Annotated in this window: 45 protein-coding genes (1 of these 45 running past the window's edge); 22 read left to right on the forward strand and 23 right to left on the reverse strand. The window is 62.8% G+C overall.

Annotated elements, in window-relative coordinates:
• Positions 1 to 33, forward strand: the 3' portion of a protein-coding gene (gene dnaB, locus CAY35_RS04635; protein ID WP_101630509.1) for a replicative DNA helicase. Its footprint begins 1,371 nt before the window's first position; the window shows 33 of its 1,404 coding nt (coding positions 1,372–1,404); the start codon falls outside the window, past its left edge; its stop codon occupies positions 31 to 33.
• Positions 34 to 69: 36 nt separating this feature from the next.
• On the opposite strand, the gene CAY35_RS04640 is transcribed toward dnaB, so the two are convergent.
• Positions 70 to 1,197, reverse strand: a complete 1,128-nt coding sequence (locus CAY35_RS04640; protein ID WP_109303519.1) for an EamA family transporter — start codon at positions 1,195 to 1,197, stop codon at positions 70 to 72.
• A 130-nt stretch (positions 1,198 to 1,327) separates the two neighbouring features.
• Here CAY35_RS04640 and CAY35_RS04645 point away from each other — a divergent pair, with 130 nt between their 5' ends.
• The 7 genes from CAY35_RS04645 (at position 1,328) to CAY35_RS04675 (ending at position 7,620) form a co-directional block, all read left to right on the forward strand.
• Positions 1,328 to 2,065, forward strand: a complete 738-nt coding sequence (locus CAY35_RS04645) for a hypothetical protein (RefSeq protein WP_146191917.1) — start codon at positions 1,328 to 1,330, stop codon at positions 2,063 to 2,065.
• An 89-nt stretch (positions 2,066 to 2,154) separates the two neighbouring features.
• Positions 2,155 to 2,946, forward strand: a complete 792-nt coding sequence (locus CAY35_RS04650) for a hypothetical protein (RefSeq protein ID WP_109303521.1) — start codon at positions 2,155 to 2,157, stop codon at positions 2,944 to 2,946.
• Positions 2,947 to 2,950: 4 nt separating this feature from the next.
• Positions 2,951 to 4,354: an MFS transporter gene (locus tag CAY35_RS04655; RefSeq protein ID WP_109303522.1), complete on the forward strand. Its 1,404-nt coding sequence runs from the start codon at positions 2,951 to 2,953 to the stop codon at positions 4,352 to 4,354.
• An 81-nt stretch (positions 4,355 to 4,435) separates the two neighbouring features.
• Positions 4,436 to 5,200, forward strand: coding sequence for an energy-coupling factor ABC transporter ATP-binding protein (locus CAY35_RS04660; RefSeq protein ID WP_258265624.1), 765 nt, complete (start codon positions 4,436 to 4,438; stop codon positions 5,198 to 5,200).
• Positions 5,197 to 5,841, forward strand: coding sequence for an energy-coupling factor transporter transmembrane component T family protein (locus tag CAY35_RS04665; RefSeq protein WP_109303523.1), 645 nt, complete (start codon positions 5,197 to 5,199; stop codon positions 5,839 to 5,841). The genes CAY35_RS04660 and CAY35_RS04665 overlap by 4 nt, the downstream gene beginning before the upstream one ends.
• Positions 5,838 to 6,446, forward strand: coding sequence for a biotin transporter BioY (locus CAY35_RS04670; RefSeq protein ID WP_109303524.1), 609 nt, complete (start codon positions 5,838 to 5,840; stop codon positions 6,444 to 6,446). The genes CAY35_RS04665 and CAY35_RS04670 overlap by 4 nt, the downstream gene beginning before the upstream one ends.
• A gap of 94 nt (positions 6,447 to 6,540) precedes the next feature.
• Entirely contained in the window at positions 6,541 to 7,620 is a 1,080-nt protein-coding gene (locus CAY35_RS04675; RefSeq protein ID WP_109303525.1) for a DUF2891 family protein, read from the forward strand.
• Here the strand turns inward: CAY35_RS04675 and CAY35_RS04680 are convergent.
• The 3 genes from CAY35_RS04680 to CAY35_RS04690 all read right to left on the reverse strand — a co-directional run bounded on the left by CAY35_RS04680 (position 7,606) and on the right by CAY35_RS04690 (position 10,747).
• The gene (locus CAY35_RS04680; RefSeq protein WP_101630517.1) at positions 7,606 to 7,872 is read right to left on the reverse strand and encodes a glutaredoxin family protein; all 267 of its coding nucleotides are present in this window, start codon (positions 7,870 to 7,872) and stop codon (positions 7,606 to 7,608) included. The two genes, CAY35_RS04675 and CAY35_RS04680, sit on opposite strands and share 15 nt — an antisense overlap.
• Before the next feature lie 132 nt (positions 7,873 to 8,004).
• Positions 8,005 to 9,951, reverse strand: a complete 1,947-nt coding sequence (locus CAY35_RS04685) for a lamin tail domain-containing protein (RefSeq protein WP_109303526.1) — start codon at positions 9,949 to 9,951, stop codon at positions 8,005 to 8,007.
• A 109-nt stretch (positions 9,952 to 10,060) separates the two neighbouring features.
• Positions 10,061 to 10,747, reverse strand: a complete 687-nt coding sequence (locus tag CAY35_RS04690) for a LysE family translocator (RefSeq protein WP_109303527.1) — start codon at positions 10,745 to 10,747, stop codon at positions 10,061 to 10,063.
• 258 nt (positions 10,748 to 11,005) lie between these two features.
• On the opposite strand from CAY35_RS04690, the gene CAY35_RS04695 reads away from it, so the two are divergent.
• From CAY35_RS04695 to CAY35_RS04725, 7 genes are read left to right on the forward strand one after another with little or no spacing between them, the layout of a single operon-like run.
• A complete protein-coding gene (locus tag CAY35_RS04695) occupies positions 11,006 to 11,476 on the forward strand; it encodes a hypothetical protein (protein ID WP_146191918.1) in 471 nt (156 codons plus the stop codon).
• 35 nt (positions 11,477 to 11,511) lie between these two features.
• Positions 11,512 to 12,525 (forward strand): CPBP family intramembrane glutamic endopeptidase, encoded by a 1,014-nt coding sequence (locus tag CAY35_RS04700; RefSeq protein WP_109303529.1) that lies wholly within the window; start codon positions 11,512 to 11,514, stop codon positions 12,523 to 12,525.
• Complete coding sequence (locus tag CAY35_RS04705) at positions 12,522 to 13,757, forward strand: MFS transporter (protein ID WP_258265626.1); 1,236 nt, start codon at positions 12,522 to 12,524, stop codon at positions 13,755 to 13,757. The genes CAY35_RS04700 and CAY35_RS04705 overlap by 4 nt, the downstream gene beginning before the upstream one ends.
• 34 nt (positions 13,758 to 13,791) lie before the next feature.
• Positions 13,792 to 15,129 carry an MATE family efflux transporter gene (locus tag CAY35_RS04710; protein WP_258265627.1) on the forward strand — a complete coding sequence of 446 codons (1,338 nt, stop codon included), beginning with the start codon at positions 13,792 to 13,794 and terminating at the stop codon, positions 15,127 to 15,129.
• Between the two features lie 14 nt (positions 15,130 to 15,143).
• Positions 15,144 to 15,920, forward strand: a complete 777-nt coding sequence (locus tag CAY35_RS04715; protein WP_109303530.1) for a LamB/YcsF family protein — start codon at positions 15,144 to 15,146, stop codon at positions 15,918 to 15,920.
• Complete coding sequence (locus CAY35_RS04720; RefSeq protein ID WP_109303531.1) at positions 15,917 to 17,611, forward strand: 5-oxoprolinase subunit B/C family protein; 1,695 nt, start codon at positions 15,917 to 15,919, stop codon at positions 17,609 to 17,611. Before CAY35_RS04715 ends, CAY35_RS04720 begins: the two co-directional genes overlap by 4 nt.
• A complete protein-coding gene (locus CAY35_RS04725; protein WP_258265628.1) occupies positions 17,604 to 18,257 on the forward strand; it encodes a GntR family transcriptional regulator in 654 nt (217 codons plus the stop codon). The genes CAY35_RS04720 and CAY35_RS04725 overlap by 8 nt, the downstream gene beginning before the upstream one ends.
• On the opposite strand, the gene CAY35_RS04730 is transcribed toward CAY35_RS04725, so the two are convergent.
• A complete protein-coding gene (locus CAY35_RS04730) occupies positions 18,254 to 19,144 on the reverse strand; it encodes an SseB family protein (protein ID WP_181377490.1) in 891 nt (296 codons plus the stop codon). The genes CAY35_RS04725 and CAY35_RS04730 overlap by 4 nt on opposite strands.
• 133 nt (positions 19,145 to 19,277) lie before the next feature.
• On the opposite strand from CAY35_RS04730, the gene CAY35_RS04735 reads away from it, so the two are divergent.
• Positions 19,278 to 20,009: a metal-dependent transcriptional regulator gene (locus CAY35_RS04735; RefSeq protein WP_109303533.1), complete on the forward strand. Its 732-nt coding sequence runs from the start codon at positions 19,278 to 19,280 to the stop codon at positions 20,007 to 20,009.
• Here CAY35_RS04735 and CAY35_RS04740 read toward each other — a convergent pair.
• The 3 genes from CAY35_RS04740 to glsA form a co-directional block, all read right to left on the reverse strand.
• Positions 20,006 to 21,349: a S1C family serine protease gene (locus tag CAY35_RS04740; RefSeq protein WP_109303534.1), complete on the reverse strand. Its 1,344-nt coding sequence runs from the start codon at positions 21,347 to 21,349 to the stop codon at positions 20,006 to 20,008. The two genes, CAY35_RS04735 and CAY35_RS04740, sit on opposite strands and share 4 nt — an antisense overlap.
• A gap of 58 nt (positions 21,350 to 21,407) precedes the next feature.
• Positions 21,408 to 22,445 (reverse strand): formimidoylglutamase, encoded by a 1,038-nt coding sequence (gene hutG / locus CAY35_RS04745; protein WP_109303535.1) that lies wholly within the window; start codon positions 22,443 to 22,445, stop codon positions 21,408 to 21,410.
• Between the two features lie 206 nt (positions 22,446 to 22,651).
• Positions 22,652 to 23,884 (reverse strand): glutaminase A, encoded by a 1,233-nt coding sequence (gene glsA, locus CAY35_RS04750; protein ID WP_109303536.1) that lies wholly within the window; start codon positions 23,882 to 23,884, stop codon positions 22,652 to 22,654.
• Between the two features lie 105 nt (positions 23,885 to 23,989).
• Here glsA and CAY35_RS04755 point away from each other — a divergent pair, with 105 nt between their 5' ends.
• From CAY35_RS04755 to CAY35_RS04765, 3 genes are read left to right on the forward strand one after another with little or no spacing between them, the layout of a single operon-like run.
• On the forward strand, positions 23,990 to 25,015 hold the full coding sequence (locus CAY35_RS04755; protein WP_258265629.1) for a DNA-methyltransferase: 1,026 nt from the start codon (positions 23,990 to 23,992) through the stop codon (positions 25,013 to 25,015).
• A gap of 5 nt (positions 25,016 to 25,020) precedes the next feature.
• On the forward strand, positions 25,021 to 26,181 hold the full coding sequence (locus CAY35_RS04760) for a maleylacetate reductase (protein ID WP_258265630.1): 1,161 nt from the start codon (positions 25,021 to 25,023) through the stop codon (positions 26,179 to 26,181).
• 1 nt (position 26,182) lies between these two features.
• Positions 26,183 to 26,713, forward strand: coding sequence for a GNAT family N-acetyltransferase (locus tag CAY35_RS04765; RefSeq protein WP_109303538.1), 531 nt, complete (start codon positions 26,183 to 26,185; stop codon positions 26,711 to 26,713).
• An 88-nt stretch (positions 26,714 to 26,801) separates the two neighbouring features.
• On the opposite strand, the gene pcaDC is transcribed toward CAY35_RS04765, so the two are convergent.
• The 7 genes from pcaDC to CAY35_RS04800 all read right to left on the reverse strand — a co-directional run bounded on the left by pcaDC (position 26,802) and on the right by CAY35_RS04800 (position 33,894).
• Entirely contained in the window at positions 26,802 to 28,019 is a 1,218-nt protein-coding gene (gene pcaDC, locus CAY35_RS10025) for a bifunctional 3-oxoadipate enol-lactonase/4-carboxymuconolactone decarboxylase PcaDC (protein ID WP_109303539.1), read from the reverse strand.
• Positions 28,016 to 29,443 carry a lyase family protein gene (locus CAY35_RS04775; RefSeq protein ID WP_375231754.1) on the reverse strand — a complete coding sequence of 476 codons (1,428 nt, stop codon included), beginning with the start codon at positions 29,441 to 29,443 and terminating at the stop codon, positions 28,016 to 28,018. The genes pcaDC and CAY35_RS04775 overlap by 4 nt, the downstream gene beginning before the upstream one ends.
• Positions 29,444 to 29,461: 18 nt before the next feature.
• On the reverse strand, positions 29,462 to 30,064 hold the full coding sequence (gene pcaG, locus CAY35_RS04780) for a protocatechuate 3,4-dioxygenase subunit alpha (RefSeq protein WP_109303541.1): 603 nt from the start codon (positions 30,062 to 30,064) through the stop codon (positions 29,462 to 29,464).
• Positions 30,057 to 30,869, reverse strand: a complete 813-nt coding sequence (gene pcaH / locus CAY35_RS04785; protein WP_109303542.1) for a protocatechuate 3,4-dioxygenase subunit beta — start codon at positions 30,867 to 30,869, stop codon at positions 30,057 to 30,059. The genes pcaG and pcaH overlap by 8 nt, the downstream gene beginning before the upstream one ends.
• Before the next feature lie 84 nt (positions 30,870 to 30,953).
• The gene (locus CAY35_RS04790) at positions 30,954 to 32,147 is read right to left on the reverse strand and encodes a 4-hydroxybenzoate 3-monooxygenase (protein ID WP_109303543.1); all 1,194 of its coding nucleotides are present in this window, start codon (positions 32,145 to 32,147) and stop codon (positions 30,954 to 30,956) included.
• Positions 32,148 to 32,284: 137 nt separating this feature from the next.
• The gene (locus tag CAY35_RS04795) at positions 32,285 to 33,067 is read right to left on the reverse strand and encodes an IclR family transcriptional regulator (protein WP_109303544.1); all 783 of its coding nucleotides are present in this window, start codon (positions 33,065 to 33,067) and stop codon (positions 32,285 to 32,287) included.
• A gap of 11 nt (positions 33,068 to 33,078) precedes the next feature.
• Complete coding sequence (locus tag CAY35_RS04800) at positions 33,079 to 33,894, reverse strand: aldo/keto reductase (RefSeq protein ID WP_109303545.1); 816 nt, start codon at positions 33,892 to 33,894, stop codon at positions 33,079 to 33,081.
• Between the two features lie 171 nt (positions 33,895 to 34,065).
• Here CAY35_RS04800 and CAY35_RS04805 point away from each other — a divergent pair, with 171 nt between their 5' ends.
• Positions 34,066 to 35,280: an MFS transporter gene (locus CAY35_RS04805; RefSeq protein ID WP_109303546.1), complete on the forward strand. Its 1,215-nt coding sequence runs from the start codon at positions 34,066 to 34,068 to the stop codon at positions 35,278 to 35,280.
• 9 nt (positions 35,281 to 35,289) lie between these two features.
• Here CAY35_RS04805 and CAY35_RS04810 read toward each other — a convergent pair whose 3' ends face one another.
• Together CAY35_RS04810 and CAY35_RS04815 are read right to left on the reverse strand one after the other, a co-directional pair.
• Positions 35,290 to 36,093 carry an IclR family transcriptional regulator gene (locus CAY35_RS04810; protein ID WP_109303547.1) on the reverse strand — a complete coding sequence of 268 codons (804 nt, stop codon included), beginning with the start codon at positions 36,091 to 36,093 and terminating at the stop codon, positions 35,290 to 35,292.
• 2 nt (positions 36,094 to 36,095) lie between these two features.
• On the reverse strand, positions 36,096 to 36,887 hold the full coding sequence (locus tag CAY35_RS04815; protein ID WP_109303548.1) for a coniferyl-alcohol dehydrogenase: 792 nt from the start codon (positions 36,885 to 36,887) through the stop codon (positions 36,096 to 36,098).
• A 189-nt stretch (positions 36,888 to 37,076) separates the two neighbouring features.
• Here CAY35_RS04815 and CAY35_RS04820 point away from each other — a divergent pair, with 189 nt between their 5' ends.
• A complete protein-coding gene (locus tag CAY35_RS04820; protein WP_109303549.1) occupies positions 37,077 to 38,450 on the forward strand; it encodes an aldehyde dehydrogenase family protein in 1,374 nt (457 codons plus the stop codon).
• 11 nt (positions 38,451 to 38,461) lie between these two features.
• Entirely contained in the window at positions 38,462 to 39,367 is a 906-nt protein-coding gene (locus CAY35_RS04825; RefSeq protein WP_109303550.1) for an MBL fold metallo-hydrolase, read from the forward strand.
• Between the two features lie 42 nt (positions 39,368 to 39,409).
• Here the strand turns inward: CAY35_RS04825 and CAY35_RS04830 are convergent, their stop codons facing one another.
• The 6 genes from CAY35_RS04830 to CAY35_RS04860 all read right to left on the reverse strand — a co-directional run bounded on the left by CAY35_RS04830 (position 39,410) and on the right by CAY35_RS04860 (position 43,306).
• Positions 39,410 to 40,192 carry an alpha/beta fold hydrolase gene (locus CAY35_RS04830; RefSeq protein ID WP_181377491.1) on the reverse strand — a complete coding sequence of 261 codons (783 nt, stop codon included), beginning with the start codon at positions 40,190 to 40,192 and terminating at the stop codon, positions 39,410 to 39,412.
• A 535-nt stretch (positions 40,193 to 40,727) separates the two neighbouring features.
• Positions 40,728 to 41,045: a hypothetical protein gene (locus CAY35_RS04840; protein WP_109303553.1), complete on the reverse strand. Its 318-nt coding sequence runs from the start codon at positions 41,043 to 41,045 to the stop codon at positions 40,728 to 40,730.
• 340 nt (positions 41,046 to 41,385) lie between these two features.
• On the reverse strand, positions 41,386 to 41,664 hold the full coding sequence (locus CAY35_RS04845; protein ID WP_109303554.1) for a YciI family protein: 279 nt from the start codon (positions 41,662 to 41,664) through the stop codon (positions 41,386 to 41,388).
• Between the two features lie 187 nt (positions 41,665 to 41,851).
• A complete protein-coding gene (locus CAY35_RS04850; RefSeq protein WP_070491231.1) occupies positions 41,852 to 42,235 on the reverse strand; it encodes a helix-turn-helix domain-containing protein in 384 nt (127 codons plus the stop codon).
• A 133-nt stretch (positions 42,236 to 42,368) separates the two neighbouring features.
• Complete coding sequence (locus tag CAY35_RS04855) at positions 42,369 to 42,827, reverse strand: helix-turn-helix domain-containing protein (RefSeq protein ID WP_109303555.1); 459 nt, start codon at positions 42,825 to 42,827, stop codon at positions 42,369 to 42,371.
• 68 nt (positions 42,828 to 42,895) lie between these two features.
• On the reverse strand, positions 42,896 to 43,306 hold the full coding sequence (locus CAY35_RS04860) for a recombinase family protein (RefSeq protein ID WP_181377492.1): 411 nt from the start codon (positions 43,304 to 43,306) through the stop codon (positions 42,896 to 42,898).
• Positions 43,307 to 43,519 lie beyond the last annotated feature (213 nt).

Raw genomic sequence — 43,519 nt, forward strand, 5'->3', positions numbered from 1 at the left:
ATGGCCTACGAATCCAGCGACGCCGGAATCTAGCTTCGGTAGCGACGTGGTCAGAGGGTAGCGGCGCGGTTAGCGCGGCGTGACCTCGCGACGCGGCGGCCGCTTGGTCTTCACGTCGCGACCCGCCTGAGTGGTCTTGCGTGGATCTGCGCCCGTCGTCTGCGTCTTTGTCGTCTGGGCTTTCGTGGTTTTCTTGCGAGGCTTCTTGAGCTTCGGCCGCCACTTGACGCGGCGGCGAGGCTCGATGCCCGGCATCTTCTTCGCAAGAGCCGAAGGACCGCGTGGGCGCTCGCCGAGTTTGATGAACACCACGCCGGCGAGGATCGCGGCGCCACCCACGAATTGGACCACGGCGAGCGTCTCACCCAAGAGCCACCACGCGACCAACGCGGCGAACAGAACCTCGGTCAGGTTCACGAACGAGCCGACGCCCGCGCCCATGAGCCGCAAGCCCACCACGCCAAGAACGTACGCGGCGACCGTGAAAACAATGATGATGGCGTGGGCGAGGAACCACGGGGCGTTCCATTGGCCTAGCGCGGCAGCATCGGTGGTCGCTTTCCACGGAAGCAAACCGAGCACCACAAACGGGACGGTGCCGATAGCGCCAACCGCGAAACCCAACCCAGTGAGCGCAGTCGACGGGATCTTGACCGAATCGTTCGCCGAAATCAAGAAGTACACTGCCAGGCACACCGCCGAGGCCAAGCCCATGATCACGCCTAGCGCATCCAGCGCATCGGAACCTTCACGGACCACAGCACCCACATCGAGCACTGCAACCAAACCGATCATCGAGATCGCAAGCCCAAAGAACGTCAACCCCGAAGGGCGGGCCTTAGTGCGAGCCCACAGCCAAAACACGATCATCATGGGCGCGGTCATCTCAAGCAGGATCGCGACCGTCACGTTGAGGCGTTCAACAGCAACGAAATAGGTCGCCTGAACGCCCGTCATCGAGAACAGACCGAACGCGACAATAAGCCGCCAGTGCGCACGGACCTCGCCCCATTTGCCGCGCAACTGAATCAGCGTGGGAATCAGGAGGACGAGTGCGCAACCAGTGAGTCTCACCAACGTCACGGAGCCAGGTGACCAGCCAGAACCATACAGCGCTTTGCCTACCGGGCCGGGAAGGGCGAACGCGAAAGATGACGCCAAAGCGAAGACGAGACCAACAAGGAATTTTGGTTGCACAAACACCTCCTAGTTATCGAGTGAATCTATGAATCAGCCTAGGAAAAATGCTGGATACCCTGGAAATCAGAGCAAAATTACGCAAAGCTAGTGTCTCATTAGAACCTCATCTACATGTAGGGACTGGCACATGTTTAGCAAGACGAAGACCGCACGACGCACACTCGCAACGATGGCCGTGGCTCCACTGCTCGCAGTGTCGCTTGTCGGTTGCGGCGATAAGAACGGCGGCGGGGAGCCGAGCCCGGAGCCTTCGCAGAGTCAGGAGTCGCCGAGCCCGCAGTCTCCGAGCCCCCAGTCTCCGAGCCCGCAGTCTCCGAGCCCGCAGTCGCCGAGCCCGCAGACTACCGGTGCGGCGAAGGCAGACCCGAAATTCCTGGAGTTCATGAAGAACAACGTCAGCTCTGACTACCAGGTTGTGGACCTTGGGCCACACTTGCAGAAGCGCGATGTGGGTGCGGGTGACCTCGTTAACAAGTGCCCAGCCGTGATCTATGGTGCGGCGGACCTCGCCAAGGATGGCGCTCAAGTGGTTTCCGCTACGCAGTCATCGCCAAAGCAAAAGGCTGTGACTGTGCTGATGTACCCATCGGCCGACAAGGCGAATGCCGCCCTCGAACAGGTCAAGCAAGAAATGGCTAACCCTGAATGCCATACGGTCCCAGTCAATGGGACCAACATCAGTGCGAAGCCGATCACGGACTCGCACGGCTTTGATAACTATGTGGGCATCTCGATGGACGTTAACGGCACCAAGGTCGAGAACCTGTTCACGACCAAGGGCCAGTTCCTGGTGCTCATGATCGGCGACCTCAACGGGGTAACCCCGGACGCTAAGAAGGTTTACGACGCCCTGCCAACGTCGTAATCCGCGGGGCCGGTTCCGGATCGGCGTCGGTCCGGATCGGCGCCGGTTCAGGATCGGGGTAGGTGCTGGGGCACGGAAAGGAAAGCCACATGTCACAGCGTGTATCCAACCGCTCGGTTGCGTATCGCTCAGTTGCCGTGTTCGCTTTGCCGGCGGTTCTAGCGGCAGCGCTCGTGGGCTGCTCCAATAAGGGCAACGACGGCGTCGAGGCGTCTGCGGACGCAAGCCAGTCGCAACCAGCGACGCCGGAGCCTGCACAGAGCGAGTCAGCGCCGAGTGAGTCGAGTGAAAGCGCGTCGCAAGACGCGAGCAACACCCCGAGTAACCCGCTACCGGATAAAGGCTCGGAGCGTTCCGGCTACCCGGCTGATCCGCACTTCATGCAGTTTGTGAAGGGGAAGCTCGGCGACGGCTATGAGACTCAGGACGCCAAAGAGTTCTATGAGCAGGCGGAGCATGGCGATAGCCCGCAGCTGGGTCAATGCGACATCCTGCTCAAGGGCTTGCAGGCCACGGTGACGAAGGACAGCCAGGCGGTTATCGCGCTGAAACTTCCTGAACGTTCAAGCACGGTTGCGGTTCAGGCGTACACCGCGCCAGAAACCGCATCCAAGCCGGCCGAATCTATTGAGCAGCTCAAGAAGGAACTGAGCAATCCTGCGTGCGCCAAGCTTGAACTCGGGGACGTCAAGGTCAAGACGAGCCAGGTGAAAGACACCCTCGGCTTCAAGGGCGGCGTCCGGGTACGCCTTGAAGTAGAAGGCGAAGATGCGCAGGCGAACAACCTGTACGTCTCTAAGGGAACCCACCTCATGGTCATGGTGGGCGACCTGGAGACGATCGCCGCTGACGGCAAGAAGGTGTACGACGCACTCCCATAACGATATGAAACAGCAACCCGTTCACGTCCGGCATAAAGTCGATGCGGACAAGCCTGCACAACAGCGTGCATCGAAACAGCGCACGCCGAAACGGCGCAGGCGTTCGCTCGCGGTCGTCGCGTTTGGGACGGTTATCGAGTGGTATGACTTCTCGATTTTCTTCTACGTTTCCACGCAACTGACGCGCACGTTCTTCCACGGTGATTCGAACTCTCTTCTACTGACGCTCGGCGTTGGCGCTGCAGGGTTCCTCTTCCGCCCGTTGGGAGCCATGGTTTTCGGGCACCTGGGCGAGCGCATCGGGCGCAAACAAGCCCTCGTGATCTCCGCTGTGCTGATGGCGGTAGCGATGTTCGGCATCGCCGTCCTACCCGGCTACGACGTTCTCGGCGTGTGGGCTGGGATCCTGCTCGTGACCCTGCGGTGCCTCGCAGGGTTCTCAGTGGGTGCTGAATACACCGGGATCATGGTGTACCTCATGGAGTCCGCGAAACGGAACCGGCGTGGTGTTGCCGCGAGCTGGGCCGCAGCGAACTCCGAGCTTGGGTCGCTTCTCGCGGTGGGTGGTGCCGCGCTGTTGGCGCACTGGCTCACGGCAGACCAGATGGACAGCTGGGGTTGGCGCGTCCTGTTCGTTGTGGGCGGGCTCCTAGCGGCCGCGATGATTCCGCTTCGGCGCTTCATGGAAGAGACGGAGACGTTCGAGAAACTCAAGCAAGCAGGGGTAGCTCAGCGGCGGAAGGGTTCGCCGCTGATCGATGTTCTGAAGCATCAACCCAAGGCTGTTCTGTTTGCGTTCCTGTTCTCTTCGATCGGTTCGGTTACGTACTTCCTTAACATCACGAACGTCCCGACATATCTCGAATCCACCGCCGAGGTTTCGAATCAGCTGGCCCTGAACCTGGGGGCTATTGCGGCGGTCGCAGCGATCATTGCGACCCCATTCATCGGTTTGCTTTCGGACAAGTTTGGGCGCCGCGCCATGACGCTCACGCTCGGGCTCGTGCTGCTGGTGACGACTCTGCCGGCGTACCTGTTGCTCGCGGGCACCGGCAATGCAGGTGCAGTAACGGGTGTTGCTCTGCTCGCGGTTCCGGCGGCGGGGTGGTCCGCGATCGGTGCGGCGGCGATCCCTGAGCAGTTCAGTGCGCTGGGGCGTTTCGCTGGGATGGCAATCGGCTACAACATCGCGACCGTGCTGTTCGGCGGGTTCTCGCCGCTGGTTGCTGCAGCGCTCATCGACGTGACCGGCAACCAGTTCGCCCCGGCCTACTATGCGACCGCGATTGTGGTTCTGTTCGGGATTCCGCTCATGTGGCTCATGCGAGACATGGCGGGCAAGTCACTTGAGGAAGTGGACCGGGACCCTGTGCTGAGACGGGCTAGAGCTGAGAAAGGCCGGGGCTAAACCCCCGCACCGAAAGCCCCGCGCTGAAGAAACCCAGGTGAACCCCGTTTAGACATTGTTGAACAATCTGGTGCACTATAGGTGGGTACTACTGCCAACCTGAGTGAGCCGTCCTCCGTGAACAACCCGCCAGCGCACACCCCAGAGGTGAGCGACCTAGCTGAGAACCGCATCGTCATGGACCGTGTGTCCGTTGAATACGATGACCGGCGGGTTCTTGACGACATCTCGCTCACGCTGAGTGAGCAGCGCATCGCGATCATCGGGCTCAACGGTTCCGGCAAGTCCACGCTCGTGAGGCTCATCAACGGCCTCGTGATGCCCACGTACGGCCGCGTCACGGTGGGTGGCGTATGCACGATGAAGGAAACCAAGCAGGTGCGCCGCCGCGTTGGGTTCGTGTTCCAGAATCCCGCGAACCAGATCATCATGCCCACGGTGGGTGAGGACATGCTGTTTGGCCTCAAGAACATCGGGATCCCTAAAGCTGAGCGTGTTGAGCGGGCGCGGGCAACGCTTGCGCAACTGGGCATGGGGAACTTCTACGACCGTGAAACGCACGCGCTGTCCGGCGGTGAGCAGCAGATGATCGCGCTGGCTTCCGTGCTCACGATGCGCCCCGAAACGATCATTTTGGACGAACCGACCACGATGCTGGACTTGCTGAACCGGCACCGGATGCGGTCGGTGATTGCCGGGCTTGCTCAGCGCAGCATTGTGGTGACGCATGATTTGGAGCTTGCGGCCGATGCGCAACGGGTTTTGGTGGTGCACGAGGGCCGGATTGTTGAGGATGGGGCCCCGGAGGACAGCATCGCGGCGTACCGCAGGATGTGTGAGCTGTGAGTAGTTCGTATTCGTTGATTCAGGCGGGTGCGGCCCCGCAGAATCCTGGGGTTCTGGAGCGGCTTCCGGCGGGGTTTAAGTTCGCGGCGCTGTTCGTTTTGAGCATCGTGACGTATTTGATCCCGTGGATGGGCGTGCAGCTCGGCCTGCTGGTTGCAGCGTTTCTGATTGCTTTGCTTCCGCGGGTTCCGTTCATGCGGCTTGTGAAGTCGCTGCTGTTTTCGGTGATGATCGTGGGGCTTGTTGTGGCGATCATGGCGTGGCAACAGGACCTCGCGCGCGGCATCCACTTTGGTATGCGCCTGTTGACGCTGGTTTTGCTTGCGTTCGCGGTGACCGCATCGACCACGTTCCCGCAGATGTTGCGGGTTTTCGAGAAGATTGTGGCCCCTCTGCGGTGGGTTGGGGTCAACACGGAGAACATTTCGATGGCGATGGCGTTGACCGTCCGCTTTGTTCCGCACCTGATGGGGATGTACCGGGAGGTCCGTGAGGCGCAGATCGCTCGCGGCTTGGAGCGGAACGCGGTCGCGTTGATTGTTCCGTTGATTTTTCGCACGTTGAAAACGTCTGAACAGGTGGCTCAAGCACTTGATGCCCGCTCGTTCAACACTCAAGAGAGAGGAAATCGTAAACGATGACGACGACTGTGGCAGGTGAGCAGGTACGTAACGCTCGCCGTTCAAACCCGACGCTGGATGTGGTTTTGGTGGCGATGTTCGCCGCGCTGACCGCTGTTTTGGGTCTGATGCCGCCGATCACGGTGGGTGTTTTACCGGTGCCGATCACGCTGCAGACGTTGGGCGTCATGCTCGCGGGTGCTCTGCTTGGTCCGTGGCGTGGCGCGCTTTCGCAGGTTTTGCTGATCGCGCTGGTCGCGGCTGGTTTGCCGCTGCTGTCGGGTGGTCGCGGCGGCCTGGGTGCGTTGATGGGTCCGACGGGCGGCTACATTTTCGGTTGGATCCTCGGTGCGTTCGTGATCGGTTTGATGACGGTTGCGCTGTATAACCGTGCTCGTGCGGGCTGGATCAACGCGGTGAGCGTGTTCGTTGCGTGCGTTGTGGGTGGTGTCCTGGTTGTGTACCTCGCGGGTTCGACGTGGCTCACCGTCACGACTGGCCTCAACTTTGGCACCGCCATCAAGGGCAACGTCGTGTTCATGCCGGGCGACACGGCTAAGGCTGTCATCGCGACCGTGGTTGCTGTGATTGTGCATCGTTCGTACCGCGGCCTGCTCGCGAAGTAGGCGGATAGCGGCGGCCGGTCGTTGCGGCCGGCCGCCGTCGCCTCCCGCTGCGGAGGCATGAGTGCAGCGGAGGCATGAGTGCAAGAATTGCTGTATGCCTGAATTGACGCTCCAGAACTACGCTGAACCGTTCGCGAAGGTTGTGATCGACAACCTCACAACCGAGTTCCCGTACGCCGCGCACCACGTGCAGCGGGACGAAACGGACCTGCTGCAGCCGCGGCAGATGCATCCGGCGTTCGCTAACTCGTTCGACTGGCATTCCAGCGTGCACATGCATTGGCTGGGCACGCAGCTGGTTGAGCATGTGAGCGCTGACGCCGCGGCCTGCATCGTGGGCTTGCTGCAGAAGCACCTGACCGCGGAGAACATGCGGGTTGAGGCCGAGTACGTGGCCGTGAACCCGTCGTGGGAGCGCCCGTATGGGTGGGCGTGGGCCGCGCAGCTGGTCGATGCGCTGTATGAGTCCCGCGTTCCGGAGCTGGCCGCGCTCGCCGAGGGTGCCCGGCCGCTGCTGGATGCGGTTATGGATGCGGTGCGGGCGTGGCTGCCTGCGATGCCGGAGCCGGTCCGTCACGGTGTTCACTCGAATACGGCGTTCGGTATGCGGCGGTTGATGTTGGTTGCCCGGCGGCGGGGTTACGCGGACGTCGCGGAGCTGATCACTGAGCATGCGCGGCGCTTCTACGCGGACGATGCGCGGTGGCCGTTCGCGTACGAGCGTTCCGGCCACGACTTCCTCTCCGCCGGCATGTGCGAAGCGGACCTCATGTGTGAGGTTCTGGCGGCCGATGCGGAGGGTGAGCTTGCCGGCTGGCTTCCGGGGTTCATGGCTGAGCTCGCGGAGGACGCCCGCTCACGCACGGCCGACACTGCCCAGTTGCCGCGGGTTTTGCAGGCGGTCGCCCCTATCGATGCGAGCGACGGCCACCAGTCCCACCTGGACGGGCTGGGTCTCACGCTCGCGGCCTCGGGCCTGCGTGTAGCGTGGGCGTTGGACGCGCTCGATGCGGAACCAGAGCTCGCGGCGGCGTTGCGTGATGCGGCACCTCAGCTGATGCGCAACGGCTTGGCCGCGGCGACCACAGACGAGTTCATGGCCTCGCATTGGCTCGCGACGTTCGGCTGGGAGGCGCTCGCCGAGCTGAGCCGGCCAGATCTAGTCGGCGAGTAGCCCGTTGGCGCGGAGGCTCGCGGCGAGCTCGTCATTGCTTGGCTCCACGAGGTGCGAGTCGTCAGGGAACACGACCACCGGGATGTTCTTCCGCCCGGAGATCTCTTCGGCGACGTCCGCCATGTCTGGCTGTGCGACGAGGTCGATGTAGTTGAACTCGATGCCGTGTTCGTTCATGAACGCCTCTGCGCGGCGGCAGTCTTTGCACCAGTCGGCGCCGTACATCGTCACGGTTTTCACGTTTTGCTCCATGCCTTCAGTGTAGGAGGGTTCGCCGGGAGTGTAGAGAAGGGCCCCGGGGATCAGTTCAGTTTGTTGAACTGATCCCCGGGGCCTTCTTGTTTTCCCGAAAGCGTTAGCTTGCGGTGTTAGTTGCTCGCGATGTTAGTTCTCCTCGCGGGCTCCGCCGTTGCGGCGTACGGCGAGGGTGGCTGCACCGCCGAGGACCATCGCCGCGGCAGCGAGCGTGATCCACGAGGCGACGTCCGCACCCGTGTTCGCGAGGTTGCCGCCACCCGTGCTCGAGCCGGCATCCACGCCCGGTGCCGGAGTAGTTGGTGCCTCACCCGATGGAGCTGCATCGGTTGGATCAGCAGACGGTTCCTCGCCCGGAGCTGGGTCCTCGGTAGGTGCCGGGGTTGGATCCTCAGTCGGTGCTGGGTTCTCGGTTGGCACTGGGGTCGGTTCATCGCCTGGAGGCGGCGTTGGGCAGATCGTCTTGAGGGTGCCTTCGCGCAGTGAGATGTCGTCGGTGTTGTTGTCGTCAGCGTAGAACACCGGAACCGCACCGTCCTTGCACTGGCTGATGTCAGCGATCGCAACGCCTTCGTTCGCGTAGTTCTGGGTTTCGCTTGGGCGGTTCATAACCTGCGCGACAGTCAGCTTGCCGGCGGATTCAGCGGAAGCGGACTTCATCGTGGCCGTCTCAGCGCCGGCATCTTCGCCTTCGCCGTACTCAGGGGTGAGGACCGCGATGCGGCCTTCGCACGCGTCGTCGCAGATGGCCCACAGCTGGTCGCGTTCAGCATCGAACTGGACTTCGGCGACAACGTCGAGGCCAGTTTCGATGTCGGCGATGCGCTGGAAGCTGCCGTCTTCGTTGAGGACGTAGAGGTAGACGTGGCCGGTGCCTTCAATGCCGACTGCGAACACGCCGCCGTGGTGTGCAGGGTAGGCGGCTGGGTCGTATGCCTTGCCGGTGGCTTCGTCCTGGATCTTGTTCTCGACGAGCCATGCGTCTGGGATCCAGCTGAGGCCCTCGATGCCGGAGTTAGCGCCAAGGCCTGGGAAGTCTTTTGCGAGGTTCCACTCGTGTGTGGCCTTGAGTTCGCCGTTCTCAGCGGCGGTGTCTGGGGCGTCGAACGCGAGGACTGCCGGGCGGGAGTCCTTCTTGTTGTCGTTGTCGCGTTCGGTGCCAACGAAGATCTTGCTTGGTGCACCGGCAGCGCGGGTCACGGACTCGGCGTCCGGGGTTCCGGTGCCGTCAGCGTACTTAAGGGTGAACTTCTGCAGTTCAGCGCCGCGGTTCTCTTCGGTGCCGTCGAGTCGCAACAGGGTACCGTTGCCGTTTTCAGCAACCCACAGGTATGGCTTGCCGCTACCGAATGTGCCTGCGGCCTGCCAGTAGAGGCCGGACCAGTCGCCGCGGGCATCGTCGGCATCGTGCAGTGGCTTGACGGTCTGCCCGCCTGGCCACGGAACTGGGTTGAGCGGATCGTTCGGATCGCCTGGGTCGCCCGGCTCTTCTGGGAGCTCTTCACACTGGTTTGGGCCGCCCTTGGTGGAGGCGAAGGTGTCGATCAGGTCGCCGGTGAAGTCTGGGCAGCGGCCGTAGGTGACGTCTGCGTGGCCTGTCCATTCGTAGCTGAGGACTGGGTCTTTGGCGATTGCGTCTTTTACGGTTTCGCCTTCAGCTGGTGGTGCGTAGAGGTTGACGGAGTCGTTCTTGCCGAGGCCGAAATCGAAGCCCGGGGTAGGGCCTTGCGCCTGGTCGAGCACAAAGTAGCCGTTGCTTGGGACCACGGAGCCTTCCGGCAGGACGTAGGTGTGGCCGTCCTTGGTGGGCTCGTTGTCGGTGAAGATGTAGCCGGTGAGGTCTACGGCGTCGCCGGTTGGGTTGCCGAACTCGACCCAGTCGGTGTCGTCACCGTTGGATTCGACTTCGTTGATGACCACCGGAAGTTCGGTGTCTGGTGCGGCGGTTGCTTGCGTTGGCAAGAATGCGGCGCCACCGAGGGTTGCGGCGAGCGCTGTTGCGAACGATGCGACGGTCAGCTTCCGCGCGAACGTGCGCTTGTCAGCGGATTCGTGTGAGCGATGAGGCATAGTCATGCGACCCAGGATGCTGTAGCGGCGCTAACTGTGGGTTAACGGCCGGTTGCGGGGTGCTTGAACCGCTAAGAAATTTGAGCCGCCCAGAACTCTGAACCACCGGGAACGGTCAGGAAGCGACCTCGATGATCCCGTGGACCATGAACCAGAGCCCCAGCGCGCAAAAGACCAGGCCCGCGAACAGGTCGAGGTGTTGCAGCCATCGTTGCATCCGTGTGCGCAGTGCCGGGGCGCCTGCGATGAGCGCGATGAGCGCGAACCAACTGAACGTGACCGCGACCAGCAGCACCATGAGGGCGCCGATCTGCCACAGCGGGCGGTCGACCGCGATGAACGGGGAGAACATCGCGGTGATATAGATCAGGAACTTAGGGTTGGCGAGGTTCGTTGCAAGGCCGCGCCACCAGGAACCCCAGAAACCGAGCGCGGCCGGGTTGGTGTCAGATTGTTCTGCCCAGTCTCCGCCGGAGTTGATGATCTCGGGGTTGTGGCGCGTCGAATACCAGCCGCGCAACGCGCCCCACCCCATCCAGATGAGCACGCCCCCACCCACGATTTGCAGCGCGGAACCGAGCCACGGGACGGAGCGCATCAGGAAACCGAGCCCCGCGAACGCTAACGCGAGATAGAACGCGACAGATGTGGTGACTCCGAGCGCCGCGGCAACGCCTTCGCGGCGGGAACCCGCGAGCGAGCGGTACAAAACCACGAACAGATCCGGCCCAGGCGACATCAAACCGGCCGCCCACGTCACGAGCAGCGGGAGGAGCGATGCGAGAAAGGCCGTAGTTTCCACTCGAGACAGTCTAGTGAAAGACAACTGACCCCAGTTAACTGCAGCGGCCCCGCACTCATGCGTGAGGCGAGGCCGGCAGTGCAAATGATGACGATGCACCCCTTCATGGTGACGCGGTGCGGCTTAGTGCCTGCGTGGATGCCGCCAGAGGGCGCTCCGAGTATGCGTCTATTGTTAGAAAGGTGCCCCACCAGCATAGGTGGTGTTGGGCGCGAGTTCAGAATGTGACACGGTCAAGGCACGGGCGAGGTGAGTTGCGTGAGTAGCGAGTATTGGAAGCAGGCTTGGGCGGTGCTGAACGGGTCTCAGCCGGGGAACATCGCGGAGGCTTCGGCTGATGCGAGCCACGTGTTGTTGAAGGTTTCGCCGCAGGATCTTGCGGAGCCAGCCCCCGCATCGAACGCTGTAGTGACGCACGCGCCGATGGGCGACTACGACGTCGTGGAGGTCGCGATCTTTGATCAGCCTGCCGCCCGCATCCGTTGGGTTGCGGACGCCGATGAGAGCGCCGGCATGATCAGTTCCGTCAAGGCATTGCCGGGCAAGCACTTCGACGCGGGTGAGGCCCAGCAACAGCTCGATGCGGTGGTGCGGCAGTTGCGGTTCGCGGCCGCTGATGAGGCGTGGAACGCTGGCGCGGACGAACTGTTTACGGTCGTGAAGGCGGGCGAGAAGGACGCGCTCGTCGAGGACGGGTGGGAAGTCGTCGCGGAGGTCACGGTTTCCTAAGCCGCCCCGTGGCTGGCCGGGTTTAGGGTTAAGGCATGAGTTCTCAGCCGCCACAGGGTCCACCATCGCCGCAGGATTCGCAGCCACCATACGGCCAGCCACCATACGGCCAACCGCAGCATCAGCCGCAGTATCAGCCGGGACAGGGGCAGTATCAGCCGCAGCAGTACCCGGCGCATCCGCAGTTTCAGCATCAGGGGCAGTTCGGGCAGCAGGGCCAGTTTCAGCCGCCGCCGCATCAGCCGCAGGGTAAGCCGAAGCGTTTCCCGCATCCTGTAGCGCAGCTGGGTGGTTTCACGTGGTGGGACCTCGTGGCCACTATCGCCTACGTCCTCCTGTTGTTTATTGGTCTGGGCGCGCTGATCCTGTTCATTCCGGGTGTCGCGCCGTTGTTCAACGGCAACGAGCCGCTCGCGAACGTTGTGGTGTTGCTGTTCACGTATGCGGTGGTTGCGGTGCTCGCGATGATCGCGCTGGGCAACGAGCTGTGGAAGTCGTTCAAGACGTTCCGCTGGTATCCGTGGGCTAAGTACTTGTGCATCCCGGGTTTGTGGCTGGGCACGATTCTGGTGAACATCTTGATCCAGCTGCTGTGGACTGCGATCTCGGGTGACACGCCAACGCAGTCTCAGAATCAGCAGATGGCTGAGGGCCTCGCTAGCGCGGTTCCGTGGTGGCTTATCGGCCTTGCGATTGTGCCGTTGGGCCCGCTGGTTGAGGAGTTTTTCTTCCGGCACCTGATGATCGGAAAGCTGTCCCGCTGGGTGAACCAGTGGGTTCTGATGGTCGGTTCGTCGGTTTTGTTCATGTTCTTGCACTTTGTGGGTGCCGGCGAGATGCCGAGCGTATCCACCGGCGCCCCGTACCTGGTGATGGGCCTGGTTTTCGGTATCGCGTACATCTTGAGCGGTAAGTCGATCGCGTATTCGTGGATTCTGCACATGTTCAACAACGGGGTTGCGTTGCTGCTCATGTACACGTTGCAGGCGAACGGTGCCCCTGACGTTCCTCCGAGCACGCTGTGGATGGGTTGGCTGATGCATGCATGAGTGCATCTGCCGCCTTTAGTGGGCATCGCCGTGGGTCTGCCGGCTACCGGCGGATGATCATTGCGTTGTTCGCGGCGGGTGTCGCGACGTTCGCGCAGCTGTATTCGTTCCAGGGTGTTTTGCCGCAGATTTCCAGGGCGCATGGCGTTCCGGAGTCGAGTGCGGCGTTGACGGTTTCGTTCGCGACGCTGGGGTTGGCTGTTGCGGTTCTGCCGTGGTCGGTGGTGGCTGACAGGCGTGGCCGGCGCACGACGATGCGGGTCGCCCTGGTTGCGGCCGTCGCGTTGGGTTTGGTGGTTCCCTGGTCGCCGTCTTTTGAAGTTCTGTTGGGTTTGCGGTTCCTTGAGGGGCTCGCGCTGGGCGGCATCCCGGCTGTTGCGTTGACGTATTTGGCTGATGAGGTTGAGCGTTCGGTCGCCTCAGTTGCGGCGGGAACGTATGTTGCCGGTACGACGCTGGGCGGCTTATTTGGACGCATGCTGGCTGGGCCGTTGGGTGAGGTTTTCGGTTGGCGGCTCGGTAGTTTTTCTGTCGCGTTGAGTGCTGCGGTTGCGGGGCTCGTGTTCTTTGTGACGGCGCCGGAACCGCGTGGTTTCGAGCCTGTCGTGCGGAAGTCTGACCGCGATATCCGGCTCATCACCAAGCTCGGTTGGGGGCTTAAGAACCCGCACTTGCTGGCGCTGTTCGTGCAGAGTGCCTTGTTGATGGGCGGGTTCGTCGCCGTCTATAACTACATGGGTTTCCGGCTCGAGGCTCCGCCGTTCCTGGTTCCCACATCGTTGGCTTCGCTAGTTTTCTTGACGTATCTGGCGGGAACGTACACGTCAGCGTGGGCGGGGCGGCTCGCTAGCCGCAGAAGCAGGTTCACGGTTCTGGTGGGTTCGGCGTGCTTGATGTTCGCGGGGCTTCTGATCACGTTGGTTCCGTGGATTCCGGGGATCATCGTGGGTCTCGCGGTGTTCACCGGTGGGTTCTTTGGTGCGCACGCGGTCGCCTCGAGTTGGGTTCCGGCGATCGCGACGCGCGGCCGGGCCCAAGCCTCGAGCCTGTACAACCTCGCGTATTACACGGGTTCCTCGCTGTTCGGTTGGGCTGTCGGGTTCGCGTTCCAAGGCGCGCAGTGGGGCGGCGTGGTCATGTTCGTGGGCGTGCTGATCTCCATCGCGGTGGTCACGGCCGTCACGGTTCTGCCGCGTGACGCCGCCTCTGGCGCGGCTGCTGCCGCCGACTAAGCTGCTCTTGCGCGCCGCCGACTAGACTGTGCGCGTGAAGAAAACAGTGTCCGCCAAGAAAACAGCTGAGTTCCCTGGTCTGCCGCGGCAGATTATTGCGCTCGCGCTGCCTGCTTTGGGTGCGTTGATCGCGGAGCCGTTGTTTCTGTTGGCAGATACCGCGATCATCGGGCACCTCGGCGTCGGTGAGCTCGCGGGCGCGGGCCTAGGCACCACGATCCTGCAGACGGCCGTGGGGCTCATGATTTTCCTCGCGTACGCGACCACCCCGGCGGTCGCCCGCGCATACGGAGCCCGCGACATGCCGAAGGCGCTCGCCGCGGGCCGTGACGGCATGTGGCTTGGTCTGTTCCTGGGCATCGTGCTCGCGATTCTGGGGTATATTTCGGCGCCGTGGTTGACGGGGCTTTTCGGCCCGGATGAGATTACGCAGGCTTTCGCGATCGACTACGTGCGCTGGTCCATGCCGGGTGTCCCCGCGATGCTTCTGGTGCTCGCGGCCACGGGTGTTCTGCGTGGCCTGCAGGACGGCAAGACGCCGCTCATCGTTGCGAGCGCGGGCTTCGGCCTCAACATCGTGCTGAATTTTTCGCTCGTGTACGGGGCGGGCATGTCGGTTGCGGGTGCCGCGTTGGGTACTTCGATTGCTCAGTGGATCATGGCGGCCGTGTACCTCGTGTTGCTGGTTCCGCGGATCCGTGAGGGCGGCGTGAGCCTCGCGCCGTCGCGTGCTGGTTTGCGGGCTTCGGCGCAAGCTGGCGGCTGGCTCATGATCCGTACGGCCGCGATGCGCATCGCGCTGTTGCTCACGGTGTGGGCGGCTACAGCGCAGGGCGCGGTCACTCTGGCGGCGCATCAGCTCGCGTTCACGTTTTTCTCTACGTTGGCGTTTGCGTTGGATGCGATTGCGATCGCGGCGCAGTCCCTCATCGGTAAAGAGCTCGGTGCCGGAAACAAGGATCGCGCGCAGGCTCTTACCACGACGATGGTGCGGTGGGGTTTCTGGTTCGGCGCCGTGGTCGGTGCGTTGCTCGCCGCAACCGCGGTGTGGCTTCCGCGGGCCTTCACCCCGTCGAGCGAGGTCGCGCATGCCGCGACCATCGCGTTGCTGATTCTGGCGGTCATGCAGCCTGTTGCCGGCATCGTGTTTGTTTTGGATGGCGTGCTGATCGGGGCGGGGGATCACCGTTATCTTGCGATCGCATCGTGCATTCAGTTGGCTGTGTACGTGCCGTTCCTTGCGGTTGCGGCGCTGGTTCCTTTGCCGGGGCTGGTTTTGGCGTGGATTTGGGTTGCGTTCGGTATTTATATGGCGGCTCGGTGGGTTACGTTGGAGATGCGGCAGCGTTCGGGTGCGTGGCTGGTTGAATAGATGGAACGATAGGAATGTCTGAAGGAGGCAGTGGCGTGCGCGTTGATTTGAATGGTGACATGGGTGAGTCGTTTGGCTCGTGGACCATGGGGGACGATGCCGCACTGCTTCAGCAGGTGAGCTCGGCGAACATTGCGTGTGGTTTTCACGCGGGTGATCCGTCGCATATGCGTTCCACTACGCGGGCCGCGGTCGATGCTGGTGTTGCGGTGGGTGCACATGTTGCCTACCGGGATTTGGCCGGTTTTGGTCGCCGCTTCATGGATGTTGCGCCGGCTGAGTTGGCGGATGACGTTTTGTACCAGATTGGCGCGTTGGATGCGATGGTGCGTGCCGCCGGCGGGAAGCTCACGTATGTGAAGCCGCATGGCGCGCTGTACAACACGATTGCGCATCACGAGGAGCAGGCGCGTGCGGTGATCGATGGGGTGCGCGCGTTTTCGTCGGATTTGGCGGTTTTGTTGTTGCCGGGTTCGGTTGCGTTGGATGTTGCTGCGCAGAAGGGTTTGCGTGGCGTGGGTGAGGCGTTTGCTGATCGTGGCTATACGCCGGAGGGCCGGTTGGTTTCGCGCCGGGAGCCTGGTGCTGTGATTCATGATGCGCAGGCTGTGGTGGACCGCGTGGTTGATTGGGCTCGTACGGGTGAGTTCACTGCTGTTGATGGTTCGCGTGTCCGTGTTGAGGCGGAGTCTTTGTGCCTGCATGGCGATACGCCTGGCGCGGTTGAGATCGCGGCTAAGGTTCGCGCTGGTTTGACTGAGGCTGGCGTGAAGATCGAGGCGTTTGCATGAGTGGACCTGCTGGTTTAGGCGCTGTTGCTCGCCCGCGGATGATGCGGGTGGGTTTCTCGGGTTTGTTGCTCGAGTTTGATGACACGGCTTCGCGCATGGCGTGGAACCGTGAGATTCAGCGCGACCCGGTGGACGGCATGGTCGATGCCGTGATGGCGGCGCAGTCCATTTTGTTGACGTTCGTTGACCCGGTCGCGTTGATGCTGGCTGGGATGAGTTTGCAGGGCCGGGAGCCGGAGCCGTTGGCGGAGGACGCGGCGCGGCTGGTGACGATCCCGGTGGTGTATGACGGCGAGGACCTTGCTCACGCCGCCGAGCTGGCTGGTTTGAGCGTGGATGCGTTGATCGATGCGCATACCCGCATTGATTGGCTCGCTGATTTCGCGGGTTTCGCGCCGGGGTTCATGTATTTGAAGCCGCGTGATCTCAAGGGTGCGCCGGTGATCGAGGTTCCGCGCCGCGATTCTCCGCGTACGCGTGTTCCTGAGGGCTCGGTCGCGTTGGCTGGCCAGCAGAGTGCGGTGTATCCGCAGCCGACCCCGGGCGGCTGGCAGCTCATCGGCTCCACCGCTGAACGTATGTGGGACGTTGACCGTGAGCAGCCGTCGCTTCTGGTTCCGGGCGACACGGTGCGTTTCGAAGCGGTCCGCGAGCACGCGACCGTGACCTCCGCCGGCATCGGTGCTGACCTTGATGCCGGCGCTGGCGCTACCGCCAGTGCAACTGATGCCGCCGACGCCATTGCTGACGCCGCCGACGATGTGGTGGCCCGCATCGTCGTGGATGCTACGGGTCCGCAGGCTTTGATTCAGGACGTGGGCCGTCCTGCGGTGGGTTCCCTGGGCGTGGGGCAGGCTGGCGCGGCTGACGTGTGGGGGCTTGCGGAGGCGAATAACGCGGTCGGCAACCATGCGGGCGCCGCGGCTGTTGAGTTTTTGTTGGGGAACGCGAAGTTCACGGCTCAGGACGATGTGACGCTCGCGCTGGGCGGTGCCGTGGGGCCCGCGCAGATCCTGCAGGACGGCAAGGCTGTGGGTGAGGCGCCTGTGGGTGAGGCGTTCGAGCTGGCCACCGGGGCGACCCTGCAGATCGGTTTCACTACCGAGGGCATGCGCGGCTACCTCGCGGTCAAGGGCGGTTTCGCGGCCGAGGAAGTTTTGGGTTCGCGCTCGACTGACACGATGTCGGGGCTCGGGCCTAAGCCGCTCGCCGCGGGCGACGTTCTCGAGGTGCTTGCCCTGGCCGAGGGCGGCGCTGAAGACCCAACTGATGACGTGATCGAGCCGGTTGAGTATCCGATCGCGGGCGAGGTCACGGTTCTGCGCTATTCGCCGGGCCCGCGCGATGACTGGTTCGGCCCGGAGGGGCTTGAGCATTTCGAAGAGGCTGTGTGGGAGGTTTCCACGGAGTCGAACCGTGTGGGCGCCCGCCTCAAGCCGGCCGAGGGTGCGGAGCCGTTGCATCGCATCCGTTCGGGCGAGCTCGCGACCGAAGGCATGGTCACGGGCGCGCTGCAGGTCCCGCCGAATGGCGAGCCGGTTCTGTTCTTGGCGGATCACCCGGTCACGGGTGGCTATCCGGTGATCGGCGTCGTGCTGGAGGCCGACATTCGGCTCGCCGCCCAGCTCCCTCCCGGTTCACTAGTGCAGTTTGAGAGGGTTGTGCAGTTCGAGCGGGTGTCCGGTGTCTGACCACGGCAGTTCCGCACCCGCGTCCGTGGTTGCGGCGGCGCGTCTGCGTGACCTGATTGCGCGTGGGCAGATGCCGCCGGGGCATCAGTTGCGGGAGGTCGCGCTCGCGGCGGAACTGGATGTTTCCCGCAACACGCTGCGTGAGGCGTTCACGGCGCTCGCCGCGGAGGGCCTGGTTGAGCGGGTGCGTAACCGCGGCGTGTTCGTCGCGGTCCCGAAAGCCGACGATGTGCGCCGCATTTTCGCTGCCCGCCGGCTCATGGAACCTGCCGCGCTCGCGTGGGGCGAGTTCGATGCTGCCCAGTTGGCTGCGCTGCGTGTGCACGCCGAACGCGCCGAGCTGGCCCAGCGGTGGGGCGACCTGGATGGTCTGGCGGCACAGAATCAGGCGTTTCAAACGGTGCTGATGCTCGCTGGCGGGTCAGAGATTCTGAACGGCCTCATGGGGCGGATCCAGGCCGCGATGCGGTTGCTGTTCGATTCGATGGCCGCAGTCCCGGCCTTCCATGCCCTGTATGTTGAGGGACACCAAACGGTCGCCGGCCTGCTTGAAGGCGGGGATCGTTTCGCCGCCGCCGAGGCGTGGCGTGAGGTGCTCGAGAACGCCGAAGCTGAACTCCTCAAGCACCTCGCCGCACAACCCTAACCCTGGTAGTAGCCGACCTTCTCGAGTTCGGTGCTCGGCAGTTCGACCGCCTCAGGGCTGGCCGGGTCGATCACGATGCCCATCCCCGGCTTCACGGTGGTCCGCAGGCTCGCGAGTGGAACCATCACGGAACCGCCACCCGGGTTGTGCCGGAACACCTCGAGCGTCGAGGAGAACACCGGCAGGATCATTTCGCCGGTTTCTTTGTTCTTCATGAACGCAACGCCTTCGCGATCGCCGTCGCCGGTTTTCTGCGTCATCAAGACCACCTCGCCTTCGCCCATCAGAGCCTCAACCGCATCGTCATGGCTGGCGAGGACTGCGGCACGCAAGCGGCCGTTGCGCAGAGGGAACTGCATGGTTTCGTCTTCGGGGCGGATCAGCATTCCGGTGTCCATCGGGTCAACCACGATCCCGGTGATGCCGCTCGCGCCAAAGCTCGTATCTTTGAACGCGATCTCGGCGAGCTCATCGCCGTACAGACCCGCGAACTCGGGGACCTCGTCGTCGGGGCGGATCTGCGTCCACAAGCTGCGGGCTTCCTCTTCGGAGAACGCGGCCTCGACCACGCGCAGCTCCTCGAATCCGTGAGCCACCAGGTGGGTCACGGCGCCCGATGCGCTGCGGGCCGCCACTGGAACGTAGAGCTTGGTGCCGAAAAAGTCGGAACCGAAAGCGAGCAGGGTATCGCCGTTGGGGCCCTGATCGTATTCGATGTAGGAACGAAGCAGCGCACCGCCCGGCTGGTCTTTCTCGGGGCGAGGGAACTTTTCCTGGTGTTCGATCGCGGCCTGGCTGCGGGTATCGCTCATCCGCGGCTGCGCGTGCTCGTGCGGGTGCTCGTGGCTGTGCTCATGTTCGTGGGCGTGGTCGTGCGTGTGGCTCATGAGTCCAGTATCTCGCATGGGCGGGTGCACACGCCCGCTGGGTTGCTGAGGCGCTGGGGCGATAAGGTTGCATGAGACAACACGTAGCGGCCGGCCAGGTGGCTGAGTCGTGCTCGGCGAGGGGAGTGCACTCATGGGTTCAGACGGTAACGCAGCGTCCTCGGCTGAGCAGTCCCCTAACGAACTGTCCCCGGTCGAGCTGGATCAGATTTCCCCCGTCGCCCAGGACTATGTCAAGCAGATTTGGGCCTCGCTCGAGTGGGGTGGCGAGCCGACCTCAACCTCAATGCTGGCCTCGCGTTTCCAAACCTCCGCGCCGAACGTTTCCGAGACCCTGCGGCGTCTAGCGCGGCAGGGACTCGTCACGTACGAGCCGTACAAGCCTGTCGCGCTCACGGAGCGTGGCCGCGCTGTAGCCCTCATGATGGTGCGCCGCCACCGGCTCATCGAGACCTACCTCGTCGAATCCCTCGGCTACACGTGGGACGAAGTGCACGAGGACGCCGAACGCCTCGAACACGCCGCGTCAGCCCGGTTTGTTGACCGGATCGACGCGCTGCTCGGGTATCCGCGCATGGATCCGCACGGCGACCCGATCCCGGGCCCGGACCTTTCGATGCCGTCCATGGATGACGTTGCGGCGCTCGCCGAGCTTGGCCCTGGCACGTATGAGGTGGTTCGGATCGCCGACGATGATCCGCAGCTTTTGCGCCGCCTCGAATCGGTGGGTGTTCAGCCGGGCTCGCGAGTTGACATCAACGATGTGGGTGCCGGTGTTGCCGCGGACGGTTCAGCGCTATCTGAGGCCGAGTTGGCGGCGATGTATGTGCGGCCAGCAACCACCGCATCGGACGCTGAAAGCTAGTTCACGCCGGAGCGGATGAGGGTCACGGTGCCTTCGCCGGTTCCGCCGTTCGCGCCTTCGTCGGCGCTCCACGCGATCTTCACTTTCTCGCCGGGCTCGAGCGGTGCGAGCGCGCGTTTGAGGTCGCTGTAGGTTTCGATGTGTTCCCCGTTGATCATCGTGATGCGGTCGCCTTCTTTGACGCCGAGCTTGGGTAGTGGCGAGCCTTCGAGGAAGCTTTCGATGGCGATCCCTGGCGTACGTGGGTTGGGTTTCTCTTCGCTGATGACCGTGATCCCGAACGCGGCTGGCCGGCCGATGATGGTGCCGTCTCCGTTGGTTCCGTTGAGGATGCGCTGGGTTTCGTTGACCACGGTGCTGATGGGGATCGCGTACCCGTTGACGGTAGCTGAGGAGTCACCTTGCGACGCGGCGACCGTCATGCCGATGACGTGGCCGCCCCGCTGCATCATCGCGCCGCCTGAATAGCCTTGGACGACGTCGGCGTTGGTTGCGATGAGGTTGTCGAGGCGGGTGCCGGGGACGGCGCCGTCGGCTCGGGTGCGGATGTTGATGTTGAGGTTGGTGACCCTGCCGTGGAGCTGTTGGAGGACGCCTTTGGCTTCGCCGTTGCCGATGACGGTGACGCGGCTTCCGAGGGTCACGTTGGTGCTCGGGATTGCGATGGTGCGGAGGTTTTTCGCGTTCTTGAGCTTCAGGACCGCGATGTCTTTGAGCGCGTTATGGCCCACGAGTGAGGCTTCGTAGCGTTTCTTAGTGTGGGTGTCTTGCACGCGGATGGCGGTTGAGCCTTGGATGACGTGGTAGTTGGTGATGATGTAGCCGTCCGGGGTTGCGATGAGCCCGGTTCCGGCGCCGGACACGAAGCCGGGGAGCACGGATTCGATGAGCACGAGCCCGGGCACGCCGTCTTTGAGCTCTTGACCTTTTTTGACGGGGCCGCTGTCGCGTGGCTCTTGCCCTTGTCCTTCGGCAGGGAAGTTAACGGTGGGTGGTTCGGCTTGCCTGAGTTTCTCTGCGAGGTTGCCGGCCGCGGCGGGGTTGGGTGGTTCCTCTATAGGTTGTTGTGTGGTCCCGGTGGGGTTGGTCGTGAGGCCGGGTTGCAGGACGCTCGGGACGAGCCACGCCGCGATGGCGACGATGACCACGAGGATCGCCGCGATGTTGCTTCCGGTGCGGCGGCGCTTGCGTGGCGCCGGCCGGCCGTAACCGGGATGCCCCGCGTAGCCAGGTTGCCCACCGTAGGCGGGGCCGCTGTAACCGGGGTTCTGGGCGTGCATGTAGGGGGCTAGCTGCGGCGCGCCACCTGGTGTTGGTGCGTTCCCAAAGTAGGGGTGCATGCTGGCTCCTGCTCGCTCCGGTTGCTTGGTCGTTTAGCGGCTCGGTTGTGTAGCTAGTTTAGGTGCGGGTGCTTTCGTGGGCGCGCACGATGTCGTCGATGAGCCGCGCTGCTGTGCGGGCGGTGCGGTTGTCGATGTCGAGGCTCGGGTTGAGCTCGGCGATGTCGAGGTGCACGAGTTTCTTGCTGCGCGCCGCGGTGAGTGCAGCGGCGTGGATGGTGGGGAGATCGACGCCGTAGCCGGCTGGCGCGGAGACGCCCGGCGCGGTCGCGGCGGGCAGGACGTCGAGGTCGATCGTGAGGTAGAGGTGGTCTACCTGGCTGCTGAAGTCGCGGATGAAGCCGGTGACTTCGTCGCGGTGGCCGCATTCGGTGTCGAGGAGGAACTCTGCACCCATGGCTTTGGCCTGCCGGAACAGGGTGTTGGTGTTGGATGCGGAGCTGATGCCGACGATGCCGTAGTGCAGTTTTCTGCCGGCCGCGGTTTCTGCGTGGTGCATTTGGAGGAAGCCGGTCCCGGAGGTGGGTTGTTCGGCTTCGCGGAGGTCGAAGTGGGCGTCAAGGTTGAGGACGCCGAGAGTGAACGGTTCGCCGTCGTGCAGGCGGGTGAGGTGTTCGGCGACGCCGAGGTAGCTTGCGTACGCGATTTCGTGCCCGCCGCCGAGCCCCACCGTGAAGTGGCCGGCGTTCAGGAGTGCTGCGACGTGTTGACCGAAGGCCGCTTGCCCGCCTTCGAGGTCGCCGTCGGTGACGTTGATGTCCCCGGCGTCGTATCTCGGGTGGCTCGGTTGGCCGGGCTTGGGGTGCACGGCCAACGACGCGAGCATTTCACGCAGTTTGTGGGGACCTTCAGCGGCACCCACACGGCCCTGATTGCGCCGCACCCCCTCGTCCGAGGCGAAACCAAGCAGCACCGTACCGGATTCTGCTGCGCTGCCGGGTTCTGCAGTGCCGCCGGCCGCCGCATCGCCGGCAACCGTGCCGCCAGCATCCGCATCGTCGGCAGGCAGCGGCTGGATGGTGGAGTGCCAGCGGGCGTGTTCGGGGCCGTCACCGTCGATCCGGCCGGTCCACGGCTGCGGAGGAGTGTGGGACATCGTGACCTGCTCTCTTAGGTGACGCCGTGCTCTTTCACTGACGCGGTGTTCTTCTACTAACGCGGTGCTCGGGTGAAAGTTTTGCTGTTTGTGAGGCTATGCGGGTGAGCGAGCCAGCGCAAGGGCGAGCGCCGCCGCGGCACTAGTGCCAGGGCCGCCAACGCGGGGCACCACCGCGGGACTGCCAACGAGGGACTAGCGCGCGGCTATTCGTCCCAGTTGTAGTCCCAGCGGTCGCGGAGTACGCCGTTGGGGTCGCGGACCATGACTTGGTGGCCGTCGGTGTGGAGGCGGTGCATGGATTCGTGGATCATGCGCACGCTGATGCGGTCTGCGGAACCGACGCGGGAGACGTCGAGCACCACGGGTTCGTCGCTGACGGGGAGCGCGGCGAGGGTTCGCATGACGCGTTCCGCGGACGAGAAGCGTAGGGGGCCTTGGATTTCGACGTGGAGTTCGGGGCCGTCGCCTTGGTCGCGGCGGGCGACGGAGCGGACCGTGGATTCGCCGGTCGGTGGTAGCGACATGATGTGCAGGCCGAGGTCCTGGGAGAGCCGCGTGAACGCTTGGAGGCCGCGCACGGAGTTGCCGTAGCGGTCCAGCCGCGGCGAGAACGTCGCGAGTGAGGCCTGGCCTGGGAGGACGCCGACGATGCCGCCGGACACCCCGGATTTAGCGGGGATGCCGACGTCGGTCATCCAGTCGCCTGAGGCGTCGTACATTCCACAGGTGGACATCACGGACAGCACGCGTTGGGCGGTGTCTTCGCTGACGACGCGTTCTTCGGTGACGGGGTTGATGCCGCCGTTGCCGAGCGTCATGCCCATCACGGCGAGGTCGTGCGGGGTGACTTTGAGGGAGCACACTTTCGTGTAGCCGTCGACGACGTCGTGGGGTGGGAGCGTGAAGTGCCCGGTGGATCGGACGAGGTAGGCGAGGGAGAGGTTGCGCCACGCGTTCGCCATCTCGGATTCGTAGACCGGCAGGTCCGGTTCGAGTTCGCGGCCGGCAAAGCGGGACATCCCGAGGCGCACGTTTTCGTAGCGTTCCTCGGGGGTCAGGCTGATCGGCCCGGTGAGCGCGTAGGTTGTGATCGCGCCGATGTTGATCATCGGGTTGCTGGGCTTGCCCGTTTTAGCGTCGACGGAGGCGGAGTTGAAGGCGTCACCGGAAGGTTCCACGCCTACGTGCTCTTCGACCCCATCGGGCCCCAGATGTTCGACGGCGAGCGCGTATGCGAACGGTTTAGCGGCGGACTGGAGCGAGAACTCGTGTTGGTAGTCGCCGACTTCGTAGACGGTGCCGTCGTCCATACACAACGCGATGCCGAACCTGTTGGGGTTCGCGTTGGCGAGTTCGGGGATGTAGCTGGCGACTTCGCCGTCATCGACGCAGGACTCCATGATGTCCTGGAGATAATCCGGTACGGGTGTTCGCATGTTGTCTAAGCTAGCAGTTGTGCAGTGCCAGTGGTTGTGAAGTGTTAGTGGTTGTGCAGCGTTAGAGGATCTGCAGTGTTGAGTTCGGCGGCGAAGGGCGTGTAGGTGACGGAACAGGTTGATGGCGGTGCTTTGTGGGCGCCGGGGGATCCGGACACGATTGTGGTGGGGGATAACCTTGAGGTTTTGCGCCGGCTGCCTGATGAGAGTTTCCGTCTGATCTATGTCGACCCGCCGTTCAATACGGGGCGTAAACAGACGCGGCAGTCGTTGCGCACTAAGCGGGCCGGCGCTGATGAGGTGGGGGACCGTGTTGGTTTTGGTGGGCATTCGTATGTGACGTTGCGTGGGGCGGCGTTGGCGTATGACGACGCGTTTGCGCAGTACTGGGATTTTTTGGGTCCGCGGCTCGCGGAGGCGTACCGGTTGTTGACCCCGGATGGGACGTTGTATGTGCACCTGGATTATCGGGAGGTGCATTACGCGAAGGTTTTGTTGGATGGCTTGTTTGGGCGTGAGGGGTTCCTGAACGAGATCATCTGGGCGTATGACTATGGGGCTCGCACCACTAAGCGGTGGCCTGCTAAGCACGACAACATCCTGGTGTATGTGAAGGATCCGGCGCGGTATTGGTTTGATTCCGATGAGGTGGACCGTGAACCGTATATGGCGCCTGGGTTGGTGACTAAGGAGAAGCGGGAACGCGGGAAGCTGCCGACGGACGTGTGGTGGCACACGATCGTTTCTCCGATGGGTAAGGAGAAGACGGGGTATCCGACGCAGAAGCCGCTAGGTATTTTGAGGCGCATCGTGGCGGCGAGCTCCAAGCCGGGCGATACGGTCCTGGATTTCTTTGGCGGCTCCGGAACCACGGGGGCGGCGGCGCGTGAGTTGGGCCGCAAGTTTTTGTTGATCGATCAGAATCCGGAAGCGATCGAGGTTATGCGCAAGCGGTTTGCTGCAATGTCTGATGCCGATGTGGGGGCTAGTGACGATGAGGCCGCCGGTGACGAGGCCGACGCCGGCGAGGTGCGCATCGTTGACGCCTCGGGGTTTGCTGTTGACTCCGGCCTTACTGATGCCTCTGGCGTCGCAGGTGAGCCGACCGAGAAGCCGACCGAGAAAGGGTGATGTTCGTGTTCACGCGTGAAACTGTGTTTTCTGATGCGACGTTGGGGCAGAAGGTCTGTTTCGGCGCGGGCGAGGCGGCGCGCTTTTTGCGTGAGGTTGTCGCGGAGCTGGGTGCTGAGCGCGTCATGGTGATCGCTTCGGGTTCGCAGCGTGAGGTCGCTTGCCGAATTGCGGCGGATGTCCCGGTGGCGGCGTGGCATGACGAAGTGCGGATGCATGTTCCGAAGGATGTTGCGGATAGGGCCCGCGATGTTGCGTCTGAGGTTGCCGCGGATGCTGTGGTGAGCGTGGGTGGTGGTTCCGCGACGGGGCTCGCCAAGGCGGTTGCGCTGAAACATAAGATCCCGGTGATCGCTGTGCCGACAACATTTTCAGGTTCTGAGGCGACCGCCATGTGGGGCGAGACCAGCGAGGGACGCAAAGTCACGGGAGTGGATGAGGCGGTGCGTCCGTTCGCGGTGATCTATGACGCGAAGCTGTTAGCGGGCCTGCCCGTGGAGCTTGCGGTGAGTTCATGCTTGAACGCGGTGGCGCATTGTGTGGATTCCATGTGGGCGCCGCGAGCGAACCCGCTGAACCAAGCCATTGCGATCGAGGGGCTGCGCGCTCTTACGGAAAGCATCCCCCGCATCGTGAGCTCACGGGCCGGCCTCGGTGCCGATGCTGAGGCCGATACGGACGCCGGAGTACCTGATGTGGGGGCGTTGGGGCAGGCGCTGTATGGCGCGTACCTGGCGGGTGTTGCGTTCGCCTCGGCGGGGTCTGGTTTGCATCACAAGCTGTGCCACGTGATTGGTGGGGCGTTCGATACCCCGCACGCGTTGACGCACGCGACCGTGCTACCTTACGTGCTCGCGTTCAATGCGCCGGCGGTGCCGGACGTTGCGGCTAGGCTTGCGGGGGCGCTCGGCGGAGACGCCTCCGCGGATGACCCGGCCGCTGAGGCGGTGGACGCGTTGTTGCGGTTGTATGAGCGTGTTGACGCGCAGACCGGCTTAGCTGGGCAAGATGCGAACGGGCGGAGCTCGAACAAGCAGGGTTTCGATGCGGCCGGAGTGGATCGCGCAGTGGAGTTGGCTTGGGGCGCGATCCCGGAGGGGAATCCGCGTGAAGTCACGCAGGATTCCTTGCGAGGCTTGCTGTTGCGCGTAGCGGAGGGCGCCTGACATGGGGCCTGCAGAGAATTTTCACTTCGATGCCGCCGAGCTGTCCAGCGGAGGCGTCGTGCTGCGTCACTTCCGCGAAGACGATGCAGACGACCTCTTAGCCACCTGCCAGGACGCTGCGGTGCTCGAGTGGACGCAGGTGCCCTTGAGCTATACGCGTGACATGGCGCTTGAATGGTGCAACCAAGCGCCGGGCACGCGATGGGTCATCACCGTCCGCGACGGCCCAGAAAGTGGCCGGTTCATGGGGCAGATCGAGCTACGAGTCCACAACGAGCACTACGTTTCCGTCGGCTACATGACAGCCCCCTGGGCGCGCGGGCGCGGCCTCATGACGGAGGCAGTCCGTCTGCTGACGGAGTGGGCCCTGGAACGCGGAGCGGCCCGGGTTGAACTGTGTGTTCACCCGGACAACGCGGCGTCCCGCAGGGTCGCAGAGAAAGCCGGCTACACGAATGAGGGCGTCCGCCGCAACGGAGAGGTCCTGCGCGGTGAGGTCCGCGACCTCGTGGTGTATTCCGCGATCCCGTAAGAGCACACGGCCGCGAGTCGGTTGACTCGCGGCCGTGGACGCGCCTCTCTGGCGGTTTACTGTTCTATGACCGACTGTTCTGTGTGGCTTACTGTTCGGCGTCGTACTCGGCGAGCGCTTCCTTCACGGTCTTGAATGCGACGTTCGCGGCCGGAACCGAGCAGTAGATCGCGGTCTGCAGCAGGATCTCCTTGATCTCCTCCACGGTGACCCCGTTGCGGCGGGCGGCCTTGACGTGCATCGCGAGCTCTTCCCAGTAACCGCCTGCGACCATCGCGGTCAGCGTCACTGCTGAACGCATCCGCCGATCCAGCCCAGGGCGAGTCCAGATGGTGCCCCACGCGTACTTGCTGATGAGGTCCTGGAAGTCCTCGCTGAACTCGTCCTTGTTCGCGTTCGCGCGGTCCACGTGCGCATCCGAAAGCACTTCGCGGCGCACCTTCATGCCGTTATCGAAAACTTCCTGCAACGTAGCCGCACCATTCTGTGCCGCGCCGTCCTTCGACGCGCCGCCACCGTTAGCAGCACCGAGGAAGTGGTCCCGCAAAGCTGCCGCGGTTTCTTCTGGCTTCTCGAGCGGCGCCTGGTGTGCCGCGTCGTCAATGATGATGCCAACACCGTTCGGGACGTTCTTGGCGATGAAATCGATGTCCTCCGGCGGGCAGACCGGGTCAGCTGCGCCGCCCATCGCCACGACAGGGATGCTGATCTCACCCAGGCGGTCACGCACGTCGTAGCCGGCGAGGCCGTTGCAGACGTGCGCGTAGGCGAAGCGGTCAGCGTTCTGCAGCGTGTGCAGCAGGTTGGTGGTGCGTTCCGGGTGCTTCTCGATGAAGCCCGGCGCGAACCAGCGTTCAGCGGAACCGGTCACCATCGTCGGGGTGCCGGCCTTCGCAACCAGCTCGCCGCGTTCCTTCCAAGCCTCCGGGGTTCCGAGCTTAGCGGCCGAGCAGATCGGCGCCACCGCGGCGAACTTGTCCCCGTGCTTGAGCGCGAGCTCGAGCGCAACCGCACCCGAAACCGAAACACCAGCGAAGAACACCTGACGGCCAGCGGCGGCCTGTTCGGCGATGATCGCTGCCGCGGAATCACCGAGCTCCTCGAGGGTGAACTCCTCCGTCGAGGCCGGGGACCGGCCGTGGCCTGGAAGGTCGTAGCCGATCACTTCGAAATCGGCCGCGAGCTCGTTGGCGCACAGCGTCCACAGCGCCTCAACGCCCGTACCTAGTCCGGGGCCGACGAGCAGCAGTGGCTTGGTCTGATCCGCTTCAGTGAGCTGAACGGCAACGATGTTTGGTGCGGTCATGAATGACTCCAGTCAGTGTAGGTGGAGATGATGTGGTCAACGAGCTTGGTGGCGTCCCCGGTGTAGGCGGTGGGGTCCAGCAAGTCGTTCAAATCTGTTTCGGTGACGACGTCCCGCGGCAGTTCCGCCAGCAAGAGCGGCTTGAGCGGGGTTCCTTCTGAAAGTGCGCGAGAGATCAGCCCCTGCAGCTGCTTCTTGCCTTGCCCTGCATCGGCATGCCCGGTTTCTTCAAGCTGCGGCGCAAGATGCGCGACCATGCGTTCGGTGGCCAGCAGCTCACCGTGGCGGGCGAGGTTTTCGGCCATGCGGTCAGGGAACACGCGCAAGCCGGAGACCAGCTCGTGGGTCTTTTCAGCGGCCGCGCCACTTGTGCGGACCAGCCCACGCAGGGCCTCCCATTCGGTGTGCCAGCCGCCATCGGCGCGCTCCTCAACGTTGGCGGAGGCACCCGTGTAGACCTGCGCGAGCAGCTGCGGTGCGGTCAGCGCGGCGTTCTTGATGAGCACGGACAGCACCGGGTTTTGCTTGTGCGGCATAGCGGACGAAACCCCACGGCCTGCCGCGAGCGGTTCTCCGAGTTCGCCGTTTTCGCTACGCGCGCTGATGAGGACGTCATTGGCGATTTTGCCGCACGCCGCCGCGAGCTGCGCGAAAGAGTTCGCCTGCACCAGGACCGGGATGCGGTTGGCTTGCCACGGCGCAGGGTTCTGGAGGCCCAGCTGGTCCGCGAGGTTGGCGATCAGTTCGTCAGCGGTGACGGTGCTGTTGGTGGCAGCGGCGCCGGAACGTCCAGCGCGGGTCAGGAAGTCTTGGAGTGAGGCACGGGTGCCTGCCGCGCCGCCCCACTGCAGCGCGGTCTGCGCGAGGGTTTCTTGGAGATGCTGGCCGGACTGCGCGAGGGCTTGGAGCCAGTGGCTGACCCGCCAACCGAACGTCGCCGGAAGCGAATGCTGGGTCAGCGAGCGCGCGACCATAGGGGTGTCCCGGTGTTCGCGGGCCAGGTTCTCCAAAGCGACCACGGCCTGCTTCGCCGTGGCCAGGGTCTGTGCGCCAGCGCGACTGATGAGCAGCATCATGGCGGTGTCCATGATGTCTTGGCTCGTCGCGCCAATGTGGATGCTCGATGCGGCGGCTGGGTCAGTTTCCGCGACCTTAGCGCGGTAGGCGTTCAGTAACGGGATCAGCGGATTGCCGCCGCCCACACCGGCGTCGGCAATCGCATCGAGATCATAGGCGTCAGCATCAGCGGCCGCGTTGATCGGGGCGAGATGCTCGCCCGGAATGAGTCCCGCATCGGCGAGCACTACAGACCAAGCCCGCTCCACATCGAGCAGTGCCTGGATGAACGCGTGATCGCTAGTGAGCGCGGCCGTCTGACTCCCCGCCCACGCGGGGCTGAGGACTCCATAGTCAGCATTCGGCACGCGCATCACTCCTAGCTTTTAGTTGTCAGGGTAGTCGATCCCAGGGAACTGGAAGAACACCGTTTCATTCTCGCCCTGCAAGTGGATGTCGAAGTGCAGGGAGCCGTCCTCGCCGCGGGTAGCGATGAGGGTCTTGCGACGATCCTCATCCAGCGACTGCAGCACGGGATCGTTCGCAAGCGCTTCCTCGTCATCCGGGAGGTAGATGCGGGTGTGCAGCTTGTTCAGCAGGCCGCGGGCGAACACGACTACCGCGATGAACGCCGCCTTGCCTTCTTCGGTAGGGCCAGGGTTCACGGTTGAGAACGTGTAGGTTCCGACGTTATCGACGATGCCGCGACCAAAACCCGTGAACGTGAAGCCGTCGCGCACCAGCGAGCCGTCGTTCTGCACGATGTTGCCGTTCTCATCGGCCTGCCAGATCTCCAGCATCGCGTCCGGGATCGGCTCGCCCGCGCCGTCGTACACCGTGCCCGTCAGCCGCACAGCCTTAGCGTGGCCCGGTGGAACAAGGTTCTGGCCGTCCCACCACGGCAAGTGGACCTGCTCGTGAGGGTGGGCGTAACCGAAGAACGGGCCGATCGTCTGGCCAGGGGTAGGTACAAGCTTCTCTTTAGGCATGGTCTTCTCCGTCCTCCATCCAGGTCCGGTTGGAACCCGTAAGGATGATGTCCCATTGGTATCCGGTGTTCCATTCGTGGCTGGTCACGGAGTGGTCGTAGTTAGCGACGAGGCGGTCGCGCGCCTTCTGGTCAGTGATCGCCTGGTAGATCGGGTCCAGCGAGAACAGCGGATCGCCCGGGAAGTACATCTGGGTGATCATGCGCTGCGTGAAGTCCGTACCGAACAGCGAGAAGTGCACGTGCGCTGGGCGCCACGCGTTGTGGTGGTTCTTCCACGGGTACGGTGCCGGCTTGATGGTCGTGAACTCGTAGGAGCCGTCCTGGCCGGTGATGGCGCGGCCGATGCCGGTGAAGTTAGGGTCGATCGGCGCCGGATGCTGGTCGCGCTTGTGCACGTAGCGGCCGGCGGCGTTAGCCTGCCAGATTTCGATGAGCTGGCCACGCACCGGGCGGCCGTCACCATCGAGGACCTTGCCGCGGATCTTGATGCGCTCACCGATAGGTTCACCGTTGCCTTGGATGGTGAGGTCGGCTTCGAGCGGGTGCACGTCGCGGTGGCCGAACGCCGGGGACCACAGTTCGATGGTTTCCGGGTCGGCGTGGTGCATGTTCTTGGTTGGGTGGCGCAGCAGTGAGGACCGGTACGGCGGGAAGTTCACGCGTGGCTGCGTTTCTTCCTTGCTCGGGTCCGCCTTCTTGGCGGCCTCGTATTCTGCGTGGATGTCTGCCATCTCTTGGCTGATCTGCTCTTGCGAGTCGCCGGAGGCCAGCGGGTCAAGCACAGGCAACTTCTCGTCTGCCATGATTTGCTCCTTGTCGTCTGTGGTCTGCTTCGGTGGCGCTGAGTGGCTGAGCCCGACGGGGTGGTCGGCTTCGGCGCCCGCGGGTTAGTTTTCGTGTGGCCAGCCGGTGTAGGACTCAGCCAGGTAGGACTGCCCGTACTTGGAGCTGACGACGGTGTTCAGCTCGCCGAGGGCGCGCTTGGTTTCGAATGGGGTGGCGTCCTTGCGGGTGTGCAGCATCTGGGTCATCCAGTAAGAGAAGTTCTGTGCCTTCCACACGCGCTTGAGAGCCTTATCCGAGTAGCCGTCGAGGCCTTCGGAGTTGCCGTCGATGAAGTGGGCCTTGAGCGCATCGAACAGCACCTGTACGTCAGCGAAAGCCAAGTTGAGGCCTTTAGCGCCGGTCGGTGGGACGGTGTGCGCGGCGTCGCCTGCGAGGAACATGTTGCCGTAACGCATCGGTTCGCCCACATAGGAGCGGAACTTCAGCACGACCTTTTCGAAGATCGGGCCGCGCTTGAGCTGGAAGCCGTCCGGGCCGTCGACGCGGCGCTGCAGTTCAGCCCAGATGCGTTCCTCATCCCAGTCGTCCACGTTCTCTTCAGGGTCGCACTGGAAGTACATGCGCTGAACTTCATCGTTGCGCTGGGAGATCAGGGCGAAACCGTGTGGGGAGTTCGCGTAGATGAGCTCTGGCGCGCTTGGTGGGGCTTCGGTGAGGATGCCGAACCAAGCGAACGGGTATTCGATGAAGTTTTCGCTGCGGTCCTCTTTAGGGATCGAGCGGCGGCACGTGCTCTGGGAGCCGTCCGCGCCGACGAGGATGTCGCAGTGGATCTCGTGCTCGCCGCCCTCGGCGTCCGTGTAGCGGATCTTAGGGGTGTCGGTCAGGTGATCCAGGACCTCGGTGACGTTGCACGAGAAGCGGACGTCGCCGCCGTCGCGTTCGCGGGCTGCCGCGAGGTCGACGAACACGTCGTTCTGCGGGTAGAGCCACACGGTCGCGTCGATGAGTTCTTTGAAGTTGATGCGGTGGGATTCACCGTTGAAGCGAAGGTCGATGCCTTCGTGCTCGTAGCCGCGGGTCTTCACGCGGGAGTCAACGCCGGTTTCGGTGAGCATCTTCACGGCACCGGTTTCGAGGATGCCAGCGCGGTGGGTGTTCGCGATGGTTTCGTGGTCGCGCTTTTCGATCACGATGTTCTCGATGCCCTGCTGCGAGAGCAGGTGGGACAGCATGAGGCCGGCGGGGCCGCCGCCGACGATACCTACTTGGGTTTTTTCAATGGTTGGTGCCACGAAGTGCGCTCCTGAGAATCAGAAAAGGCTGCAGAGTCTGTTCTGTCTAGCAGTGTGATGGTCTAGTCCTACTAGTGTGAGCTAGACGACACAGAGTTCAACATCGGTTTTCATTGAATGAGAATTATTGCTGGCAGTTACTGATTTTCTTCCGGTTCGGGGGTCGATAGGGCGCGGGTTAGGCCGCGGCTTGCGGCGAGGAGCACGGGGACGAGGGCGGCGCGTTGTTCGAAGTCGATGGGAACCACAACGCCGATGGAAGCGATCACCTTGGTGCGGTCACGCCCGGTGAGTGCCGCGAACACGGGTACGGCTGCGCCTGCGGTGTCGTGGTCGACCATGCCGTCCAGTTGCGCGTAGCCGCGCTGGCGGATGGTGGCCAGCGTGGTGCGCAGGTTTCCGGTGTTCGTGTAGGAGATATCGGCGGCTTCCGGATGCTGTTGCAGGTAGGCGTCGATGGCGGCTTGCGGCTGGAAGGCCAGCATCGATAGGCCGAGCGAGACCTGGTGGACGGGCATGCGGCCGGCGATCGTGGCTTTGTTGACCACCGAATTACGGGAGGACAACCGTTCCAAGACGAGCACCTCGTCGCCATCTAGGACCGCGAGCTGGGTGTGCTGGCGGAAGACCGCCTGGACGTCGTCGAGGAAAGGCATGGCCGCGGCGCGGAGGTCGCGTGCCGGGGAGGAGCGGGAGGCGAGCTCCCACAGCCGCATCCCGGGCCCGATGTTGCCGTCCGCGTCTTTGCGGAGCAGCTGGGCGTCGCACATCTGGTTCACGAGCCGGTAGCACGTAGCCAGCGGGATGTCCGCACGGTTCGCGAGGGCGGCCACCGAAAGCAAGGGGCGGTGTGCGTCGAAAGCGGAGAGGATCCGGATGATCCTCTCCAGCATCGAATCCCCGGAGGGGGAGTTAGCCATGCTTAGCCGTCCTAGCGACCGAACTCGTCGGCGTCGAGGCGTGGGGCGTCGTTGCGGTTGAGGGCGTCGATCGCGTCCAGCTCGGCTGGGGTGAGTTCGAAGTCGAGCGCGGCGAGGTTTTCGGCTTGGCGTTCCGGGTTGCCTGAGCGTGGGACGGCGATGCGGCCTTGCTGCAGGTGCCAGCGCAGGATTACCTGGGCGGGGCTCTTGCCGTGTTCTTCGCCGATGCGGGTCAGCGTTGGGTCGGCGAGGAGTTCGCCGCCGCGGCCGAGTGGCGAGTAGGCGGCGTTGAGCACGTTGTGTTCGGTGTTGAACTTTTGGATCTCGGTTTGCGGGCCGTAAGGGTTGACGGAGATCTGGTTGACCTGCGGGGTGAGGCCGGCGTCGAGGACCCGCTGGAGGTGGTGTGGTTTGAAGTTGGAGACACCCCAGTTGCGGATTTTGCCTTCTGCGCGGAGGTCTTCGAGGCCCTGGCACGCTTCAACGTAGCGGTCTTGGTCTGGGTTGGGCCAGTGGACGAGGTAGAGGTCGATGGTGTCGAGACCCAGGCGGGAAAGGGTGCCTTCGAGCGCCTGCCGGACTTCGGTGCGGCCGTGCCACTGCTTCTGGAATTTGGTGGTGAGGAAGTAGTCGTCACGGTCGAGCCCGCTCGCGCGGAGGCCGGCGCCGACGGCGTCTTCGTTTTCGTAGCCTTCCGCGGTGTCGATGTGGCGGTAGCCGAGCTCGAGGGCGTGGCGGACGGCCTCGGTGGCTTCCGCGCCTTGGAGCGGCCACGTTCCGAAAGCGAGAGCGGGGATCTTAGTCCGGTTGGCGGTGGTCAGGTCCATGAGAGAGCCTCCGTTCGCGAGTTCGTCCGTTCACACTCGATCATAAAGGTGGCGTGTGTTCTGGGGCACATATACTTCGGTCCAAGACAATATCGATATGTCCAATTCGAACTAAGAGATATTCGAAGCACGACAAATTCGATAAGACAATAAAAGGTTTTAAGGGTGGCTATGTCGTCGTTGCGTAGCGGGACTTCCTCTGTTTCATGGCTGTGTGTGGTTGTAGTCGGGATTGTTAGTGCCGCCCATATTTGGAAGCTCCCGCCGTCCTTGGAGGCGCTGAGCGCGGAGCTTGGTATTGACCTGGTGCAGGCCGGGGTTTTGATCGGCATCATCCAGGTGGCGAGCATCCTGGGCGGTTTGCCGACTGCGTGGCTGGGTGAGCGTTTGGGCTTGCGGCGCGTCATTGTGGTGGGACTGGTGTTGCTGAGTCTTGGCTCGTTGTTGGGTGCGGTTGCGCAGTCGGCGTCGGTGTTGTTTGTTTCGCGCGCGGTTGAGGGCATCGGGTTCCTTTTTTGCGTAGTTTTGGGGCCGGCGTTGCTCCGGGATCGGTTTGAGCCTCCGCATGTGTTTCGCGCGTTGACCGCGTGGGCGATGTTTCAGGGGTTGGCCGCCTTTATCGGTTTCACGGCGGGTACGTTTGTGGTGCCGGAGTTCGGTTGGCGCCCGATGTGGGTTGGGGCTGCGGTTGTGACGCTGGCCTTGATTCCTTGCGTGCTTGCGCTGGTTCCCCGGGATGAGGCCGTTGGCTCGGCTAAGGGATCGGGGACGTGGCGGTTGGTGCGGGTCACGATTTCGCGACCTGGTCCTTGGCTGGCCGGCGCTATTTTCGCTTGTTACAGCATCCAGTGGATGGCGGTTGTCGGCTTTTTGCCCCGGATTTATGAGCAGTACGGGATTCAGCAGCCGGCGGCGGGGATGATGTCCGCGGTTGTTGGCGGGGTGAATATCCTGGGTGCGCTTGGCGCCGGCCTGCTGGTCGGCAGGGGTGTCACGGTAAAGCGTCTAGTGATCGTTTCTTTTGCGGCTATGGCTCTGACGTCGATTGGGCTCTTCGCTGTCCCGTGGGATCAGACGGCGTTCCCAGCGTTGGCGTCGCTTGTGTTGGCGGTCGCGTTTTCGGCGATTGGTGGAGCGGTGCCGGCGTTGTTGACGCGGATGATTGGCGAATTGGCTCAGCCGGATGGTTCGAGTGCCGTGGTGATGGGGCTGATGCAGCAGATCTTCAACATGGGCAATTTCCTGGGGCCGTTCCTCATCGCGTGGTTCGCGGTGCAGACGGGTGGTTGGGAGAGCTCCTGGATGCTGACGGCCGGGTTCAGTTCGCTAGGAATCCTCGGCACGATCTGGCTTTTGAAGGGCACGCCTCAGCGTCAGGAAGTCTGAGCAGACGTTCTAGTCCCCAACTTCGAGGGTTCGGGAAATACCTCGGGCAGCGATCTGTAGCACCGGCACTACGTTCCCAATCGGGGCCATCGCATCCTGCGTCACGATGCCCAGCGCGGCGATGATCTGTCCGGTGGTCGGGGAGAACACAGGCACGGCGAGAGCAAAGTTGTTCGCACCGCTCTCTCGCTCGGTGGTCGCGAAACCTTGCGAACGGATCCGAGTGATGTGCTGGATCAGCTCCGATTTCCGGCCAATGGTGTGCTGGGTATGCCGAGGTAAATCCGCTGGTAGCTCAGCCAGCAGTTCCGGCGCCCCGTACGCGAGCATCAGCTTGCCCGCCGCGCTCGAGTGCAAGTCCATTCGATCGCCTACTCGGCGGAACGGGGCGCCGGTGTTCGTCCCGGAAATACGCTCGACGAGGAGCACTTCTTTTTGGTCCAGGATGAACAGGTTGACCACGTTGTGGGTCACGAACAGGACGTCCTGCATGTAGGGCGCCGCGATTTCGGCTACGTCCTGTTGGGCAGAAGCTAGCAGGCCGATGCGCCACAGCTTCTGTCCGATTCGGTAGCGGCCAGACTTCTTCTCTAAGCCGCCCCACACCGCTAGTTCGTTCACCAGCCGGTGTGCCGTAGCCAGTGGCAGGTCCGCGCGCCTGGCAATGCTGCTGAGCGTCTGGTCGCGGTGGGCGCTATCGAATGTTTCCAGAATTCGTAGCGCGCGTGAGGTTACGGATGCCGATGCTGTGGCTGGCTTGGTGGTTGAACGTTGGGCAGGGTTGCCCTGCCGCTGCGGTGCGCGGTTGGCCATGGTTACTGGTTTCCACTCCTGCGGGCGGCTACGAGTCCGCCATCTACGCGGATGTCGGTTCCGTTGACCCAGCGGGCCGTATCGCTCAGTAGGAATTCGATGACGTCAGCGATTTCGGCGACTTCACCGTATTTGCCGAGCAGCTTTGAGGCGCCTTCGACTTTTTCGCGGCCGTGGTCGGTCTTGAAGTCTTCCAGGATCGGGGTCGATACCGGGCCTGGGCTCACGCTGTTGACGCGGATTTTCCGCTCCACCAGAGAGGCGGCCAGCTGCTCCGTGAGGAGGCGGACGCACTGCTTCGAGAACAGGTAGGACTCGTCTTGAACCAGTGCCCAGACTTGTTCGTCTGCCTTGAGCTCGTCAACGCTGTTCGCCTGCACGGCTCGGTTCTCTTCGTCGAGGTGGTTGCGCCAGTCAACTGCTACCGATGAGGCGAGGTTAACGATCGCGGCACCAGACGCCAGCTGCGGTAGTAGCGCCTGGGTGAAGTCGCGCAGGCCGATCACGTTCACGCCCATGACGACCTCCGCGGGGGCGGTGCCCGGAACGCCCGCAATGTTTGCGAGCCCGTCAATCTGGCCGCCGGCTAGCTCGGTGAGCTGGGCAACGCCGGCTTGAATGGAATCTGTTGAGGAGAGATCGAGCTGCACGAAGTCTTCGGTGTGATCGCCGTTAGCCTGAGCCGGTGGGTTGCGGTCCACCCCGATGACGCGGTGCCCGGCGGCGCGTAGTTGCGCGGCGGTCTGCGCGCCGATTCCGGAGGAAACACCTGTTACAACAATGGTCTTTTTCATGGGATAGAACCTTTCGTGTGAGCTGGATCATGCGGTTGGCTCTATGTTTGCCATTGTGCCCCATTCACACAGGGTTTTTTCCAATGGGTGGAAGACTAATCACATTCGCTCTTCACAATCTTCCATGATGTAGGGAAATTACTACGGCGCACCGCCGTATCCGCCCTCTACATGTGAAGGCAGGTACAGATGAGCACTCACTACGACGTCCTGGATCCGGCAACACTCGAAGTTGTTGCCCGGGTGCCGGAGAACACGGCCGAAGACACGCGGCAGGCAGCGGTCCGTGCACGCGCGGCGCTGCGTGGCTGGCAGCGTGACCGTGTAGCGCGGGTGGAAGCGTTGGTGAAGATCGCCGACAAGATTGAGGCGAACCTCGATGCGTTGGGCGAAGTTCTGTCTCGTGAGCAGGGCAAGCCGATTGCCGAAGCGAAAATGGAGTTCAAGGTCTCGGCGGGCCTGTTCCGTTATTACGCGACCTTGGACTGGGAAGACACGATCAGCCTTCCAGAGCGCGATGGCCGCAATGTCGAGGTGCTGAACCGTCCGGTGGGTGTGGTGGGAACCATCACCCCGTGGAACTTTCCGATCTCGCTGTTGTGCGTCAAGCTGGCGCCGGCTTTGATCGCCGGTTGCACGGTTCTGGCTAAACCGGCTCCTACGACGCCGGCCTCAGCTATCGCTTTGATTGAACTGATGAACTCGGTTCTGCCTGAGCATGTTGTGCAGGTTCTTACCGGTTCCAACCGCACGGTGAGCGTGGCGTTGGCTTCGGAACCACTCGTCAACAAGATTTCTTACACCGGCTCCACCGCGGTGGGCACCTCTTTGATGCAGCAGGCCGCTGAAAATGTCACCCGTGTGACGATGGAGTTGGGTGGTAATGACGCCGCCATCGTGCTTGATGATGCGGACATTGAGGTGGCTGCGCGCGGCATCATCAGCAGCGCTTTCCGCAATGCGGGGCAGGTTTGCATGGCGGTTAAACGCGTCTATGTTCCAGAGAGCATGCGCGCGGACTTCACTGAAGCTGTGGTCGAGGAAGTCAACAAGTTCGTACTTGGCCGTGGCATCGACGTCGCCACCACCCTGGGACCCATGCATAACGCGAGCCAGCGCGACTACGTGCGGGAACTGATCGATGCGGCCGCATCTGACGGTGCCACTGTTCTTGCCGGGCATCAGCGGTGCGAGCTACCCGGCTATTTCCAGACGCCGACCATCGTGGCCAATGCTGAACAGGACATGCGCATCGTGCGGGAAGAGCAGTTCGGAGCGGCCCTGCCGATTGTGTCCTATAGCTCCCTTGACCAGGCCATCGAGCTCGCTAACGATTCTGAGTTCGGGCTCGGGGCTTCTATCTGGACTCCGGATATGGAGCGGGCGCGGCAGCTGGCGCCGGAGCTGGAGACCGGCACGGTGTGGATCAATCAACACACCGTTGTTGAACTCGATGCGCCGTTCGGGGGCTGGAAGCAATCCGGCATTGGCCGCGAGCGCGGCCGCTGGGGCTTGGACGCCTACTTGGAGCCAACCACCGTCAACAGGCGAGCACATAACTAGGGGACACTGACATGACCGTTGAACTCATTACCCTCGGCACGGCTGCCGGCCCGGCTATTCGCGGAAGCGAACCAGGGATCTGCTCGGCAGTCCGCGTGAACGATGATTTTTACCTGATCGATTTCGGTCTGGGGTGCACCCGCGCGGCCGCTGAGGCCGGGTTGAAGGGTAAGCACTTCACCGCGGGATTCATCACGCACCTGCATTCCGACCATGTTGTGGAGCTACCCGGTTTTCTGCTGTGGAACTGGGGTAAGCCGGTTAATGGCTTCACTGAGCCGTTCCGCATTTTGGGCCCGGGCAAGGATCCGCACCGTGTTGGTGGTGAGGACTTGGCCGGTACCGCCGAGTTGGTTGGGAAGACCCTCGACGGGTTCTCCTACGACATCGATATCCGGATCCAGGATGAGGCCCGCCCTAACCTGCACGAGCTGGTGCAGGCTGAAGAGATTGTGATCCCGAATGAGCCGATCTTCGAGGTGTATCGCGATGATGCGGTGACGGTGAGCGCGACCCTCGTGGAGCATCCGCCGGTCTACCCGGCTTTCGCGTTCCGCTTTGACACCGCGGAAGGCTCGATCGTGTTCTCTGGAGACACCGCTAAGTCCGATGCGCTCGTTGAGTTGGCCCGCGGTGCGGACATTCTGGTGCATGAGGCCGTCAACCTGGACTTCTATAAGGAGCAAGGTTTCTCTGGCGCGTTCCTGAACCACCAGGCATGCTCGCACACCTCGCCGGCCGATGCCGGGGCAGTGGCCCAGGAAGCCGGCGTGGGGCAGCTGGTTTTGTCCCACCTCGCCGGTGTTGCGCCAGAGCAATGGTGGAAAGACCAAGCCGCAACCCGATTTAGCGGGCTGATCTCGGTGGCACGCAGCGGCGACCGTTACGCGCTCACCGAGCAACTCGTGCTCAGCTGAGGAGCCGGCTTTCCCAGTCGCCGTTACTCTCCCCTCCCGCTCCTAGCCCTGCGCGAGGAAGAAGTTGCGGAGTTCGGCGGCTGTGCGTTCAGGGTCTTCGACGGGTGCGAGGTGCGCGGTGTGGTTGAAGGTCACGGCTTTTCCGTTGGGTACGCCGGCTGCGATGGTGGCGCCTTCGCTTGGTGGGCAGACTTGGTCGTGTGCGCCGTTGATGGTGAGCACCGGGATGGTGACGGTGGCGAGGTCTTCGCGGACGTCGTAGGTGCCGAGTGCGCGGCAGATGGTGACGTACGACGCGAGGTCGGCTTGCCGTAGGTTGTTCAGCAGTGCTTCGGCTTGGGTTGGGTTTTTGTCGATGAATCCGGGGGCGAACCAGCCTTCGCGGCAGAACGGGACCATGATCTCGGTTCCGTTGGCGGCGGCTGCTTGGGCGCGTTCTTCCCAGGCTTCGGGTTCGCCGATTTTCGGTGCCGAGCACACGACCGCGACCGCGGCGAACCGTTCGGGGTGGTGGAGTGCGAGTTCCATGGCTACGCCGCCGGAGATGGAGACGCCGGCGAAGTAGACGCTGCGTTCCGCGGGTTGGTCGGCGACGAGTGCGGCGGCCGCGTCTGCGAGTTCCGCGACGGTGTAGGCGTCAGTGTGCACGGGGGCGCCGGCGTGGCCGGGGAGGTTGTAGCCGATCACTTCGAAGTCATCGGCGAGCTCTTGCGCGGTGGTGTTCCACAGTTCCTCTACGCCTGTTCCGATGCCGGGCCCGACGAGCAGTAACGGCTTGTTCGGGGCTGGCTCGGTGAGGCGTTGTGTTGTGAGGGTTGGGGCCACCACGGCTGGCTACCTTTCGTTATGCGGCTGAATCGGTGCGGCTTGGCGGGTCGCGTGGTTGTCGTTGTTCGCTGCGGTTGCTGCTTTAGAGCTCGCCGATGTGGGTGTATTCAACATCGAAAATAGCCATAAGGCGCTCTCTTAAAGACTGTCTCAAAACATGCGTGGGCTGTTCCTTTCAGGATAGTCCAGCTGGTGCAGGTGAGGCGCGGGACGGAAGCTGCAGTACTCAGGAGGATCTTCTGTGACGTCTCATAGTCAGAAAATTTCTCACGTTCCCTAGCGAGCCGATTCCCAATAATCCGGTCTAGTTCCTCCTGGCTATTGATAGGAGTGAGCCCCGGCGTATCGGTGGATTGTGGTTCTTTGTTCTCTTGAACATTTTCGGACATGTGTGCCCTCCATTCATGCCGCAATCATGTGCGTGGTGTAGCCCGCCGTTATGCCCCCGGCGGTAGTAGGGAAACCTGTTTTCGGGTATAAGAAAACCCACCCGAGCAAACCCGGGTGGGTTATAAAAGAATGCTGTCAGTCGTTAGGATTCGGCCGCTTCATCCGCCGCTAATTTCGCGCGGTTTTCCTCCTGGCCTTCCATGAACTCATCAAATTCTTCTTCAAGACAAAACTTTTCACGAAGGTCACGGAACTGTTTGACCAAATCATCAGGCCACAAGAGGCAAGACGTATAAGACGCGGACACCAACCCAAGGAGGGCGGCGATCGTCTCACGAGACCAAATAGTGTCATCCAGCGCTTTGTAGTCTGCCGGTTCAAGGTCAAGTTCCTTGATAGTGAATGCACGAGCGTCCAGGGTCAACCGGTCAAGCTCATCAAGCTCCCAAGGCAAATCCATCAGCTACCCCTCCTTCCGTCTTCAACAACGTGACACGTAGTTACGTGTCGTATACCGTCTTCTGTGCACCCTACCCCGACACGCACCAAAAGACCATCAACCAGTTTGTCGTAGTTAACCAGGTCTTGCCCTTTAACCGGGCTCACCGTGGCAGGTGAGCGCAACACCTTTTCTGCGGCGTCTGCTATGGCTTGTTTAGTTGAGTCCACCGGGAATCGTATGCGTCCTCTGAGCCATCCATAACTGGGAAGATGCCCACCGCGACTGGCTACCTTTCCTTGTGCGGCTGTATCGGTGCGGTTTGGCTGGTGAGGCTCTGGCGTTCGCTGCGGTTGCTGCTTTAGAGCTTCCCGATGACGACGTTCCATTCCGCGATGGCGCGGTGGGTGATGATGCCGTGGTTGTTGAAGGGGTCGGCGTCGAGGATGCGGCCGGCTTCTTCGGCGGTTTCGGTGCGGACGATGATGAGGGCGCTACCCGGCTCGGTTACTTTGGGGCCGGAGAGGAGCACGGTGCCGGCATCGCGCTGTTCGGCGAGGAACGCACGATGTTCGGGCCGGTGTTTCTGGATGAGCTCGGCGTCGTCGATGTAGGTGTATTCAACCGCGAAAATTGCCATGACAGCGCTCCCTTAAAGACTGTCTCAAAACATGTGTGGGCTGTTCCTCTCAGGATAGTCCAGGGGGTCCCAGGGGAGGTTCTGGGTGGAAGCTATGGCATACAGGGCGGGGGTTCCTTGTGAACTGATGGCTCCCGCGATTCTCAACCGGAGCTCCCGCATACGCGGGGAGCTCTGCAAGTGTTAGTTAGAACCAATCGACGCCAAGCCCTGGGATTTCCCGCGCAACCCTCGCTACAACAATGCGACACCAATCAAGAGACACATAGTGTGGCAGCTCGACACCGGGGAACGCGGTAGCGATGTCGCAGGAGCGCCTCGGCGTGCGGATCGGCCAATCGCGCGGGTGTGTCTCATAGTGCCGTACCAGGCGCGCGACGATCTCGTCGGTGTGGTCTGCTAGATCCCTCATCTCTTCGCCTACGCCCGGGGGTGGGTTATAGCGGCCTCGGTCCCAGTTGCGGGCGGTAGCGGGACCGATATCGAGGTATCGGCTGATTTCAGTGATTGAGTACCCTAGGAGGGTTCGCAGGGTCTTGAATTCCGCTGAGGTGAACAAGCTGTTATCCATGCTTTCCATTCAATAGGCGAAGGCTCCGGAGCGGATTACCCCGGGGCCTTGCTGGCTTCAACTAGCCGTTACCGCTCATGTCGTTCTATCGATTCGTCGTTAGCCAACGATTCACCCTTCGGTTGCTCGCTGCCTAATCAGCGGTCTTCATCAAAACTTCATCGTAAGTAGCAGCGTCAATCAGCTCATGCCGCAGCGCGGCACCTACTTCTTGCCAGGTTCCGTCCATGCTCTCTTCGTACTCACCGTACTCGTTCGCCCAGGGGGTCGGCTTGTATGGCCACTCCACCAGTAGACGCACCAGTTCTTCACGGTCGATAAACCCGGCCGCGTACCGCTGGCACACTTCATAAGGGCTTGCAGCGTTGAACTCACCAACCACAGCCGGTACAGTCTGGGCACGCTGCAACGCCTTCGCCACAGCTGGCTGAGACATCCCCAACACCTCGGCCATCTCCCGCTGAGACATGCACCTCGCCGCGGTCTTCAACGTGCGCTTGTAATCCAACGTGTCGACCTCCATCCGCTGCCGCACCCGCAGCAGCTCCGCACGCATATCACCATGACGCGGCCGCTCCACCAACTGGCTCATAACACCCTCCTCAACTCCTCAAGGGAGACTTCCTCCACTTCAATTATAACTTGTGTTATCACGTGGTTTCAAGGGGTTTCGTGGGTCAGAGAACGGTATACGTTGGCGGTGCTGACACCGAGAATGCTGGCCATCTGCGCATAGCTTTTCCCTTCCTCGCGCAGCTGCCGCGCCGTCGCGGTGCGGTCTGCATCCATAACGCGCGGCCGCCCTCCGACTATCCCCTGAGCGCGCGCGTGCGCTAAACCTCGCCGGGTGTTCTCTCGGATCATAGAAACGCGCAACTGCGCCGTGACCGCCATGATGCCCACAATGGCTTCGCCCATCGGCGTAGATATGTCCACGTCTAAGAATGGCTCGGTAAGACTTTTGATCCTCACACCGCGCTCCCCCAGCTCGCGGATAATCTCAATGGCCATACGCTCGGTCCCCGCGATACGATCCAGGGCGCGGATGACTAACGTATCCCCCGGCTGCAATTGTGCCTTGCATGCGAGTCACTGCGGCCGCGCAGCGGATCATCCCCGCAGGCGCGGGGAACTCTCGGCGACCTCGGCAGGTGGATAGCAACGGCCGGGATCATCCCCGCAGGCGCGGGGAACTCGAACCGGACACGGTCGCAGTCGCGCAGGTCGACGGATCATCCCCGCAGGCGCGGGGAACTCGCGCCCGCGTTCTTGAATGCGCCCTGC

It is taken from the genome of Pseudoglutamicibacter cumminsii (assembly GCF_003143995.1).
Lineage (GTDB): Bacteria > Actinomycetota > Actinomycetes > Actinomycetales > Micrococcaceae > Pseudoglutamicibacter > Pseudoglutamicibacter cumminsii_B.

Excerpts from the sequence above, each read along its gene's own strand:
- CAY35_RS04645 (WP_146191917.1), top strand. The coding sequence starts at position 1,328 with ATGTTTAGCAAGACGAAGACCGCACGACGCACACTCGCAACGATGGCC.
- CAY35_RS04650 (WP_109303521.1), top strand. The coding sequence starts at position 2,155 with ATGTCACAGCGTGTATCCAACCGCTCGGTTGCGTATCGCTCAGTTGCC.
- CAY35_RS04655 (WP_109303522.1), top strand. The coding sequence starts at position 2,951 with ATGAAACAGCAACCCGTTCACGTCCGGCATAAAGTCGATGCGGACAAG.
- CAY35_RS04670 (WP_109303524.1), top strand. The coding sequence starts at position 5,838 with ATGACGACGACTGTGGCAGGTGAGCAGGTACGTAACGCTCGCCGTTCA.
- CAY35_RS04675 (WP_109303525.1), top strand. The coding sequence starts at position 6,541 with ATGCCTGAATTGACGCTCCAGAACTACGCTGAACCGTTCGCGAAGGTT.
- CAY35_RS04680 (WP_101630517.1), bottom strand. The coding sequence starts at position 7,872 with ATGGAGCAAAACGTGAAAACCGTGACGATGTACGGCGCCGACTGGTGC.
- CAY35_RS04685 (WP_109303526.1), bottom strand. The coding sequence starts at position 9,951 with ATGACTATGCCTCATCGCTCACACGAATCCGCTGACAAGCGCACGTTC.
- CAY35_RS04700 (WP_109303529.1), top strand. The coding sequence starts at position 11,512 with ATGAGTTCTCAGCCGCCACAGGGTCCACCATCGCCGCAGGATTCGCAG.
- CAY35_RS04705 (WP_258265626.1), top strand. The coding sequence starts at position 12,522 with ATGAGTGCATCTGCCGCCTTTAGTGGGCATCGCCGTGGGTCTGCCGGC.
- CAY35_RS04715 (WP_109303530.1), top strand. The coding sequence starts at position 15,144 with ATGTCTGAAGGAGGCAGTGGCGTGCGCGTTGATTTGAATGGTGACATG.
- CAY35_RS04720 (WP_109303531.1), top strand. The coding sequence starts at position 15,917 with ATGAGTGGACCTGCTGGTTTAGGCGCTGTTGCTCGCCCGCGGATGATG.
- CAY35_RS04730 (WP_181377490.1), bottom strand. The coding sequence starts at position 19,144 with ATGAGCCACACGCACGACCACGCCCACGAACATGAGCACAGCCACGAG.
- CAY35_RS04735 (WP_109303533.1), top strand. The coding sequence starts at position 19,278 with ATGGGTTCAGACGGTAACGCAGCGTCCTCGGCTGAGCAGTCCCCTAAC.
- CAY35_RS04740 (WP_109303534.1), bottom strand. The coding sequence starts at position 21,349 with ATGCACCCCTACTTTGGGAACGCACCAACACCAGGTGGCGCGCCGCAG.
- hutG (WP_109303535.1), bottom strand. The coding sequence starts at position 22,445 with ATGTCCCACACTCCTCCGCAGCCGTGGACCGGCCGGATCGACGGTGAC.
- glsA (WP_109303536.1), bottom strand. The coding sequence starts at position 23,884 with ATGCGAACACCCGTACCGGATTATCTCCAGGACATCATGGAGTCCTGC.
- CAY35_RS04765 (WP_109303538.1), top strand. The coding sequence starts at position 26,183 with ATGGGGCCTGCAGAGAATTTTCACTTCGATGCCGCCGAGCTGTCCAGC.
- pcaDC (WP_109303539.1), bottom strand. The coding sequence starts at position 28,019 with ATGACCGCACCAAACATCGTTGCCGTTCAGCTCACTGAAGCGGATCAG.
- pcaG (WP_109303541.1), bottom strand. The coding sequence starts at position 30,064 with ATGCCTAAAGAGAAGCTTGTACCTACCCCTGGCCAGACGATCGGCCCG.
- pcaH (WP_109303542.1), bottom strand. The coding sequence starts at position 30,869 with ATGGCAGACGAGAAGTTGCCTGTGCTTGACCCGCTGGCCTCCGGCGAC.
- CAY35_RS04795 (WP_109303544.1), bottom strand. The coding sequence starts at position 33,067 with ATGGCTAACTCCCCCTCCGGGGATTCGATGCTGGAGAGGATCATCCGG.
- CAY35_RS04800 (WP_109303545.1), bottom strand. The coding sequence starts at position 33,894 with ATGGACCTGACCACCGCCAACCGGACTAAGATCCCCGCTCTCGCTTTC.
- CAY35_RS04805 (WP_109303546.1), top strand. The coding sequence starts at position 34,066 with ATGTCGTCGTTGCGTAGCGGGACTTCCTCTGTTTCATGGCTGTGTGTG.
- CAY35_RS04810 (WP_109303547.1), bottom strand. The coding sequence starts at position 36,093 with ATGGCCAACCGCGCACCGCAGCGGCAGGGCAACCCTGCCCAACGTTCA.
- CAY35_RS04815 (WP_109303548.1), bottom strand. The coding sequence starts at position 36,887 with ATGAAAAAGACCATTGTTGTAACAGGTGTTTCCTCCGGAATCGGCGCG.
- CAY35_RS04820 (WP_109303549.1), top strand. The coding sequence starts at position 37,077 with ATGAGCACTCACTACGACGTCCTGGATCCGGCAACACTCGAAGTTGTT.
- CAY35_RS04825 (WP_109303550.1), top strand. The coding sequence starts at position 38,462 with ATGACCGTTGAACTCATTACCCTCGGCACGGCTGCCGGCCCGGCTATT.
- CAY35_RS04840 (WP_109303553.1), bottom strand. The coding sequence starts at position 41,045 with ATGGATTTGCCTTGGGAGCTTGATGAGCTTGACCGGTTGACCCTGGAC.
- CAY35_RS04845 (WP_109303554.1), bottom strand. The coding sequence starts at position 41,664 with ATGGCAATTTTCGCGGTTGAATACACCTACATCGACGACGCCGAGCTC.
- CAY35_RS04850 (WP_070491231.1), bottom strand. The coding sequence starts at position 42,235 with ATGGATAACAGCTTGTTCACCTCAGCGGAATTCAAGACCCTGCGAACC.
- CAY35_RS04855 (WP_109303555.1), bottom strand. The coding sequence starts at position 42,827 with ATGAGCCAGTTGGTGGAGCGGCCGCGTCATGGTGATATGCGTGCGGAG.